The 56301-nt window shown below is 71.7% G+C and carries 55 protein-coding genes and 1 tRNA gene (2 of these 56 cut by a window edge); 31 read left to right on the top strand and 25 right to left on the bottom strand.

Annotated features, from left to right (window positions below; genetic code table 11):
- The 4 genes from hrpA to CFI00_RS19560 form a co-directional block, all read left to right on the top strand.
- Positions 1-2169, top strand: partial view of an ATP-dependent RNA helicase HrpA gene (gene hrpA, locus CFI00_RS19575; protein WP_207082646.1) — the 3' portion only. Its footprint begins 1731 nt before the window's first position; only the last 2169 of its 3900 coding nucleotides appear in the window; its start codon lies beyond the left edge, outside the window; it ends in the stop codon at positions 2167-2169.
- 26 nt (positions 2170-2195) lie between these two features.
- Positions 2196-2789 carry a hypothetical protein gene (locus tag CFI00_RS19570; protein ID WP_242532516.1) on the top strand — a complete coding sequence of 198 codons (594 nt, stop codon included), beginning with the start codon at positions 2196-2198 and terminating at the stop codon, positions 2787-2789.
- Positions 2790-2920: 131 nt separating this feature from the next.
- On the top strand, positions 2921-3409 hold the full coding sequence (locus CFI00_RS19565; RefSeq protein ID WP_207082645.1) for a type II toxin-antitoxin system PemK/MazF family toxin: 489 nt from the start codon (positions 2921-2923) through the stop codon (positions 3407-3409).
- A 9-nt stretch (positions 3410-3418) separates the two neighbouring features.
- Complete coding sequence (locus CFI00_RS19560) at positions 3419-4855, top strand: extracellular solute-binding protein (protein WP_207082644.1); 1437 nt, start codon at positions 3419-3421, stop codon at positions 4853-4855.
- 73 nt (positions 4856-4928) lie between these two features.
- Here CFI00_RS19560 and CFI00_RS19555 read toward each other — a convergent pair whose 3' ends face one another.
- Together CFI00_RS19555 and CFI00_RS19550 are read right to left on the bottom strand one after the other, a co-directional pair.
- Positions 4929-6260 (bottom strand): HRDC domain-containing protein, encoded by a 1332-nt coding sequence (locus tag CFI00_RS19555; RefSeq protein ID WP_207082643.1) that lies wholly within the window; start codon positions 6258-6260, stop codon positions 4929-4931.
- Positions 6261-6263: 3 nt separating this feature from the next.
- Entirely contained in the window at positions 6264-6884 is a 621-nt protein-coding gene (locus tag CFI00_RS19550; protein ID WP_207082642.1) for a DUF3000 domain-containing protein, read from the bottom strand.
- Between the two features lie 71 nt (positions 6885-6955).
- Between CFI00_RS19550 and hemE the strand changes: the two genes are divergently transcribed.
- Positions 6956-8002: a uroporphyrinogen decarboxylase gene (hemE, locus tag CFI00_RS19545; RefSeq protein WP_242532515.1), complete on the top strand. Its 1047-nt coding sequence runs from the start codon at positions 6956-6958 to the stop codon at positions 8000-8002.
- A gap of 29 nt (positions 8003-8031) precedes the next feature.
- On the opposite strand, the gene CFI00_RS19540 is transcribed toward hemE, so the two are convergent.
- Positions 8032-9078, bottom strand: a complete 1047-nt coding sequence (locus CFI00_RS19540; protein WP_207082641.1) for an NYN domain-containing protein — start codon at positions 9076-9078, stop codon at positions 8032-8034.
- A 40-nt stretch (positions 9079-9118) separates the two neighbouring features.
- Here CFI00_RS19540 and hemG point away from each other — a divergent pair, with 40 nt between their 5' ends.
- From hemG to CFI00_RS19525, 3 genes are read left to right on the top strand one after another with little or no spacing between them, the layout of a single operon-like run.
- The gene (gene hemG, locus CFI00_RS19535) at positions 9119-10468 is read left to right on the top strand and encodes a protoporphyrinogen oxidase (protein ID WP_207082640.1); all 1350 of its coding nucleotides are present in this window, start codon (positions 9119-9121) and stop codon (positions 10466-10468) included.
- A 4-nt stretch (positions 10469-10472) separates the two neighbouring features.
- Positions 10473-11192 carry a hydrogen peroxide-dependent heme synthase gene (gene hemQ / locus CFI00_RS19530; protein WP_207082639.1) on the top strand — a complete coding sequence of 240 codons (720 nt, stop codon included), beginning with the start codon at positions 10473-10475 and terminating at the stop codon, positions 11190-11192.
- A gap of 51 nt (positions 11193-11243) precedes the next feature.
- Positions 11244-12107 carry a hypothetical protein gene (locus CFI00_RS19525; RefSeq protein WP_207082638.1) on the top strand — a complete coding sequence of 288 codons (864 nt, stop codon included), beginning with the start codon at positions 11244-11246 and terminating at the stop codon, positions 12105-12107.
- An 83-nt stretch (positions 12108-12190) separates the two neighbouring features.
- On the opposite strand, the gene msrB is transcribed toward CFI00_RS19525, so the two are convergent.
- Positions 12191-12586 (bottom strand): peptide-methionine (R)-S-oxide reductase MsrB, encoded by a 396-nt coding sequence (gene msrB, locus CFI00_RS19520; RefSeq protein ID WP_207082637.1) that lies wholly within the window; start codon positions 12584-12586, stop codon positions 12191-12193.
- A gap of 52 nt (positions 12587-12638) precedes the next feature.
- Here msrB and CFI00_RS19515 point away from each other — a divergent pair, with 52 nt between their 5' ends.
- Entirely contained in the window at positions 12639-13724 is a 1086-nt protein-coding gene (locus tag CFI00_RS19515) for a DNA polymerase domain-containing protein (RefSeq protein ID WP_207082636.1), read from the top strand.
- 15 nt (positions 13725-13739) lie between these two features.
- Here the strand turns inward: CFI00_RS19515 and CFI00_RS19510 are convergent, their stop codons facing one another.
- Both CFI00_RS19510 and CFI00_RS19505 read right to left on the bottom strand, forming a co-directional pair.
- Entirely contained in the window at positions 13740-15770 is a 2031-nt protein-coding gene (locus tag CFI00_RS19510; protein ID WP_207082635.1) for a hypothetical protein, read from the bottom strand.
- Entirely contained in the window at positions 15767-18529 is a 2763-nt protein-coding gene (locus CFI00_RS19505) for a stealth conserved region 3 domain-containing protein (RefSeq protein WP_207082634.1), read from the bottom strand. The genes CFI00_RS19510 and CFI00_RS19505 overlap by 4 nt, the downstream gene beginning before the upstream one ends.
- Positions 18530-18616: 87 nt before the next feature.
- On the opposite strand from CFI00_RS19505, the gene CFI00_RS19500 reads away from it, so the two are divergent.
- On the top strand, positions 18617-19732 hold the full coding sequence (locus CFI00_RS19500) for a sulfotransferase family protein (protein ID WP_207082633.1): 1116 nt from the start codon (positions 18617-18619) through the stop codon (positions 19730-19732).
- 125 nt (positions 19733-19857) lie between these two features.
- On the opposite strand, the gene CFI00_RS19495 is transcribed toward CFI00_RS19500, so the two are convergent.
- The 7 genes from CFI00_RS19495 to CFI00_RS19465 all read right to left on the bottom strand — a co-directional run bounded on the left by CFI00_RS19495 (position 19858) and on the right by CFI00_RS19465 (position 25409).
- The gene (locus CFI00_RS19495) at positions 19858-20451 is read right to left on the bottom strand and encodes a hypothetical protein (protein ID WP_207082632.1); all 594 of its coding nucleotides are present in this window, start codon (positions 20449-20451) and stop codon (positions 19858-19860) included.
- Positions 20448-21569, bottom strand: a complete 1122-nt coding sequence (locus tag CFI00_RS19490) for an ATP-dependent DNA ligase (RefSeq protein WP_207082631.1) — start codon at positions 21567-21569, stop codon at positions 20448-20450. The genes CFI00_RS19495 and CFI00_RS19490 overlap by 4 nt, the downstream gene beginning before the upstream one ends.
- A gap of 175 nt (positions 21570-21744) precedes the next feature.
- Positions 21745-22701: an FtsX-like permease family protein gene (locus CFI00_RS19485; protein WP_207082630.1), complete on the bottom strand. Its 957-nt coding sequence runs from the start codon at positions 22699-22701 to the stop codon at positions 21745-21747.
- A 161-nt stretch (positions 22702-22862) separates the two neighbouring features.
- Positions 22863-23465: an ABC transporter ATP-binding protein gene (locus CFI00_RS19480; protein WP_207082629.1), complete on the bottom strand. Its 603-nt coding sequence runs from the start codon at positions 23463-23465 to the stop codon at positions 22863-22865.
- Between the two features lie 41 nt (positions 23466-23506).
- A complete protein-coding gene (locus tag CFI00_RS19475) occupies positions 23507-24577 on the bottom strand; it encodes a peptidoglycan-binding domain-containing protein (protein WP_242532913.1) in 1071 nt (356 codons plus the stop codon).
- Entirely contained in the window at positions 24577-25161 is a 585-nt protein-coding gene (locus tag CFI00_RS19470; protein WP_207082627.1) for a hypothetical protein, read from the bottom strand. Before CFI00_RS19470 ends, CFI00_RS19475 begins: the two co-directional genes overlap by 1 nt.
- A gap of 77 nt (positions 25162-25238) precedes the next feature.
- Complete coding sequence (locus CFI00_RS19465) at positions 25239-25409, bottom strand: hypothetical protein (RefSeq protein ID WP_207082626.1); 171 nt, start codon at positions 25407-25409, stop codon at positions 25239-25241.
- A gap of 782 nt (positions 25410-26191) precedes the next feature.
- Here CFI00_RS19465 and mobF point away from each other — a divergent pair.
- From mobF to CFI00_RS19440, 5 genes are all read left to right on the top strand, one after another.
- Positions 26192-28900: a MobF family relaxase gene (gene mobF, locus CFI00_RS19460; RefSeq protein ID WP_207082625.1), complete on the top strand. Its 2709-nt coding sequence runs from the start codon at positions 26192-26194 to the stop codon at positions 28898-28900.
- A gap of 372 nt (positions 28901-29272) precedes the next feature.
- Positions 29273-29536 carry a hypothetical protein gene (locus CFI00_RS19455; RefSeq protein WP_207082624.1) on the top strand — a complete coding sequence of 88 codons (264 nt, stop codon included), beginning with the start codon at positions 29273-29275 and terminating at the stop codon, positions 29534-29536.
- A gap of 36 nt (positions 29537-29572) precedes the next feature.
- Positions 29573-29734, top strand: coding sequence for a hypothetical protein (locus CFI00_RS19450; protein WP_207082623.1), 162 nt, complete (start codon positions 29573-29575; stop codon positions 29732-29734).
- 55 nt (positions 29735-29789) lie between these two features.
- Entirely contained in the window at positions 29790-30293 is a 504-nt protein-coding gene (locus tag CFI00_RS19445) for a hypothetical protein (protein WP_207082622.1), read from the top strand.
- Positions 30290-30976, top strand: a complete 687-nt coding sequence (locus CFI00_RS19440; protein WP_207082621.1) for a DUF6036 family nucleotidyltransferase — start codon at positions 30290-30292, stop codon at positions 30974-30976. Before CFI00_RS19445 ends, CFI00_RS19440 begins: the two co-directional genes overlap by 4 nt.
- Positions 30977-30982: 6 nt before the next feature.
- On the opposite strand, the gene CFI00_RS19435 is transcribed toward CFI00_RS19440, so the two are convergent.
- Positions 30983-32590 (bottom strand): recombinase family protein, encoded by a 1608-nt coding sequence (locus tag CFI00_RS19435; RefSeq protein ID WP_207082620.1) that lies wholly within the window; start codon positions 32588-32590, stop codon positions 30983-30985.
- 191 nt (positions 32591-32781) lie between these two features.
- Between CFI00_RS19435 and CFI00_RS19430 the strand changes: the two genes are divergently transcribed.
- The 5 genes from CFI00_RS19430 to CFI00_RS19410 are packed head-to-tail and all read left to right on the top strand — an operon-like array spanning position 32782 to position 35840.
- Positions 32782-33561, top strand: a complete 780-nt coding sequence (locus CFI00_RS19430; protein WP_207082619.1) for a hypothetical protein — start codon at positions 32782-32784, stop codon at positions 33559-33561.
- A 35-nt stretch (positions 33562-33596) separates the two neighbouring features.
- On the top strand, positions 33597-33911 hold the full coding sequence (locus CFI00_RS19425; RefSeq protein ID WP_207082618.1) for an SAV_915 family protein: 315 nt from the start codon (positions 33597-33599) through the stop codon (positions 33909-33911).
- Positions 33908-34204, top strand: a complete 297-nt coding sequence (locus CFI00_RS19420) for a type VII secretion target (RefSeq protein ID WP_207082617.1) — start codon at positions 33908-33910, stop codon at positions 34202-34204. Before CFI00_RS19425 ends, CFI00_RS19420 begins: the two co-directional genes overlap by 4 nt.
- Positions 34201-35469 carry a hypothetical protein gene (locus tag CFI00_RS19415; RefSeq protein ID WP_207082616.1) on the top strand — a complete coding sequence of 423 codons (1269 nt, stop codon included), beginning with the start codon at positions 34201-34203 and terminating at the stop codon, positions 35467-35469. Before CFI00_RS19420 ends, CFI00_RS19415 begins: the two co-directional genes overlap by 4 nt.
- Complete coding sequence (locus tag CFI00_RS19410; RefSeq protein ID WP_207082615.1) at positions 35469-35840, top strand: hypothetical protein; 372 nt, start codon at positions 35469-35471, stop codon at positions 35838-35840. Before CFI00_RS19415 ends, CFI00_RS19410 begins: the two co-directional genes overlap by 1 nt.
- A 22-nt stretch (positions 35841-35862) precedes the next feature.
- On the opposite strand, the gene CFI00_RS19405 is transcribed toward CFI00_RS19410, so the two are convergent.
- The 5 genes from CFI00_RS19405 to CFI00_RS19385 form a co-directional block, all read right to left on the bottom strand.
- Complete coding sequence (locus CFI00_RS19405; protein ID WP_207082614.1) at positions 35863-36576, bottom strand: ABC transporter permease subunit; 714 nt, start codon at positions 36574-36576, stop codon at positions 35863-35865.
- On the bottom strand, positions 36573-37484 hold the full coding sequence (locus tag CFI00_RS19400; RefSeq protein ID WP_207082613.1) for an ABC transporter ATP-binding protein: 912 nt from the start codon (positions 37482-37484) through the stop codon (positions 36573-36575). Before CFI00_RS19400 ends, CFI00_RS19405 begins: the two co-directional genes overlap by 4 nt.
- Positions 37481-38374 (bottom strand): ABC transporter permease, encoded by an 894-nt coding sequence (locus tag CFI00_RS19395; RefSeq protein WP_207082612.1) that lies wholly within the window; start codon positions 38372-38374, stop codon positions 37481-37483. Before CFI00_RS19395 ends, CFI00_RS19400 begins: the two co-directional genes overlap by 4 nt.
- The gene (locus CFI00_RS19390) at positions 38367-39353 is read right to left on the bottom strand and encodes an ABC transporter ATP-binding protein (protein ID WP_242532514.1); all 987 of its coding nucleotides are present in this window, start codon (positions 39351-39353) and stop codon (positions 38367-38369) included. Before CFI00_RS19390 ends, CFI00_RS19395 begins: the two co-directional genes overlap by 8 nt.
- 80 nt (positions 39354-39433) lie before the next feature.
- Positions 39434-39922, bottom strand: a complete 489-nt coding sequence (locus tag CFI00_RS19385) for a septum formation family protein (RefSeq protein WP_207082611.1) — start codon at positions 39920-39922, stop codon at positions 39434-39436.
- Between the two features lie 188 nt (positions 39923-40110).
- On the opposite strand from CFI00_RS19385, the gene CFI00_RS19380 reads away from it, so the two are divergent.
- From CFI00_RS19380 to CFI00_RS19355, 6 genes are all read left to right on the top strand, one after another.
- Positions 40111-40192 (top strand) — tRNA-Gln (locus tag CFI00_RS19380).
- Between the two features lie 42 nt (positions 40193-40234).
- A complete protein-coding gene (locus tag CFI00_RS19375) occupies positions 40235-40612 on the top strand; it encodes a hypothetical protein (RefSeq protein ID WP_207082610.1) in 378 nt (125 codons plus the stop codon).
- Positions 40609-41073, top strand: coding sequence for a TspO/MBR family protein (locus CFI00_RS19370; RefSeq protein ID WP_207082609.1), 465 nt, complete (start codon positions 40609-40611; stop codon positions 41071-41073). The genes CFI00_RS19375 and CFI00_RS19370 overlap by 4 nt, the downstream gene beginning before the upstream one ends.
- Positions 41074-41086: 13 nt before the next feature.
- Entirely contained in the window at positions 41087-41692 is a 606-nt protein-coding gene (locus CFI00_RS19365) for a hypothetical protein (protein WP_207082608.1), read from the top strand.
- Positions 41693-41752: 60 nt separating this feature from the next.
- A complete protein-coding gene (locus CFI00_RS19360; protein WP_207082607.1) occupies positions 41753-42037 on the top strand; it encodes a hypothetical protein in 285 nt (94 codons plus the stop codon).
- Entirely contained in the window at positions 42034-43410 is a 1377-nt protein-coding gene (locus CFI00_RS19355; RefSeq protein WP_207082606.1) for a glycosyltransferase, read from the top strand. Before CFI00_RS19360 ends, CFI00_RS19355 begins: the two co-directional genes overlap by 4 nt.
- On the opposite strand, the gene CFI00_RS19350 is transcribed toward CFI00_RS19355, so the two are convergent.
- The 5 genes from CFI00_RS19350 to CFI00_RS19330 are packed head-to-tail and all read right to left on the bottom strand — an operon-like array spanning position 43401 to position 49027.
- Entirely contained in the window at positions 43401-45044 is a 1644-nt protein-coding gene (locus CFI00_RS19350) for a SulP family inorganic anion transporter (RefSeq protein ID WP_242532513.1), read from the bottom strand. The two genes, CFI00_RS19355 and CFI00_RS19350, sit on opposite strands and share 10 nt — an antisense overlap.
- Before the next feature lie 45 nt (positions 45045-45089).
- Positions 45090-46013 carry an alpha/beta fold hydrolase gene (locus CFI00_RS19345; protein WP_207082604.1) on the bottom strand — a complete coding sequence of 308 codons (924 nt, stop codon included), beginning with the start codon at positions 46011-46013 and terminating at the stop codon, positions 45090-45092.
- Entirely contained in the window at positions 46010-46849 is an 840-nt protein-coding gene (locus CFI00_RS19340) for an SDR family NAD(P)-dependent oxidoreductase (protein ID WP_207082603.1), read from the bottom strand. Before CFI00_RS19340 ends, CFI00_RS19345 begins: the two co-directional genes overlap by 4 nt.
- On the bottom strand, positions 46846-48336 hold the full coding sequence (locus CFI00_RS19335; protein WP_207082602.1) for an NAD(P)/FAD-dependent oxidoreductase: 1491 nt from the start codon (positions 48334-48336) through the stop codon (positions 46846-46848). Before CFI00_RS19335 ends, CFI00_RS19340 begins: the two co-directional genes overlap by 4 nt.
- A 52-nt stretch (positions 48337-48388) precedes the next feature.
- Positions 48389-49027 carry a TetR/AcrR family transcriptional regulator gene (locus CFI00_RS19330; RefSeq protein WP_207082601.1) on the bottom strand — a complete coding sequence of 213 codons (639 nt, stop codon included), beginning with the start codon at positions 49025-49027 and terminating at the stop codon, positions 48389-48391.
- An 80-nt stretch (positions 49028-49107) separates the two neighbouring features.
- On the opposite strand from CFI00_RS19330, the gene glmU reads away from it, so the two are divergent.
- Both glmU and CFI00_RS19320 read left to right on the top strand, forming a co-directional pair.
- On the top strand, positions 49108-50544 hold the full coding sequence (gene glmU, locus CFI00_RS19325; RefSeq protein WP_207082600.1) for a bifunctional UDP-N-acetylglucosamine diphosphorylase/glucosamine-1-phosphate N-acetyltransferase GlmU: 1437 nt from the start codon (positions 49108-49110) through the stop codon (positions 50542-50544).
- A 112-nt stretch (positions 50545-50656) separates the two neighbouring features.
- Positions 50657-51628: a ribose-phosphate diphosphokinase gene (locus tag CFI00_RS19320; protein ID WP_242532910.1), complete on the top strand. Its 972-nt coding sequence runs from the start codon at positions 50657-50659 to the stop codon at positions 51626-51628.
- Positions 51629-51752: 124 nt separating this feature from the next.
- On the opposite strand, the gene pepN is transcribed toward CFI00_RS19320, so the two are convergent.
- Positions 51753-54179: an aminopeptidase N gene (pepN, locus tag CFI00_RS19315; RefSeq protein ID WP_242532909.1), complete on the bottom strand. Its 2427-nt coding sequence runs from the start codon at positions 54177-54179 to the stop codon at positions 51753-51755.
- 253 nt (positions 54180-54432) lie between these two features.
- Here pepN and CFI00_RS19310 point away from each other — a divergent pair, with 253 nt between their 5' ends.
- From CFI00_RS19310 to CFI00_RS19300, 3 genes are all read left to right on the top strand, one after another.
- On the top strand, positions 54433-55128 hold the full coding sequence (locus tag CFI00_RS19310; protein ID WP_207082597.1) for a 50S ribosomal protein L25/general stress protein Ctc: 696 nt from the start codon (positions 54433-54435) through the stop codon (positions 55126-55128).
- Positions 55129-55261: 133 nt separating this feature from the next.
- Positions 55262-55855 carry an aminoacyl-tRNA hydrolase gene (gene pth / locus CFI00_RS19305; RefSeq protein WP_207082596.1) on the top strand — a complete coding sequence of 198 codons (594 nt, stop codon included), beginning with the start codon at positions 55262-55264 and terminating at the stop codon, positions 55853-55855.
- 80 nt (positions 55856-55935) lie between these two features.
- On the top strand, positions 55936-56301 hold the 5' portion of the coding sequence (locus CFI00_RS19300) for a hypothetical protein (RefSeq protein WP_207082595.1). It continues 327 nt past the right edge of the window; only the first 366 of its 693 coding nucleotides appear in the window; the start codon lies at positions 55936-55938; its stop codon lies off the right edge, out of view.

Here is a 56301-nt window from a genome sequence, read left to right as displayed (position 1 = left end):
CAGCTGCGCCAGGTGGCCAAGGAGATGGGGCTCGAGATCGGTCAGCCGTCGGACACCCCCGACGAGGACGGCATCCACCAGGCCCTGCTGTCCGGGCTGCTCAGCCACATCGGTGCGCTGGAGGAGCGCGACAAGGCCAAGCCGGGGGAGCGGCGTCCGATGCGGGAGTACGTCGGCGCCCGCAACGCCCGCTTCGCGATCTTCCCCGGCAGCGTGCTGAAGCGACGCAACCCGGCCTTCCTGATGAGCGCCGAGCTCGTCGAGACCTCGCGGCTGTGGGCGCGGCAGAACGCCGCCATCCAGCCCGAGTGGGCCGAGCGGCTCGGCGCCCACCTGGTCAAGCGCACGTTCTCCGAGCCGCACTGGTCGCGCAAGCGCGCCGCGGTGATGGCGCGCGAGCGGGTCACGCTGTACGGCGTTCCGCTGGTCGCCGACCGCCTCGTGCAGTACGGCCGGATCGACGCGCCGCTCGCCCGCGAGCTCTTCATCCGCCACGCGCTGGTGCAGCGCGAGTGGGACTCCCGCCACCGCTTCCTCGCCGAGAACGCCCGCCTGCTCGAGGAGGCCGAGGAGCTCGAGCACCGCGCCCGGCGCCGCGACATCGTCGTCGACGAGGAGACCCTCTTCGAGTTCTACGACGCCCGCGTGGGCGCCGACGTCGTCAGTGGCCCGCACTTCGACCAGTGGTGGAAGCGGGCGCGCCAGAAGCGGCCGGACCTGCTCACCTTCGACCCGGAGATGCTCACCCACGACACCGCTGACCAGGTGCGCGCGCACGACTTCCCGACCCAGTGGCTCTCGGAGGGACCCGGCACCCACGAGGCCGGTCTGACCTTCCCGATCAGCTACCACTTCGAGCCCGGCGCCGCCGACGACGGCCTCACCATCGACGTCCCCGTCGCCACCCTCAACCGGGTCGAGGCCGACGACTTCTCCTGGCTGGTGCCGGGCCTGCGCGAGGAGCTGGTCACCGAGCTCATCCGCTCGCTGCCGAAGAACCTGCGCGTCGCGATGGTGCCCGCCCCCAACACCGCGCGCGAGTTCCTCGCCGCCACCCCGCCCGGCGCGGAGCCGCTGCTCGACGCCCTGGAGCGCTTCGCCCGCAGCACCCGCAGCCTGGTCATCGACCGCGAGGCGTGGGACTGGTCCAAGGTGCCCGAGCACCTGCGTCCGACCTACCGCGTCGTCACCGAGGAGGGTGCCGAGGCCGGCCGCGGCAAGGACCTCGACGCCCTCAAGGAGCCGCTGCGACCCACCTTCGAGCAGGCGATGGCCGACGTGGCCGCGGATTCCGGCGTCACGGCCACGGGCCAGGTGTCGTGGACCTTCGCCACGATCGAGGAGTCCTTCGTGCAGCGCCGCGCGGGCCACGAGGTGCGCGGCTTCCCCGCGCTCGTCGACGAGGGCGCGTCGGTCGGGCTCCGCGTCCTGGCCACCGCCGAGGAGGCCGCCGCGCACCACCGCCTCGGCGTACGCCGCCTCGTGCTGCTCGCTCTCGGTCCCGCCGATCCGGTCGACGTCGTGCTGGCCGCTGCGGGCCTCGACCAGCGCGCCAAGCTCGCCCTCGTCGGGTCGCCCTACCCGTCGGTCTCCGACCTCCTCGAGGACCTGCGCGCCGGGATCGTCGGCGAGGTCGTCGACTCCCGGCAGCCGGTGCGCGACGAGGCGGCGTACGACGCCCTGGTCGCCGCGGCACGCGACGCGGTCGCCGAGGGCACGAGCATCGCTGTGCACGACGTGATGCGGGTGCTGGAGGCCTGGCGCGCGTGCGACAAGGCGATCTCCGGGCGCGCCGACCTCGCCACCCTGCCCGCGCTGACCGACATGCGCGCCCAGGTCGGCCGGTTGATGGTGCCGGGCTTCGTGGGCGAGGCGGGTGTCAGCCGGCTGCGCGACTACCCCCGCTACCTGGCCGGCGTGGCGCACCGGCGCGAGCGGCTCAACGCGCAGGTCGCCCGCGACCGGCAGCTGATGGACCAGCTCGCGGGCCTGCAGGAGGCCTGGCTGCACGCGGTGGCCGCGCTGCCCGAGGGACAGCCGGTGCCCCGGCGCCTGCGCGACTCGCGCTGGCTGCTCGAGGAGTACCGCATCTCGCTGTTCGCCCAGCAGCTCGGCACGCGGGAGAAGGTCAGCGACCAGCGCATCCGCAAGGTCATCGGCACGACCTAGGCCGGCCACGACCTAGGCTGGGGCGGGTGAGCGACCGCACCCACCACCGTCCGATGACGCCCGGCGCCGGCTTCTTCGCCGAGATCGCCGGCGGTGCCGACCCGGCGGTGCTGCGCGAGGCCGGCGACCTGGCTGCCACGGTGCTGGTCCGCGGGGCGCGCAGCTCCGACGACCCTGCCCTGGCCGAGCGCATCGTGCACCTCGCCGAGACCGAGGGTCTCGAGACGCTCGCCGAGGTGTGGTCCGGGGCGCCGGCCGACACGCTGGCGGGGAGCCTGTGGCGGCTTCTCCTGCTGCGCTCCTGGGTCCACGCCGACCCCGAGCGGGTCGCGAAGGAGTACGACGCCGGCCATCGCCGCGTGGACGTCGCCCGGGTCGTCGCCGGGGTCGCCGACCCGCCCGGTCCCGAGGAGCTGCGGAGCATGGTCGACGAGGTCCTGCGCGGCATCGCCGGCGGTGACTTCGCCGTCACCCTCTTCCGGGCGGCGGCCTTCGCGCGGATCGTCGCCGCGGGCCGCGCGGCCCTCGGCTCCCCGCACGAGGAGATCACCCGGATGCTGGTGCTCTCGGAGCAGCTGGAGGCCGCCGGTCAGGGGGAAATGCGCCACGCGCTGGGTTGAGCCGTTAAAATATGGCTGTGAGTGCGTCGGGCTGTGGCAGCCCCGGGTCCCACAATAAGCCGCTACGAGCGGCCACGCGCCGTGAGGCGCTCCCGGTCCGGCGCACTCGCACACACCTCTAGTCTCGGGGCATGAGCCTCCTGCGCCGCGTCGCCGCCGTCATCTCCGGAGCCACGTCGGGCACCACCGCCTGGTCCTCCGCGACACCGTCGACCGCCCCCGCGAGCGGGGTGTCCTCGCGCTACGCCCCCGAGATCGACGGCGAGCCCGACCCGGGCGAGGTCGTCTGGGCGTGGGTGCCCTACGAGGACGACCCGAGCCAGGGCAAGGACCGCCCGGTCCTGGTGCTCGACACCGCTGGGGACGGGGAGGCAGACGGCTGGGTCGGGCTGATGCTCAGCAGCCAGGACCACGACCGCGACGCCGCCGACGAGGCCCGCCACGGGCGCTACTGGATGGACGTCGGCTCCGGCGGCTGGGACTCCCAGGGCCGGCCCAGCGAGGTGCGCCTGGACCGGCTCATCCACCTGGAGCGCGACGGCGTACGCCGTGAGGGTGCTGCGCTGGACGCCCGGATCTTCGACGAGGTGGTCGCGGCGGTCCGTGGGCTGCCCCGTTAGGGTTTCGCCGTGCCCGGTCGTCGCGTTGCCCGTCTGTTCCCCCGCGCCCGAGCGCGCCGTGCCGCCCTCGTGGGGACTGCCCTCGCGGTCGCGCTGACCACGGCCGCCTGCACCGGCGACGCCGAGCCGGACCCGCAGCCCGCCCCCTCGCCGAGCCAGGGCCAGGGCGGCGCGTCGGAGAAGCCGCGCAAGATCGTGTTCGGTGCTTACGGCAGCGAGGAGGAGGTCGCGGCCTTCCAGAGCGTCGTCGACTCCTTCAACGCCACCTCGACCACACGCCAGGTCAGCCTGCGGTCGTGGCCCGACCACGAGTCCGCGCTCGCGGACGTGCTGGCGGGCGACGCGCCGGACGCCTTCCTCACCTCGCGCATCGACCTCGACCAGCTCGTGGAGGCCGAGGCACTCCAGCCGGTGAGCCTGCTGCTCGACGAGCGGGGCGTCGACTTCGGCGACCGCTTCTCGCGCGACGCCGTCGACGCCTTCGCGATGGACGACGAGCTGCAGTGCATGGCCTACTCGGTGTCCCCGATGGTCGTCTACTACAACACCGACATCGTCGACTTCGACCGGATGGAGCGGCGTGAGCTCGACGTGCCCACGCCCAACGACGACGGCGTGCGCGAGCGGTGGACGCTCGCCGAGTTCGGTGCCGCCGCGACCTTCGCCTCGCGTCGTGGCGACCGCCGTGGCGTCTGGATCGACCCGACCCTCCAGGGCCTGGCGCCCTTCATCTACTCCGGGGGCGGCCAGGTCTTCGACGACGACCGCGAGCCGACCTCGCTCGCCTTCTCGGACGACGACACCCGCGAGGCGCTGGAGCAGACGCTGGAGATCCTGCGCGACCCCACGATCACCCCGACCAACGCCCAGCTCGCCCGGGCGACGCCGGTCCAGCTGTTCAAGCGCGGCGAGCTCGCGATGGTCGCCGGCTTCCGCAACCTCGTGCCGGAGCTGCGCGAAGCCGAGGACCTCGCATTCGACGTCATGCCGATGCCGACCATCGGGGACCGCGCGACCGTCGGTGACATCAGCGGCCTGTGCATCTCCGCGGAGTCCGACAACGTCGGTGACGCGGCCGACTTCATCGCCTACGCCGTCTCCGACGCCGCGATCTCCACGGTGTCCTCGACGGGCTACATCGTCCCGGCCAACACCCAGGTCGCCGCGTCCGAGGACTTCCTGGCCCCCGAGGACCAGCCGGCCAACGCAGAGGTCTTCAACTCGAGCATCCGCTACATGGTCGTCCCGCCCTTCATCGACCAGCGTGACGAGCTCGTCGAGGCGGTCACGCCGCTGCTCGACCGGCTCGTGACCGCGCCGGGGATCCTCGACCTCGAGCAGGTGACCGAGGAGATCGACATCACCTCGCGTGCGGTCCTCTCCCCCGAGGAGACCGAGGAGACCGAGTCGCCGAGCGAGAGCCCCTCCGAGTCGCCCACCGAGTAGGTATCTGGGGACGTTCTGGTAGGCCGATCCGCCCGAACACCCACCAGATCGTCCCCAGATATCCAGGCGCGGGCTACTCCGGTGCGGGCTCGGGTTCCGCCTCGGCCTCGGCCTCGGCGCCGAGGATGGCACCGACGAGCGCTCCGGTGACCAGCTCGGCCTGCCAGGGGCGCGCGCCGTACGACGCCAGCTGGGCGCGCACGGCCTCGGCGAGCCCAGCTGGCTCGCGGGTCTCCGGCGGTGTCCACATCACGCGGCGGAGGTAGTCGGGGGTCAGCAGGTTCTCGACCGGCAGGTGGTGGACCTCGGCGAGGTTGAGCATGGCCTCGCGCGCGGCCTTGAAGCGGCGGTCGGCCACGGGCTCGCGCTCGGCCCAGGTGCGCGGGTGCGGAGGCCCGTCGCCGCGGGGTGCGCGGGTGGGGAGCTCGTCCTCGGACATCTCGCGCACCCGCTGCAGCGCATCGACCCACGTCGAGGAGTAGCGGCTGGCGCCGCGGCCGTGGAAGCCCGGGGTCGCGAGCAGCGCGCGGCGATCGGTCGGCATGGCAGTGGCGGCGGCGACGATGGCGGAGTCCGGAAGGATCCGGCCGGGGGTGACGTCGCGCTCGGCGGCGATCGCGTCGCGCGCCTCCCACAGGGCCCGCGCCGCACCGAGGGCCCGTCGCCCGCGCAACCGGTGCACACCCGACGTACGCCGCCACGCGTCGACGCGCACGGCGGGCTCGAAGCCGAGCAGGTTCTCGAACTCCTGGCGCGCCCACTCGGCCTTGCCGGCCTTCTCGAGCTCGGTGACCATGTGCTCGCGCAGCTCGAGGAGCACCTCGACGTCGAGGGCGGCGTAGTCGAGCCACGGCGTGGGCAGCGGCCGGGTCGACCAGTCGGCCGCGGAGTGCTCCTTGCGCATGCGCAGGCCGAGCACGGTCTCCACGAGCGTGGCCAGGCCCACCCGCGGGTAGCCGAGCAGCCGGCCGGCGAGCTCGGTGTCGAAGATGCTGGTGGGGGAGAGGCCGACCTCGCGCAGGCACGGCAGGTCCTGGGTGGCGGCGTGGAGGATCCACTCGGCGTCGCCGAGCGCCTCCTGGAGCGGGTCCAGGGTGGTCAGCGGGATCGGGTCGACCAGCCAGGTGCCGGCGCCCTCGCGGCGCAGCTGGATCAGGTAGGCGCGGTTGGAGTAGCGGTAGCCCGAGGCGCGCTCGGCGTCGATGGCGATGGGTCCGGTGCCCGCGGCGAGCGCCGCGCACGCCTCGGCCAGCCGGGCGTCGGTCTCGACGACCTCGGGCAGGCCGTCGCGCAGCTCGAGCAGCGGAGCGGGAGGTGCCTCGGGCTCGACGGCCCCTGGTGCAGCGTCGGGCTCGACGGTCTCGGGCTCGATGGTCTCGGGCTCGGTGTCAGGGGTCTCGGGCATCGCTCAGCTGCCGCGCTGCCCGCGCCGGCTCGGAATGGCGATGACGCCCTCGGGCACCGGCGGCAGGCCCACGGCGGTGCACAGCAGCTCGCCCCAGGCCTCGACGTGGGCGGTCATGTCGAGCGCGTCGTCCTCGCCGACGTCGGGCGTCCACGAGGCGCGGATCTCGACCTGCGCGGTGCTGGACTCATCAGCCATGCCGCCGAAGCTCTCGGTGTTGACGCAGGTGACCGTGCCGGACGCGGCGTGATAGCCGGCGCCGTGCGCCTCGAGGGCCTCGGTCAGCCACGACCAGCCGACCGCAGCCAGCATCGGGTCGGCCCCGAGCTCGGGGTCGAGGTCGGCGCGGGCGTAGGCCACGCAGCGGTAGGTGCCGTCCCAGGCGTCGTTGCCGGCCGGGTCGTGCAGCAGGATCAGCCGGCCCGTCCCGAGGTCCTCGTCGTCGACGGTGACGTCGGCGCTCAGCGCGGACGACCACGGCGCGATGCGCTGCGGCGCCGGCATCTCCTCGCAGAACACCTCGGGGCGCAGCGAAGCCCGACGCATGGTCTCCACCGCCGCGCGGAACTCCGCGGGTCCAGCCGCGGCAGCACTGCTCGGGTGGGTCTCGTGACGGGCCACCATGGGGCCAGAGTAGGCCAGTCCCGGCGTCTGCCGATGTGCCGCCACGCCGCCTGACCTGCGAAGATTCCCGGGTGACCGTCGCCGCTCCCGCTCCCCACCCCGGACTGTCCGAGAGCCCGTTCCTGCGGGCCGCACGCGGGGAGCAGCCCTCCCACACGCCGGTGTGGTTCATGCGGCAGGCGGGGCGCTCGCTGCCGGAGTACCTCAAGGTCCGCGAGGGCATCGGCATGCTCGAGTCCTGCATGGACGCCGACCTCGTCACCGAGATCACCCTCCAGCCCGTGCGCCGCTACGGCGTCGACGCCGCGATCTTCTTCTCCGACATCGTGCTGCCGCTCAAGGCGGTCGGGGTCGACCTCGACATCAAGCCGGGCGTGGGTCCGGTCGTCGCATCCCCGGTGCGCACCCTCGCCGACGTCGAGGCGATCCCCGACCTCACGCCCGAGCACGTGCCCTTCATCTCGCAGGCCGTGCGCCAGCTGACCGGCGAGCTCGGCGCGACACCGCTCATCGGCTTCGCCGGCGCCCCCTTCACCGTCGCGTCCTACCTCGTCGAGGGCGGTCCGTCGAAGGAGCACGCGAAGACGAAGGCGATGATGTTCGGTGCTCCCGACGTGTGGGACGCGCTGATGCGCAAGATCGCGGGCATCGCCGCGGCCTACCTCCGCATCCAGGTGGAGGCCGGTGCCTCCGCGGTGCAGCTCTTCGACTCCTGGGCCGGTGCGCTCACCCCGGCCGACTACCGCGCCTCCGTCATGCCCCACTCCGAGCGGGTGCTGGCGGCGGCCGGTGAGCTCGGCGTGCCGCGGATCCACTTCGGGGTCGGCACCACCAACCTCCTCGGCCTGATGGGAGAGGCCGGCGCCGACGTCGTGGGCGTCGACTGGCGTACGCCGCTGGAGCAGGCGATCCCGCTCGTGGGGGGCCGGGTGGTGCAGGGCAACCTCGACCCGACGCTGGTGTTCGCACCCACCGAGGTGATGACCGCACGTGCGGCCGAGATCATCGAGGCCGGGCGTGCGGCGAAGGGCCACATCTTCAACCTCGGCCACGGCGTGATCCCCTCGACCGACCCCGACCAGCTGAAGCGACTCACGGAGTTCGTGCACGCCCACTGATCGAGGTCACCCGGTCGAGGTCACCGGCCTCAGTCCGGCGCGACGACCTTCTTCGCCGTCCTGGTCGCAGCCGCCTTCGCGGCGGCGCGCGACGTACGCGTCGTGGTGGTGACCCGGGGCACCTGGGGTTCCTCCGGGGGAGCCGGCGGGGCTGCCGACGGCTCCGCGGGCGGGGTCGCGGGGGCGGCCTTCTTCGCGGCCCGCTTCCGGGGCGCCCGCTTCTTCACCGGCGTCTCCTCCGCCAGCTGCTCCGGCGTCGTCGCCGCTGCGGTGGCGGAGGTCTTCGCAGACGTCTTCGCAGACGTCTTCGCAGACGCCTTGGCGGGTGCCTTCGCGGACGTCTTGGCCTTGCCCTTGACCCGCACGAGCATCGCCCCGCCCTCGGTGGTCGTCTCGAGGTAGGGCTGGGCGGCGAGGAGGCCCTGGAGGCCGCGGTGCTCGTAGTTGCGGGGGTCCAGCGAGGGGTGTGTCCGATTGAGGTGCTTGCCGATCGCGCCGGGCGCCGCCCAGCCGTCGTCGCCGCCCACCGCGTTGACGGCCTTGGTCAGCGCGCTCTGGAGGTTGATCTCCGGGACCTGGTCGAGCTCCTCGGTCGAGGTCTCGGCGTCGTCGGACCCGGTCGCCGAGGCCGGGTCGCCGAGCGACTCGAGCCGGATGAAGCGGTCGCAGGCGTTCTGCAACGACGCCGGGGTCTTCTTCTCGCCGAGGCCGTAGACGACCTTGCCGGACTCGCGCAGCCGCAGCGCCAGGCTGGTGAAGTCGCTGTCGCTGGTGACGAGGGCGAAAGCCTCCACGTTGCCGGCGTAGAGCAGGTCCATCGCGTCGATGATCATCGCCGAGTCGGTGGAGTTCTTGCCACGGGTGAAGGCGCCCTGGTGCATGCCGCGGATCGCGCGGAGGTTGAGCTCGTTGCCCCAGCCCTTGAGGCGGTCCGAGGACCAGTCGCCGTAGGCGCGCTTGATCGTCGGGTTGCCGAACTTCGCGACCTCGTCGAGCAGCGCCTCGGCGTAGGAGTAGGAGGTGTTGTCGGCGTCGATCAGCACGGCGATCCGGTCGGAGCTCACGTTGGGGTCCACGGGCCGCAGCCTAGGTGCACCGGGCGCCTAGTCTTGTCACGTGCGCGACGTGGTGGTCATCGGTGGGGGAGTCGCGGGACTCGTCGCCGCCCGCGACCTCGCCGCGTCCGGGCGCGACGTGCTGCTCGTGGAGGGCTCCCCGGTGCTCGGCGGCAAGCTCCGCAGCGCGGAGGTCGCCGGCCTCACCGTCGACGTGGGCGCGGAGGCGATGCTCGCGCGGCGCCCCGAGGGCCTCGCTCTCGCCGCCGGCCTGGGGGCCGAGCTCGTCCACCCGACCACGGCGAGCTCCGCCGTCTGGTCCCGCGGCGCGCTCCGGGCGATGCCGCGCTCGCTCATGGGCGTGCCGTTCGACCTCGACCAGCTGGCCGAGAGCGGGGTGCTCAGCCCCGAGGGACTGGCCCGCACGAGCCGGGAGTCGGACACGCCCGTCGCCGACGACATGTCCGTGGGCGACCTGGTCGCCGCGCGCCTGGGCGACGAGCTCGTCGACCGGCTCGTCGAGCCCTTGCTCGGCGGGGTGTACGCCGGTCACGCCCGCCGCATCTCGGCCGCCGCCGCGGTGCCCCAGCTCCTCGCGATGGCACGACGCGGCAGCCTGCTCGAGCAGGCCGCTGCCGTGCCGACCTCGACCGCACCGGTCTTCGCGTCGCTGCCCGGCGGGATGGGCCGCCTGCCCGGCCTGCTCGTGCAGGACGGTGGCTTCGAGGTGCGCACCTCGGCGACGGTGCGCGCCCTCGCGCGTACGGCATCGGGCTGGGCGCTCACCGTCGGACCCACCACCCGCCCCGAGACCGTCGAGGCGACCGAGGTCGTGCTCGCCACACCCCCGGCGCCCGCGGCCCGTCTGCTCGCCGACGTCGCGCCCGACGCCTCCGCCGCGCTGGCCGGGATCGGGACCGCGAGCGTCGCGGTCGTCACGCTGGTGCTCCGCGCCCAGGACCTGCCGGACGCGCTCTTCGAGCGCTCGGGCTTCCTCGTCCCTCCGCTGGAGCGGGCCACCATCAAGGCCTCGACCTTCTCCTTCGCCAAGTGGGCGTGGGTGCGCGACCTCGGGGGCCCCGACCTGGTCGTGCTGCGCACCTCGCTCGGGCGCCACGGCGAGGAGACGACGCTCCAGGCCGACGACGAGGGACTGGTCCGCGTCTCGCTGGCCGACCTCACCGCCCTGGCGGGCCTCACCGCACGGCCGGTCGACACCCACGTGCAGCGGTGGGGTGGCGCGCTCCCGCAGTACGCCGTCGGCCACCTCGCGCAGGTGGCGCGGATCCGCGCCGACGTGGCGCGCCAGCCCGGGCTCGCGGTCTGCGGGGCGGCGTACGACGGGGTGGGCATCCCGGCGGTGATCGGCTCGGCCCGCCGGGCTGTGGCCTCGGTCACCGGGGCAGAATGAAGCCATGGCCAACGACCCGACCGCAGAGAAGACCAACGCCGCCCGCACCCGGGAGCTCAACGACACCATCCGCTACACCATGTGGTCGGTCTTCAGGCTCCGCGACGTCCTCGGCGACGCCGACCGCGACGCGGAGGCGGCCGACGTCGAGGCGCTCTTCGAGGTGCTGGCCGAGCAGGACGTGAAGGTCCGGGGCCTCTACGACGTCAGCGGACTGCGCGCCGACGCCGACCTGATGGTCTGGTGGCACGCCGAGGACTCCGAGCAGCTCCAGGCCGCCTACAACGCCTTCCGCCGCACCGCCTTCGGCCGCCGGCTCGACCCGGTGTGGTCGCAGATGGCGCTGCACCGCCCGGCCGAGTTCAACAAGTCGCACATCCCGGCCTTCCTCGCCGACGAGGAGCCGCGCGCCCACATCTGCGTGTACCCCTTCGTGCGGTCCTACGAGTGGTACCTCCTCGAGGACGCCGAGCGCCGCGCGATGCTCGCCGAGCACGGCCAGATGGCCCGCGGCTACGCCGACGTGCGCGCCAACACCGTCGCGTCCTTCGCCCTCGGTGACTACGAGTGGATGCTGGCCTTCGAGGCCGACGAGCTGCACCGCATCGTCGACCTGATGCGCGACCTGCGTGCCTCGACCGCGCGCCGCCACGTGCGCGAGGAGGTGCCGTTCTACACCGGCGCCCGGGTCTCGCCGGCCGAGCTCCTCGCCCGCCTGCCCTGAGCCGGCCTGCCCGGTGTGGAACGCGCCAGCAGGCCGGTGCGTCACACCACCATGACCCTCCGACACGTCATCGCAGCCCTGGCCCTGACCGTCCCGCTCGCCGCGTGCTCCACGGAGGAGGAGATGAAGGCGGTGGACCCCGCCGACGCGGGCGGCACGTCAGCCGCGTCCTCGGGTGACGAGCCCGCGCGCGACATCGTCCCCGTCCCCGTCCCGGACGGCGAGGTCCGCACCAACGGCCTCGTCACCGTGCTCGACGACGGCGACGGTCCCGAGATGTGCCTGGGTGCCGTCGCGGAGTCCTACCCGCCCCAGTGCGGCGGACCGGCGCTCGCGGACTTCGACTTCGGCGACGTCGGCGCGGAGCAGGCTGCTGGCGTGACGTGGGGCTCCTACGCCCTCACCGGCACCTTCGACGGCACCACCTTCGCCGTCACCGACGCGATCCCGGCGGCGCTCTACGACGTGGTGGCCGAACCCGAGGCCGGCGGGCTGGAGCCCGCCTGCGACACGCCGGTGACCACCGACACCACCAAGGCGACGCCGCAGGACATGGACGCCACGCTCGCGGCGGCCTCCGCGCTGCCGACGTACGCCACCGCGTGGATGAGCGGCGGCACGATCAACGTCGCCGTCACCGAGGACGCCGCCGGCGCCGAGGCCGAGCTGCGCAGGACGTGGGGCGGGATGCTCTGCGTGACCACCGTCGAGCGCACCGAGGCCGACCTCAACCGGGTCAACCAGGAGCTCCAGGCCGCGCTCGGCGACGCCCTGCTGACCAGCGGCTCCTACGCCCCCGACTCCCTCGACGCCCAGGTCGTCTTCGACGACGGGTCGATCCAGGCGTGGGCGGACGAGACGTACGGCGAGGGCCTGGTGGAGGTCACCTCCGCGCTGCAGCCGGTCGGGGGCTGAGCCGGACCCCTCCCGGCGCGGTATCTGGGGACATTCTGGTGGGTGTTCCGGCTGGATCGCCTACCGGTTCGTCCCCAGATACCTCACTTCTCGTTGAGCGTGATGCTGATCGAGTTGATGCAGTAGCGGTCGCCGGTCGGGGTGCCGAAGCCGTCGGGGAAGACGTGGCCGAGGTGCGAGCCGCACTTCGCGCAGCGGACCTCGACGCGCTTCATGCCGTGCGAGGTGTCCTCGATGTACTCCACGGTGTCGGTCATCGGCTGGTAGAAGCTCGGCCAGCCGCAGCCGGAGTGGAACTTGGTGTCGCTGGTGAACAGCTCCGAGCCGCACGCCTTGCACGAGTAGGTGCCCTCGGTCTCGGTGTCGTTGTACTCGCCGGTGAAGGCGCGCTCGGTGCCGGCCTGGCGGAGCACGGCGTACTCCTCGGGGCTGAGCTCCTCGCGCCACTGCTCATCGGTCTTCTGCACGTCGTAGGCCATGCCCCCGAGTTTACGGCGGCACACCAGCGGACGGCCCGGCTAGGGTCGTGACATGGCGAAGACGTCGGAGACCCACGTCCAGGCGGGGGAGCGCGAGGTGCGGATCTCCTCGCCGGACCGGGTGATCTACGAGGCGACCGACCACACGCCCGCGGTGACCAAGCTCATGGTGGCGGAGTACTTCACCAGCGTCGAGGAGGGCCTGATGCGGGCCCTGCGGGACCGCCCGACGGCGCTCGAGCGCTGGACCTCGGGGGTGCGCCCGGGCATGAAGCTCGCCACCGGACCGCAGGACCGCAACGCCGACGCGTTCTACCAGAAGCGGGTGCCCAAGGGGGCTCCCGACTACCTCGAGTCCGTCGAGATCACCTTTCCCTCGGGGCGCACCGCCGAGGAGATCTGCCCGACCGAGATCGCGGTGCCCGTGTGGTGCGCGCAGATGGGCACGCTGACCTTCCACCCGTGGCCGGTCCGGCGCCCCGACGTGGACCACCCCGACGAGCTGCGCATCGACCTCGACCCCCAGCCCGGCACGTCCTTCGCCGACGCCGTACGCGTGGCGGGCGTGGCGCGCGAGCTGCTGGCGGACCTCGGCATGACCGGCTTCGCGAAGACCTCGGGCAACCGCGGGATCCACGTCTACGTCCGCATCGAGCCGAGGTGGGGGTTCGCCGAGGTGCGGCACGCCGCCATCGCCTTCGGCCGCGAGCTGGAGAAGCGCGACTACGGCGTCACGACCGCGTGGTGGAAGGAGGAGCGCGGGGAGCGGATCTTCGTCGACTTCAACCAGAACACCCGCGACCGCACCATCGCCTCGGCCTACTCGCTGCGCCCCCTGCCCGGGGCGCCCGTCTCGACGCCGCTGGCGTGGGACGACCTCGCCGACCTCACCGACCCGCACGACCTCAACCTGTTCTCGGTGCCGTCGCGCCTCGCCGTCGACGGCGACCCGTGGGCCACCATCGACGACGTGCACCACTCGCTCCAGCCGTTGCTGGACCTGTGGGAGGAGCACCCGGTCGAGCTCAACTACCCGCCCGACCACCCGAAGATGCCGGGCGAACCGCCGCGGGTGCAGCCCAGCAAGAAGGTCGCCGAGCACTGGGACGCCGAGGGCAACCGCGTCGAGGGGACCTGAGCTCCTGCCGGTTCCTCAGCCGTCGCTGCGTACGACCGGCACGAGCGCGAGCCCGGGCGCGACCTCGCGATAGGTGTCCGCCACCTCGAAGGCACCGCCGCACTCGTCCACGGACCCGAGGCCGGCGGCCACCCAGGTCGGCATGACGACGGCGGCCTCGTCGCGCCCGACGGCCGCCTCGCACTGCAGGCGGAGCATGTCGAGGGCGATGGCGAGGTAGCCCGGGTGGTTCGTCACGAGCACGCTCGGCACGCCCGTGGTGAGCTCGACGAGGGAGGGTGAGGAGAGCACCTGGCCCAGTCGGCCCTGCTCGTCGAGCTCGCGCACGTCGGTGTTGGCCGGGTCGGCCAGGGCGGACGCCACCGCACCCAGGTCGTACGCCCAGGGCTGGACTCCCGCGCCTGCCCGGACCCGGTCGAGCGACGCGGACGGGGTGGGCGCGCCGCCCAGCGAACCGGCGACCGCGCCGAGCGCGAGCAGCGCCAGGACCAGCGAGCCGCTGACCGCGGGAGTGGGCCGGATCGTGCGACTGAGCAGGCCCGCTGCCACGTGGAGCACCACCGGGACGAGGGCGGCGCAGACCAGGCCGACCTGCACGGCGTAGCCGAAGAGCAGCTGCGAGGGCATCGAGCGGCCCATGTAGTAGGGCAGGGTCAGCAGCGACCAGCCCCCGCACAGCAGCAGCGCCAGGCCCCGTGTGCGCCAGGCCGGGTCGTCGCGACGGCGCACGACGAGCAGCGCCCCGACGGCGGTGGCCGCGGCGAAGGACGCGACCACGCCGACGTGGTTGCCGAAGGCGTCCATCGCGACGTTGCCGTAGCCGAGGGTGCCGAACATCTGCGAGAAGAGGAGCAGCCGCGACCACTCAGCGCCGCCGGCGAGAGCGGTCGCGAGGGCGTACGCCACGAACGGCAGCACCACGCCCAGGAGGCCGGCCGCGGCGGCGAGGCCGCGCTCGCGCCACGTCGGGAGCAGCAGGAGGATCGCGCCGCCGGCGGCGGCCACGACGGCGAACCCGTGGTCGGGGTTGTTGAGCGCCGCGGTGCCCGCCAGCGCGCCGACGAGGGCCGTACGCCGGACGAGGGCCGCGGTGCCGACGACGGGACGCCGGGCGAAGAGCAGCAGCGTCACCACGATCGTCAGCACCGGCAGCACGGTGCGCAGCGGCACGGCGGCGAGGTAGGAGGCGGGATAGTAGCCGCCGGCGGTGGCGAAGACCACCGGCGCCGTCACGACGAGGAGCACGACCGGCACGACCCGGCGACCACCCGTGATCGCCCCGACCAGCACCGTGCCGGCGAGGCAGAGGACCTGGAGCAGCAGCACCCAGCCGAGCGTGATCGCGAGCGCGTCGCCCGGCCAGGTGCGCAGCAGCGGCGCGACGGGATAGCCCAGCAGGTTGACGTACTGGGGGAAGTAGCCGACGAGCGGCAGCTGCCCCACCGCCGGTGCCATCAGCTCGTCGAGGGTGTAGGCCGCGTGGTAGGGCTCGACGACGCTGGTCGGCGTCTGGACGAGCGCGGGGACGAGGAAGGCCAGCGACACCAGCACGAGGACCGCCGAGCCCGCCCACCGCAGCCATGCCGGGCCGGCGAGCAGGACCCCCAGCGCCGCGAGCACGACGACCGTCCCGGCAGCCAGCTCCCACAGGTGCAGCCGTGGCGTCCACGGCTCGAGGCCGGCGGCCGGCTGCGCGGCCCACAGCGCCGCGGCGACCGCGACGCCGACGGCGGCGACCGCGGCGACCGACTCCGCGGCGATGCGGGCCGGGCCGCGCGGGATGCGGGGCACGGCCCACACGACGAGCGCCACGACGGCGGCCGCGGTGAGCCACCAGGCCACCAGCGCGACCCGGTCGCGCGGCTCGTGGAGCGTGGAGGACAGGTGCGCCTCGAAGATCTCGCCGCCGGCGTCCGCGACCCGCGGCTCCGGCCCGAGGCCGACCACGACGAGCGTGACCAGCGCCTGCAGCAGCACGGCGAGCGGCGCTGCCCAGGCCAGGTCGGCGAGCCGTCGGCGGGGACGGCCCTCCTCGGATGTGGTCATCGCGCGGACTTCTCCCACGGCGCCGCGATGGGGAAGTAGTCCCGGAGGAACTCCATGAGCAGCCCGTCGGCGCGCTCCTCGTCGAAGGCCGCGACGAGGTTGTCGGCGACGCAGAAGAAGTCGCGATCGCGCTTGAGCATCTGCCTCAGCTGGACCGGCAGCTGCTGGTGGCCGAGGTCGACGTAGCCGTGGTGCGCGCCCGCACGGAACGCCTGCCCGGTGATCAGGCCGTAGCTCTGCGCGAAGGACGACAGCAGGGACAGGTCGCTCGCGGAGCGGAACGGCGCGTCGGTGGTGCGCGCCACCTCCTCGGGGAAGCGGTCCGCGATCTCCTCCAGCGTCGTACGCCGCTGCGGGTGCGGGCTGTGCATCATCGTGTGGGTCAGCGTCACGCCGAAGGCGTCGGCCAGCACGCGGCGGTTGTTCTGCGCCGCCGAGAGATAGGGGCGGTCGTCGGTGCCGGGCAGCCCGACGGCGCGGTGGTCGGCGACGAAGGCGGCGTACTGCCCACCAGGGGTGAAGAAGTGCTCCGGGCGTCGCGGCCGGCCGAGGAACACGTCGTCGTTGACGTAGACGAAGTGGTCGGTGAGGTCGGGCACGGCGTGCAGCCGGGTCTCGATGGCGTGCGAGCTGAAGGTCGGCAGCGCGGACGCCGGGAGGATGTCGCGGTGGTCGACCATCGCGATCGCCGGGTGCGAGGTGTCGAGCCAGTCCGGCACCTGCCCGGCGGTGACCAGGTGGATGCGGCGCACCCACGGCGCGAAGAGGTGGATGCTGCGCATCGAGTAGCGCAGCTCGTCGCGGCTGCGATAGCGCGAGGCGCCACCTGCGCGCGCGCTCGGCGTGCCGCCGAGACCGGTGATGCGGGCGTCGCGGGCGGCCAGCCAGTCCTCGTCGTCGCCGTCGACCCAGGTGTAGACGACGTCGACGTCGAAGCGGACGTCGTCCACGGTCGGCAGCGCCATCACCTCGAGCGTCGGCACCGCGAGGCCCTCCACCTCGATGGTGGTGCGGGGCGTGCCCGCGGGCACCCGGTCGCCGAAGCGGTTCATCGACGGGGCGAGGAGGTCGCCGTCGGGCGACTCCTCCCAGAACTGCACGCCGACCTCGGCGCCCTCGGTGAGCAGCCCGCCGTGCCCGCCGCGCATCGGCCACGGCTCCAGGAAGAGCGAGGCGGTGCGGGTGCGGGCCAGGTCGTCGGTCATCGCCGCGACCGTGCCGCGGCGCTCGTGCCAGCCGCGCTCGGCCGGGTCGCGCACCGAGAGCCAGTCGGGCACCGAACCGGCGGCCAGCGCGGCGAGGAAGGCCTGCCGGCGCGAGGACGGCACGACGACCACGGGGTGCGGGTCGAGCCCGCGCGCGGGCAGCACGAACCACCCGTCCCCGGTGGTCGCGGCTGCGGAGGTGAGAGCGGTGAGCGCCGTCGTACGCGCCTCGCCGGGCGTGACGCCGGCGGCGCCGGCGGTCTCGGGCAGGTCGCCGAGCGGGCCGGGACGCAGGCCGTGCAGGACCCGGCGCGGGGCCAGCGGGTCGGCCCGGCGGGCGGTCGCACGACGGAACACCTCGACCCACTCGCGGGCGAGCGTCGGGCCGTCCCATCGCTGCGAACGGACCAGCGCGGCCTCGCCGAGGCGGGTGCGCAGGTCGTCGTCGGTGGCGATGCGCAGCATCGCGGCGGCGAGCGCCGCCTTGGAGGCCGGTGGGACGAGGAGACCGTCCACTTCGTGGGTGATGATCTCGCGCGGGCCGGACGGGCAGTCGTACGACACCGCCGGCACGCCGGCCGACATCGCTTCCTGGAGCACGAGGGGGTAGCCCTCGCCCCGCGAGGCGAGCACGGCCACGCTGGTGCGGGCCCACTCGGACGCCAGGTCGTCGGTGGAGCCGGGCAGCTCCACGCGGTCCTCGAGGCCGAGCTTGCGGACCTGGGCGGCGAGGTTGTCGGCGCGGGGTCCGTCGCCCCAGATCCGCAGGGTCCAGCCGGGGACCTGCTCGTGGATGCGCCAGAACGCGTCGACGACGTGCTCGAACTGCTTCTCCGGCGCGAGCCGCCCGGCGGTGACGAAGGTCTTCTGGTCCAGCGGCGAGCGCGGCTGCGGGTGCGCCGGCAGCGGGTTGGGCACCACGATCAGCTCGGGCGCGGCACCACCGAGGCGACCGGCCAGCCAGCGCGACATCGACTCGGTCAGCGACACCACGATGTCGGCGCGCGGCGCGAACTCCAGCAGGGCGTCCATGTCGTTGACCCGGCTCGAGGAGGCGCGGTGCTCCTGGTGGACCAGCGCGACGTCGGCGGGGGCGAGCTGCGCCACCACGGCGAGGAGCTCGGGGGTGGTGGTGACGAGCACGTCGGCGTCGACCGCGGCGAGCGCCTCGCGCATCGTGGCGTCGGTGAGACCGTTGTAGAGGGCGTCCCAGCTGCGCGGCACGATCACCGACTCGCGCTGCCCCAGCTCCTCGGGGTGGCTGCCGGAGACCGCGACGGGCCGCTCTCCGCGTACGTCGACGAGGTAGTGGACCTCGACGCCGTCGGCGAGCGGGTAGTGGGTCGAGGCTCCACTGCGGGTCACGCTCAGGATGCGGACCCGGTGGCCCTCGCCGAGGCCGGCGAGGGCGTTGGCCTGCTCGATGCCCGAGCGCGCGGTGCCGCCCATGCCGTCGGCGTTGAAGAGGACGAGGACGACGTCGAGCGGGCCGTCGCGGCGCGCGCGGCGCACCGCGGCGCGCACCTTCCCGCCGAGCCGGTCGGTGAGTGCCACGTGTCGTCGGTCCTGTCCGGTGGAGGTGTCGCAGGGCGGGTCGGGACGATCCTAGGAGACGCGAGCGTCACGGATAGGGTGACCCGCATGCCGACGTCCCCCGCCCAGCCAGACGAGAAGCCGGGCACCCCGCTGGTCCTGGTCTCCGGTTCCGGCCGCAGTGGCACCAGCTCCCTGGCTGGTGCGCTGAAGCGGCTCGGCCTGCACGTGCCTCAGCCCGAGGTGGAGGCGTCGGAGACCAACCCGCGCGGGTTCTACGAGCCGCAGTGGGTCATCGACTTCCACAAGCGCCACCTCAAGGAGCTCGCGCTCTTCAACATCGACAGCCGTCCCGCGGCCGTCGACCTCGTGGCCCGTCACGTCGAGTCGGGCGTGCCCACCGCGGAGCTCCACGAGTGGCTGTCGGGACAGCTGGAGGCGGACCAGGTCGTGGTCAAGGACCCGCACGCCTTCTGGTTCGCCCAGGTCTGGGAGCAGGTCACCGCCGAGCTCGACGTCGACCTGCGCTGGCTCACCGCGCTGCGTCACCCCGCCGAGGTGGTCGGCTCGCGCGACATCGCCTACCTCTCCAGCCAGTCCGACGACCTGCGGCTCACCAAGGAGACGTCCAACGTCGCCGGCTGGGTGCACGCCGCGCTGCTCACCGAGCAGGCCGGCCGCGGCTCGAGGCGCTCCTTCGTCCGCTACACCGACCTGCTCGCCGACTGGCGCTCCGCGCTCACCCCTGTGCAGCAGCAGCTCGACCTGGCCTTCAACACCGACCTCGCCGCACCTCCCTCCGAGCGCGAGCACCACCCGGTGGACGACTTCATCGAGCCCTCGATGCGCAAGTCGCAGCTCACCTGGGACGACGTCCGCACCCCCGACTGGCTGCGCGAGATGGCCGAGGGTGTCTGGGAGCTGCTCGGCGTGCTCACCCAGGACCCCCACGACACCGACACGATGCGCGCGCTCGACCGGGTCCACGAGGACTACGACGCCCGCTACGCCGAGGCCGTCGCGCTCACCTTCGACCACACGCGTGCCGAGTCGACGCTCGCCGCGCGCGAGGCCCGCGACGCCCAGCGCGCGACCCTGCAGCAGCTGCGCCGCGACCTCGACGCCGCGCGCCGGGGCGGCACGGCCGAGGCCCCCGCCGTCGGCGGGCGCGAGGCGGCGGCGATCCTGCGCCGGGCCGTCGTACGTCGTGTGACGCGGCGCTGAGGGTGTGCTCTCGGGATCCCCGGCTGACCGGGGATCCCTCAGGTTGTCGGCCTCTGCACGGCCCGACAACGTAGGGGAGAGCCTGACAACCTCGCAGCCGTGGCCCTGGTGCCCCTCTCCGGCGCCTACACCCCGGTGACGCCCTCGCCCGAGCCGGAGGACTGCTCGTCGAAGTTCTCGTGCTCGATGAGGTGCAGGACCGGTACGCCGAGCTTGCGCCGCGCGCGCGAGGTCCAGTCGACGTGGAAGAACTCGGCGACCACGTGGGGCCGGGTGAGGATGATCGCCTCGCGGGCGTCGACCGCCGTGACCATCGCGGCGAGCGCATCGACGGGCGGCTCGGAGGTGACCTTGCCGTGCGCGGTGCCGCCGGCGGCGGCCATCGCGGCGAGGGTCTGGCGCAGCTCGGCGGTCGAGCTCTCCTCGCACTCGCGGCGCAGCGCCTCGATGTCGACGTCGCTCATCGCGAGCGCGGGGGCGGCCATCAGGTCGCCGGCGCCGAGCGTGCCGAGAGAGGCCTCGACCCGCGCCGCGGCGTCCTCGAGAGGGATCAGGACGTGGTAGACGACCGGGTCCTCGATCTCGGCGTGCAACGAGCGCACCTGCTCGGCGTCCGCCGCGGTGAGGGCCTGCTCGACGAGCAGCACCACGTCGTAGGTGCCCTGCCCGTCGTGGATGGACTCGCCGCCCGGTCGTTCGGGGGTGGTGTGCTCGCTCATCGGGTGCCTCCGTGGTCGGTGCTGAGGATGCGGGTGAGGTCGTAGCCGGCCGGCTCGTCGAGCTGACCGTAGCCGCAGGTCTCGGGGTCGCGGTCGGTGCGCCAGCGTTTGAAGTGCGCGGTGTGGCGGAAGCGCCGACCCTCCATGTGGTCGTACTTCACCTCCAGCACCCGCTCGGGTCGCAGCGCGGTGAACCCGAGGTCCTTGCCGGCACTCCAGCGGCTCTGGGTGCCCGGGACGCGGTCGGGGCTGGCGGTGAGGAACTCCTGCCAGCGTCCCCACGGGTGGTCGGCGATGTCGCACACCAGCGGCTGGAGCTCCTGCCACAGCTCGGCACGCCGCGCGGCGGTGAAGCTGGCGGAGACGCCGATGTGCTGGAGCTCGCCGCTGTCGTCGTAGAGGCCGAGCAGCAGCGAGCCGATCAACGGCTGCTCGGGGGTCGACGTCTTGTGCTCGCGGTAGCCGGCGAGCACCACGTCGGCGGTGCGCTCGTGCTTGATCTTGAGCATGGTGCGCTTGTTGGGCTCGTAGGCCGCGCCGAGCGGCTTGGCGACGACGCCGTCGAGCCCGGCGCCCTCGAACTCCTCGAACCACCGCTCGGCCTCGGCCGGGTCCTCGGTGGTGCGGGTCAGGAAGCACGGGCCGGTGCCGTCGAGGTGGCCGAGCGCCTCGACCAGGGCCGTACGCCGCTCCGCGAAGGGCCGCTCGACGAAGGACTCGTCCCCGAGCGCCAGGAGGTCGAAGGCGACGAAGCCGGCCGGCGTCTCTGCGGCCAGCCTGTCGACGCGGCTCGTCGCGGGGTGGATCCGCTCCTGCAGCGTCTCGAACTCCAGGCGCCACCCGTCAGGCCCCTGCAACCCGACGAAGATCTCCCCGTCGAGCACGATGCGGTCGGGCAGCTGCTCGCGGCAGGCCGCGACGACCTCGGGGAAGTAGCGCGTCAGCGGCTTGGTGTTGCGGCTGGCGAGCTCGACCTCGTCGCCGTCCTTGAAGACCAGGCAGCGGAACCCGTCCCACTTGGGTTCTATTTGTACGTATCGAACCATCGAGAGCATGTTCTCCAAGGTGACCGACTTGGCCAGCATTGGCTGGATCGGCGGCATCACTGGGAGGTCCATGAGGGCCACAGTATGAGGCCAAGGAACCGCGCGGAAGGCGAAGCAATATTCAAGGACGCCGGGGGTCTGCTCCAGAGCGTCTGCCAGTTGCGTACGCGGGATGAGTGCCCAGCCCCAGATCGTCGGCCAAGACAACAGCCTCGTCGCAAGGGCCGCCTCCCGCGCACGCGACTGACTACGGCACCCGGAGGATCCGAACCGGGTCTGCTCGCATAGCGGCGGCAGCAGGTACGACCGCAGCCACTATTGCCGACAACACAACGAGTATCGCAACGCCGATCGAGAAACCTAGGGGCGGGTTCGAGCCATCAAGAAGATGGACGGTCAGGTATCCGAAGCCCACTCCGAGCGCCGCACCTGTTCCGCTGCATACGATGACTTGGGCGAAGACCACGGTGGCAAGGTCGCCCCTACTGGCGCCTAGCGCACGCTGACGACCATAATCTCGACGACGGCTGGCAACCGCCCCGAACTGCGTCACGCTCGTCAACACCATGCCGAGTGCGAGGGTTAGCAACATCAGACGTCGAGCGTTCCCGCCGAGTTCGCCCGCGATCACCTTCCGTATGTCGGCGAGCGCATCGGGGCCATGGACAGTGAGCTCACGTGGGGTGGTAACTGTCAGCACGCCGGGCACGACCCTGCTCGCGGTACCGACATCGGTTACGTGGTTGACCACGGCCACCAAGGTGCGAACGGGTGCTTGCCTTCCGGCGCGAGCTGAGACAAGCGCAGAGTCATTGAGGGATGCCAGCGGTGCCACCGCGTCGAAAACGCCGACAACGGAGATCAGGCGACCTTCCTCTGTGAGGAGGGCTCCCGCGCCATCCGAGAGCCCCAGATCATCGGCGGCACCAACTCCCACAAGAGCCTCGCCCTCTCTTGGTGACCGTCCGGCGACCAGACGGAGCACTGGGGGAAGCGCGGAGTAGGATGCGCGGGACGGGACCAACTTCCCTGCCGCCCCCAGTCGAGCGTTCCGTACATCAGAAGTTGGCCCGAAAGCCGCGGTCCATTCAACAAGTCCGGTCTTCTCGACCGCATCAAGGCGAGGTGCCGTCAGACCGGCCTTGCCCGTCGTGTCCGTGAATATCACCGTTCTGGATTCGATGCGGTCCAACTGGCCCAGCACCCGATCCTCCGATGCGGACGCCTGACCGGTGGTGGCTAGCACCGCTACGCAGACGCCAAGGGACAACAGGATCGAGACTACGGATGCGACGGGCTGGGCGACAGCGGTTCGAAGCCCAGCGAGGATAAGACGACGAGCGGGAGGTTGCGTTTGCGAACTGTTCACGTCGCAACCTTCAGCCGCAGTACCTCATCCGCCCTTGCTGCCAGCGCTTCATCATGAGTGGCGACAATCACCGTGGCTTGTAGACGTCTAGCCGAGTTCTGCAGCGCGTTCCAGACGACTTCGCTTGAGGCTCTGTCCAGGTTGCCTGTTGGCTCGTCGGCCAGCACGATCCCGGGGCGCTTGACCAGCGCGCGACATAGGGCAACTCGCTGCGCCTGACCGCCGGAGATCTCGCCTGGCCTGTGAGTCGCACGACGATCGACTCCGAACTCGGCGAGCAACTTCAGTGCATCTTCGCTCGACGCTGCAGTCGGCGAGAACAATGCGCCCTCGAGCACGTTCGCCATGACGCTACGTGATGGGTCGAGTACCGCATCTTGGAAGACGAACCCAATTCGACCACCGCGGATCCTTGAGCGCTGCACATCGGGAAGTGCTGAGACCTCCTCGTGGTCGATCATGACAACTCCAGACGTCGGTCGCAGCATCAATCCGAGAACGTAAAGCAACGTCGACTTGCCGCATCCGGACGGTCCCGTGATCGCGGTCAGATGACCGGATCTGAACTCGTGGTTCACGTCACGCAGGACCGGCGGCATGCTTGGCTTGTACGCGTACGACAGTCCTACTACCGAAACGCTCACGCGTCGCCGCCGAATAGCAGGACCCGAGCGCCGACGTCCAGGCCCGTGACGACACTCCATCCTCCGTCGGTTGCCTGTACCGCGACTGGGACCTGATTTCCTACTTCGGTTACGACGAACGTTCCGCCGCTTGAATCTGTTCGCAACGCAGCAGCGGGCACGATCGGGCCGCGCGTGTGGGGGACGACGACAAGCTGGACTGGAAACTGGCTGATGCCGGTCGTATCCACTGCGTCGCAGTTTGGTGCACAGATCGGCGCCCCACCGCGCCCTGACAGGTGCAGCACCAGTTGTCCATCCCCTATCTGCTCAGCGGATGCGACTTTGCCTCGCCACACGTGTCCATCAGCTTTGACACGGACTTTCGCGTCGAGCGGGACGAGGTCCCTCTGCGCTTCTGCCAATTTCACGTCGAACTGTGGCGCCGAAGACAGATACTGAACCGTGACCCCGTTCGTCGAAACTTCAGTTCCAACCCGGACTTCCGGGTCGACGACGACCCGGGCTGGCAGCGGACCTGGGACGAAGATCAGGTCTCCCTGCTGCACTCGACCGTCCGCCGTTACGCCGACGTCGCGCTGCCACGCAAGGACGGCTGCCCGAGTGGCGGAGTCGAATGAGCCTGACGGCGTCAGGCCGTAGAAGCCTTGCCGGTTCAAGAACGCTTGCAGTTGGGCGACGACCTGGCCGTTCGAGCCCGCGTCCAGATCAGCGTAGAGAGGGATCCGGCCTTGGGCGACGAATACGGGGCGCTCGTTCACGTCGAACAGGCGTGCACCTTCAGCAACAGGATTGTCGCCCCGAACCAGTATCTGTGTGACGACACCTTGCGTCCCGCCGCGCCCAGCAAGGTTCCGTTCCCACCCGGCAGATGCCACGAACGAGAGCTGCCGGCTTAGTGTCCCTTGCGTCACCGAGTAGACCGGCGGGGCGCTCGTTGGAGTGTCGATCTCCGGGGTCGCTAGCGTGGCGCGTCCCGCCCAGAATCCGACTGCACCGACCCCAACCACGACAAGGGCCATGGCAAGAAGGCGCGCGGATGGGATCAGACGTCGATAGCCCCGCATCACTCGAACAGGATGCCAGCAGGGGGCTCCTGGGGACATGCCTGTTCCAGCTCGGCGATCCTTTCCGGGGCCTGATCGAGGTCGACGTCGCTCCACGGAGTCCAGTACTCGCCTGATGCGAAAGATTCCACGAACGTGTCCTCGGACGGAGGCTCGGAGATGGACTCGCCTTCGTCGACCAGACACGTGCGCTGATCGAGGAGGAAGGAGTAGAAGGCTGCAACCTGTGACTCGTTGGGCGCCGCAACCGGAGGGAGTGGATCACTCTTCGTAGCGCAGCTGCGCATGTCTTGCGACCACCCGCCGAGCTGGCTCTTGGGAATCTGACTCGCTGGCTGGACACCTATTTGGCCACCGCCCGCATCGAAAGTCTCGGCGTCCCAACCGCGATCTCGCAAGCATTGCTTGAGCCGACGGGCGAATGCATTCTGATCCAAGAGCCGTTCCGAGGACTCTCCGTTGGAACTCTCCGTCGAGGAAGACCCGGGCTCTGCGGGCGGGTCGCTCACTGAGGAGTCAACTGTCAACGCACGATCAGCGTCGTCGCCATCACTGGTGCAACCACCAGTGATGGCGACGATCACGAGTAGACCGAGACAACCGAGAAGTCGCATCTAGTGTGCGCCAGAATGTGTGCTTCGCGTGCGATTGTCGATCAGCTTCACCACGGCAGCTGGGTGCACGCGGCGAACGTCGCGTTGTAGTCGATTCCTTCGCTCGACAGCACGTCCCACTTGCCGTCGTTGGGGTACGACTCGAAGGTGGTCTTGGTCGTCAGGGCGCTAAAGGTTCCGATGTACCGATCGCCCTCGGCGGGCGGCTTGACGTTCATTTGAACCCCCAAGTGTTGAGCTTCGTCCGGCCCGATGCCGTCCTAGCTTGAGAGGACACTAGAAGTCAAGTTGCCACGCAGTCAACGATTGCCGTCAGGATCGTCCTTACCAAAATGAGTGGACTAGTCCATCGGCCGGCGCTTCGGCCAAGTTGGGCAGCCCACGGCGCGTGGTCGTGGGTCGCAGCGACGCGTCGCCTATCCGATCAGAGTGAGATTCTCGGCGTGTCGGAATCCCTCGTCGCAGGTGCCGCAGCCTCGCTGCTCGATGGCACGGAGAAGCTATGACCGAGAGTCCGCATCGCCTGCGGCTTGAACCGTTCAACCGCGGACTTGCGATCTCCCGCCTTCTCCCGTTGACGGTGCACGTGTCGACGGCGCCCCTGGGGGCGGGACCGAACAGAACGGTTCCTTCATGATCCTGAGCAGCAACGCCGCGACCCGGGATACGACAGGTATCCCAGTCAGCGCCAAGACCGTGCAGTGACACCTGATCGAGCTGAACAGGCTCGACGTGAAGCAGTCCGCAGCCGAGTAGAAACCCTCTGACAGCCCGACGTCTTCGGTCCGGATCCGCTTCACTGCACCATCTCCAGGTCACGATCACGCGATGACGACGAGTGACGAGTCCCAGATCCGCTCTCCCTGAACGCTGTCGAAGACCTTCAAAACCGAGCGGCACGCATGCTACGAAGGTTCGTAGATCGGTCCGCCCGCTTGGGCGGGCCGAGCGTCGTTTCAGGGGACGTTGACGAACAGTGACGGGCGGTGACGAGGCCATCATGCACGGCGGAGTGAAGTTCTACCGCGGCTCGGCCGCCGCTGCCCGGTCTTACCTGGAGGCTGACCACTCTCGTGCCGATGACTACTACCTCGCTGAGGGTTCCGGCCTGGCCGAGCACCATATGGGGACGGTCGGCGGCGACGACACGGTGAGGTTGGAGCGTCGCCCGGACCTCGAAGGCGACGGCTATGAGCGCTGGGTCGCTGGCTACGACGTGACCACGGGTTCGGCGAAGGGTCGGCTGCGAGATGACGAGCATGCTCTGCGGTTCGTCGAGGTCGTCGTGAACGGGCCCAAGACATGGTCATTGGCGGCCGCACTACATCCCGATATCGCGGAGTGGTACGACGCCGCCCAGTCCCGCGCGGCGAGCGAGATCATCGGCTGGGTCGCAGCGCACGCGACCACGCGCGTGGGTCCGCGGGGCCGGCAGGCCCAAGTCCCGGTGGAGAAGATCGAAGCCGCCGTTGTCCGGCACTACACCTCCCGTGCCGGTGACCCGCACCGCCACCTGCATCTCCAGATCAACGCCCGCGTCTTCGCCGCCGGTGCCTGGCGCGGCCTGCACTCGGTCGGAGTCAGGGACTCAATCGAGGCCATCAATGGCATCGGTCACGCCGCGATCATGTGCGACCCTGAGTTCCGGGCAGCGCTAGCGGCTCGTGGTTACACCCTCGACGACGCCGGTGACATCCGCGAACTGGGCCCGTTCGCGGGACCCTTCAGCGAGCGCGCGACCCAGATCGCTCGCAACGTCGACCGCTACGAAGCCGAATGGCGCGCCGCCCATCCCGGCCAGGAGCCTGGGCCGAAACTGCGCCGATCGTGGGACCGCCGCGCGTGGGCCGACTCCCGACCCGACAAGGTCGTACCCGCCTCGGGTGCCGAGCTGGTCGCGCGGTGGAACGAGGAGCTGCACGACCTCGGCTTCCGCCAGCCTTGTCAGGTGGCGGGTGTTCGGTCGACTCCGATCGGCGCCATCGATCGCGATGTCGCGGTCGAGGTGATCTTGTCCCGGCTCGGGGCGAAGCGGTCGGCGTGGAACGCCGCCGACATCCGCGGCGAGACCGAGAAGCTGATCGCCTCGATGGGGATCGTCGCCGAGCGCGCGGCACGCACCGAGATGACCGAGGACATCACTGCCCGCGCCGTCGAGCTCTGTCGTCCCCTTCTGGCCCGGGGCGATGTCCCTGATCACATCCGCGCGCTCACCTCCGAGAGGGTGCTCCAGGTTGAGGCCGACCTCAACCATCGCCTCGCGATCCGGGCCGAGCAACCCGTGACGCCAGCTCGGCGGGCCCGGATCCCCAACCGCCTCGTCGACCGGCTCGACGCCGACCAGCGCCGTGCCGTTGCTGCGCTGGCCGGGCACGCCGGCCTCCTCGTGATCGAGGGCGCCGCCGGGACCGGTAAGACCACCACCCTCGCCGCAGCCCGTGCCGCACTCGATGCCCAAGACCGGCGGCTGGTCGTGGTCACCCCAACCCTCAAGGCCGCGCAGACCGCCCGGCGGCAGGTCGGGACTGACGCGTTCTCCGCAGCCTGGCTGGCCCACCAGCACGGCTACCTATGGGACGAGGACGGCCGCTGGACCTGCCACCCCACCCCACGGCAGCAGATCCCCGCCGAAGCCCGACTACTGCCCGGTGACGTACTCCTCGTCGACGAGGCCGGGATGCTCGACCAGGACACGGCCCGCGCACTCCTCGCGATCGCCGACCACGCCGGTGCCGAGGTGGTGTTCCTCGGCGACCGCCACCAGCTCCCGGCCGTGGGACGTGGAGGAGTACTCGACCTCGCCGCCCGCTGGGCACCCGAACAAGCCCGGCTCGAGCTCGCTGCTGTGCACCGGTTCACCGACCCCGTCTACGCCGGGCTCAGCCTTCTCATGCGCGTCGGTGAGCAAAGTGGTGAGGTGTTCGACCGGCTCGTCGAACGGGGACAGATCGTCCTCCATCCCACCGAGGTCGAACGCACGGCCGCCCTCGCGAGCGCCAACGGTCTCGTCATCGCCGACACCCGCGACCAGGTCGCTGCGCTCAACGCCGTCGTTCGCGACCACCACGCCACTGGCGCAAGCGCTGGTGAGCGGGCTGGTGAGCGGTTTGCTGAGCCGGTCACGCGTGCTGGTGAGCGGATCGGGCTCGGGGACCGAGTCGCGACGCGTCGCAACGACCGCCACCTCGGGGTCGCGAACCGCGAGACCTGGACCGTGGCCCGCATCGGCGAGGACGGCAGCCTGCTGGTGGCCGGGCGGGTCGGGCAACGACTCCTGCCCGCCGACTACGTCCGCGATCACGTCGAACTGGCCTACGCCACCACCGTCCACGGCGCCCAAGGCGAGACCGTCGACCACGCGCACTTCGTCTTCGGCGAAACCACCGGCGCAGCGGCGACCTACGTCGCCATGACCCGCGGCCGGAGCACCAACACCGCGCATCTGGTCGCCAAGGACTTCGACTCGGCCCGCAAGCAATGGGTCGAGGTCTTCAGCCGCGACCGCGCCGACCTCGGCCCGGCCCACGCCGCCCAGACCGCGGCCGAGGACATCGAGCGTTACGGACCCCGTGCCCCCGCGCGTGCCCCAGGGCGCGGCACCTCGCTGCAGGCAGGAGCACTCCAGCAGCCACCACGACGGCCCCGCCCACCCGAACCCCCGCCCGTCGGTGCTCCCACCCCTGGCCCCGGGCACGGCATCGGGTTCTGACAACACCGGTCGCCATCACGCTCGCGACGTCGGTGGCCACGAGATTCCTCGGGCGTCAGGTGTCCGATCCGGGCGATTGCCGGTTGCTGTCACTGATACGAGGACCGGACGAGCCGGGCTCCACGGACGCCGAGAAGGAACCTACCCGATGCCAGTCGTCAAACAGCGTTCCCGTCGGCGCTCCCCCCGACCCGAAATTCGGGGGGACGTATCCCCTTCAACCCTCGTCCCACGATGTGGACGACTTTTGGGGGGACGCTGTCTGACCTGCGAAAACGCGAGAGCCGCGGGAGCGCACCCCCTGCGTACCCCCTGCGGGGACCCCCTTCAGGAGGACGTCTGGGGGTACGCCCCGGCGTCACTCTTCGGCCAATGCTGCGCACCTGGTTGGCCAAGGAGGTCATCTCGATGAGCCCGATCCACATCCCGCCCGAATGGGACGACAACGACGTCCTCTACTTCGAGGAGTTCTGCACCTTCGTCCGCACCCCGCAACGCACCGCACGCGACTGGAAACGACGAGGCACCGGACCCCGCTGGTGGCGCATCAACGGCAACGGCCGCCTCTACACCACCGTCGCCGAGCTACGCCGCTTCCTCGCAGCCGGCCGCCGGCGCGAGTCTGGAGATGAGTAACACAGCCATGAACCAGCGTCGCTGATCGAGACCGCCATGTTGACGACCCTCACCGCCGAACAGGACGCCCGAGCCATCCGTGCGCTCGCGGTGTTCAAGGCGAAGCGCGAGGCGTTGAGAGCAGGCCTGCCGCTCCAGCAGCTCGACGTCGCCGCCTGGGTCGTCGACGTCGACAACGGGGACTCCAAGGTCGCTTGACCGCTGCTCGTCTCGGCCGTGTCTGAGACAATGGGAAACGGAAAGGAGGTGGGTCGTGGTCTTCCGAGGCGAGGTGCTCTCCATCGGAGCGCTACTCGAGCGCGCTCAGGCCGAGCCGGCCCACGAGCCGGCCCACGAGCCGGCCCGTCATGTCGGGGTCCGGCACACCGCCGCTGACAACGCGCTGCGCTGCGCCGAGTTGTTGGCTGCTGGCGAGTCGCTGGACGCGCGCTGGCGCTTCGGCGTCCTCCAGACCCTCGACGACTACACCTCAACCCTGCGTCGAGGCGGCGCTGCCCTCGCCGCACTGGTCTTCACCGCCGTCCCCGCGCCAACCGGATCGGACGAGATCGACGCCGCCTTCGCTGCCCTGGCAGACCACCTGGCCGAGCGTGACGGTTGGCTCGTGCCTGGTTGGGCGCTTGATCCGGCCCGGCGTGCCGACGGCTGGTACCCCGCCGTGCCGGACACCTGGAGAGCCGAGGCCAAGCGCGACAGTCCCCGCGCCTTCGCGCAGCGCGGCATCTTCATCACCGCACGGTCTCTGAACCGGGCATGAGCAGCGCGGCGCGACAACTCGACGCAGAGCAAGTCCTTGGCCTGCTCCACGAACTGTCGGAGCGCCTGGCGGCCGGTGGCGTGCAAGCACAGCTCTTCGTCGTGGGCGGGGCGGCCATGGCACTGGCCTACGACCAGGACCGTCTCACCCGCGACGTGGATGCCCTCTTTGTCCCTGCGCCGGAGGTGCGGGTCGCTGCTGGAGAGATCGGCGTCGTCCACGGCCTGGAGCCGGATTGGCTCAACGACGCCGCCAAGGGCTTCCTCCCAGGCCCCGACGAGCACCCGCAAACCGTGTTCGAGTCCGAGTCGCTGCTGGTGCAGGTCGCCTCGCCAGCGTATCTGCTGGCGATGAAACTCCATGCCTCCCGCGACGAGCGAGACCTTGACGATGCCGCGACCCTGTTCAACCGACTCGACTACACCACGGCACAGGAGGCAGTCGACCTGCTGAGCCACACCTATCCGCCAGGGCAACTGCTTCCACGCCACTACTACGTCGCCGAAGACGTCGCCCACCGGGCCGCCGCGCGGGCATCGATGCACGGCGCTGAAGTTGAGGCCGAGACGCCGGAGACTGGCGCTGTGCGACTGCGTCGCGCCATCGAGGACGAGCAGAGGCAAGCCCCGGGCAGTGGCCGCGCTCGCCTCAGTCCGCCCGAGCCACCCAGCATCGGCTTCTGACACCCCCTACAGCAGCTCGACTCGAACGCGTGGGTTGTCGATGTAGATGCGGGTGATGCCGAAGTCGCGTAGCAGTGCCTTCCGAAGCTCGGCCGGGACCTCCTCGTCGCTTAACCCGTCGACCAGCTCGGCGAACCTGTCGGCCACGGTCCCGGTGAACGGCACCACCTCGACCCTGCCGGCCTGGTCCAGCTCCTCGAGCGCGGTCCGGGCCTCGGAGGTGATCGCCTCCGTGTCGGCCTTGACCGCCGCGACGTCATCGTCATCGAGCAGCCCCTTGAGGGCGAGCCGCTTGGCATTGGCCCACTCCGCCTCGGCCTCCCTGATCCGGGCATGGAGCCGGTTGCGCTTCTTCTCCGCGTCCGCGTCAGCGGCGACGCCGCGCGTCACGTGCACCTCGACGGTCTTCCCGCCGCGGATCGGTTGCGAAGCGATGCCCTTGATGATGTTGTCGGCCAGGATCGTGTTGACCTTCTCGCAGGGGCTGTATCCGGCGCGCGGGATCATGCCCGGCCGCTTGCCGGGGCAATAGAACCGGATGCGCACGGTCTTGTGGCTGCGAGGGTTGTCGATCCGCGTGTACATCCGGTGCCCGCACCGCCCGCAAAACACGATCCCGTCCAGCACGTTCTCCGGGGTGGCCTTCTTGTCCCTGTTCTTCTGGCCGCGCGCCGAGAGCCTCCGCGCGTTGACCCGATCCCACAACTCCGAGTCGACGATCGCCCCCAATGGGGACTCGCGTATCACCCGGCCAGGGTCATCTTCGCCCCGCTGTTCCAGATACGGCTTACCGTTCTCATCCCGCAGCACCTGCTGGCGTCCCCAGATCAGCTCACCCTTGTAGAACGGGTTGTCCAGAATCCCGGCGATCGAGTTCGGCGGCCACGCATCCTTGCCCGTCTTGGTCGGCACACCCTCTCGCGTCAGCCGACGCGCGATCTCCTCCACCGACAGGCCCTCATCGGCCCAAGTGAACATCTGGACCAACCACGGGTACTCCTCGGGATGCAGCTCGGGCACGCCTGAGCGGACCTTGCGGCCATTGACGAACGCCGGCATCCCGGATGGCAACTCCACGCCCTCGATGACAAGCGGCTTCATCCGCACCCCATACGGCGGGCGCATCGCCACCGTCGACCCGGCAACCACCTTGGCCCGCAGGTTCCTGCGCGTACGTCGCCGGACCTTCAACACCTCCCCCTTGGCGTTGACCGCGCGCACGTCCGCGTCGTACATCGCGTCCTCGTCATGCGGGTCGATGAGTCCGATGTCCTCGGCTACCAGCGTGATCCCGAGACGCTTGCACAACGACGTGATCTTCTGGCGCTGACCCACGCCGGCCGTGATGCGTTCCAGCTCGTTGACCAACAGGTACCGCACATCGCGGCGAGCCTCCAGATAGTCGAACAACTCCTGAAGACCCGGCCGGTCGGTGAGCGTACGGGAGACGCCCTCGTCCGTGAACGTCTCCAGCAATGTGACCCCGTGATCGGCCGCGACCATCTCGTTGATCGCTCGCTGCTCAGCCGTCGAGCCCTGCTCCTCGGTCGAGTACCGCGTGTAGCCCACACCCAGCCGCGACGTCGTGCTTGCAGGGGTTCGTCGAGCGCTCATAGACTGAGCATAAACGGATTACGTACAAAAAACTCAGAAGCCGTCCCACTTCGGCTCGAAGCTCAGCCCGCCGTGCTTGGCCGGGTCCGGCACGCCGCTGACGCTCTTGGCGAGCATCGGCTGCACCGGTGGCATCACGGGGAGGTCCATGGTGCGAGCCTATGCCCGTGGGGGCTTCCTATGCTGGTGCGATGGACTCCCCGCCCGCTGTCGCGATCCGCCCGGGCGAGCGCTGGGGCGAGGTCGCGGTGAACCTGGGGCTGGCCGCGGCTGGAGTCCTGCTCGTCGCCGTCGCGACGCCGGAGCTCGACGGCACCCGTCCGGTCGGGTTGTGGCTGGTCGTGGTCTACACCTGCTGGGCCGTCGCGGTCACCGCCGTCCTCGCCGTCCTCGCCGCCGCGACCCGGCGGCATCCGACGCTGGCCCCCGCGACACTGGACGGCGCACCTGCGACGGTGCTGCACTCGGCTCGCGCACCGTGGTGGCACGCCGTGGCGCTCGACGCCGGCCTGGGCGTGCTCGGCCTCGCGCTGGCGGTGGCGGGTGTGCGTGCCGGTGGCGACTGGGCGCTGGTCGGCCTGGTGCCCGGAGCGGTCGGGCTCTGGTTCGCCGGCCGCATCGCCCTCGTCGTGCTGGGGCGGCGCCGCCGGCCGGCGCTGTGGCTCACCGACACCGAGCTGGTGGTCGACTCGCCGACCGGACGCGCCCGTGCCGCCCGCGCGGACGTGGTCGCGGCCCGTGGCCGCGGGCGCCGTCTGGTCGTGAGCCTCGCCCGCGACGCCGACGGCTCCTTCGCGCCCTGGCCGTGGCGTCGCTCGAGCGGCGCTCGTGACATCCTCGTCCTCGACTGCTCCGACACCGGCCACCGGGCGGGCGACCTCGCCGACTGGCTCGACGCGCAGGTCGTCGTCCGCCCCGGTCGGGAAGGTGCGTCACGTTTGGCTACCCGGCGAACGGGCAGACGTGCTTGAGCCCGGTCCCCGCCCGACGAACGGATGCCTGCGACATGAGTGACCCGACGGACGTCGACCCCCGGCCCCAGCTGCCGCCGGTCGTCTACGTGCCGACGACCGACGAGCCCGACGCCGCTGCACGGCGCGTGCTGATGCACCGCGTCGAGGACGGCCGCACGGCGCTCTACACCTACTCCGCGATCGACCGGCTGCACCGCTGGTACCTCCCCGACGCCCCCTGGCTGCTGTGCGACGTGCCCGCGCTCCAGCGCATCCACGAGCAGTCCCCCTACGACCTGCTCTTCCTCGACATCGACCCGGGCCTGCGCGACGACACGGGCGCCGACGCCGGATCGGCGGCGTCGTGAGCGGCGGCATCCACGTCGACCCGGCGACGCTCGGCTCCATCGCCGCGGCGTTCGACACCGCCGCCAGTGGGCTCGAGGGCCTCTCGGGGAGCGTGCCGCGCGGGATCGACGCGGGCCCGATGACGGCCGTGGTCGCGAGCATGCTCGGCCAGATCGTCACCAGCGCCGGCAACGTGTCGACCGCGCTGAGCGGATCGGCGGAGAACGTCAGGCTCGCGCGCAGCTACTACGAGCGCGCCGACGCCGACTCCTCGGCGGGGATGGACGACATCCGGCGGGCGATGGAGCCGTGAGCGTCGACACCGAGATCGAGGGCTCCCCGACCAGCGTCCGGCGCGCGGCGACGTGGCTGCGCACGAGTCTCGCGGCCGAGCTCACCGACGTTGCCGATGCTGCCAACGGTGCGCGCCGCGACGCCGAGATGCGCTGGGAGTCCACGGCCGGGTCGGAGTTCGTCGCCGTCGCTCGCGGGATCCGCGACTCCAGCGACGACCTCTCCACGGCGGCGACCACGATGGCCGGCGACCTCGACGACTTCGCCGAGAAGCTCCAGCGCGCCCAGGAGCAGATGGGGGACGTACGCACGCTCGCGCGCGGCGAGGGCCTCAGCGTGACCGGCTTCGTGGTGCAGCACCCCGGTGCGGGTCCGGCCCGCCCGCCGACGACCTTCGAGGGCACGCCGGAGGAGGTCGCCGACTACGAGGCACGCGTCGGGGACTACAACGACCACCAGAAGCTGCTGCGGGCCTACGACGCCGCTGCCACCGAGGCCGCCCGCATCGACCGCTACTACGCCACCGCCTGCCGCGAGCTGCAGGACCAGTACCTCCCCGGCACGCACGCCGCGTGGATCGTCACCCTCAGCGACATCGTGGGCGACAGCGCGGCCGGAGTCATCGGTGCCACGATCTCCCTCACGCAGTCGCGGTTGCTGACCTCGGCGACCGAGCTCGTCGAGGAGGCCGGCCGCGCGGTCGCCGACCTGCAGGCCAACCCCGAGCGCTACATGAAGCGCAAGTGGTTCTTCTTCCAGACCCTCGACGAGGCACGGCTCGAGGCCGATCGTCTGGCGGTCCAGGGCAAGCTCGACGAGGCAGAGGACCTGTTGCGACAGTCCCAGGAGGTCGCGGACTCCCGGACCCTGCGCTACCTCGGTCGCGCCGGCAAGATCCTCGGTCCGCTCGGCCTCGGGCTCGGCGCCTACAACGACTGGCAGGAGGGTGAGACCACCGAGCAGATCATCGTGTCGCAGGGAGTCTCCGCCGGGCTCGGCGCCGCGGCCGGCTTCGGTGCCAGTGTCGGGACCGCCGCCCTGATCGGGGCGACGGCAGGCTCGGTGGTGCCGGGCGTCGGCACCGCCGTCGGTGCCGTGGTTGGCACCGTCATCGGCGCCGGCGTCGCCATCTTCACTGACGGTGCCATCGACTCGCTGTTCGAGAACGGCCCCGACGTGGGCGAGGCGTGGAACGAGGGCGTCGACGCCCTGCAGGACACGGGGGAGGCAATCGTCGACGGCGTCTCGGGCGTCGGCGAGACGATCGGAGGGTGGTTCAGCTGATGGCACGTCGCAGGATCGGCACCGTGCAGGCAGGTTTCGCCCTGCTGGCAGGGCTGCTCGCCATCGGGCTCGGGGTGGGGCTCGTCATCGAGGTGGAGAGCGCCTTCGGGCGTGCCTGGGCGTCGGCCTTCGTCTTCTTCGGCGTGCTCTCCCTGCTCGGCGCCGTCGTCGCCAGCCGGGCGCCTGCACCGGGCTCCGTGCTCGCTCGCACGATCGGTGCCGCCACCCTCGGTCTGCTCGGGGCCTGGGCGGGGATCACCGGCGTCGTCGGAGCGGTCGAGGGGAGCTGGCTGTGGGGCGTGCTGCTCGGTGTCCCCGCGGTCTACCTGCTCGTCCAGGCAGTGCGCGTCTGGCGCAGCCCGAGGACCTGACGACCAACGCCCGCCGCGGCGCTCAGTCCTCGCCGCGCAGCGAGAACGACCGCAGCCGGTCGCCGGCGAACCACACGCCGACGAGCGTCACCACGGCACTGGCGCCGATCGCCCACGGCAGGTTGGCCGGGTCGGGCAGCTGGTCGGAGAGCTCGTGGCCGATGCGCAGGCCCCACTGGCCGATGCTGAGCCAGGCCACGCCCGTGAAGAGGTTGCCGAGCAGGCTCTCCCAGATCAGCACGAACATCAGCGACGCGATGACGGCGTGGCGGGTGACGGCCGAGATGGCGAGGAAGAGCGCCGAGTACGCCGTCCCCGCGACGGCCGCGCCGATGAACAGCGCGGTCGCCCGGGTGCCGTCGCCGGTGATGAGCGCGGCGACGAGGATCGGCATCGCGCCGGCCACCAGCGTCGCGGAGAGCGCGACCAGCCACTTGCTGATCGCGATGCCGTAGCGGTTCACCGGCTTGGACAGCAGGTAGGCGATCGAGCCGTCGTCGACCTCCGGGCCCAGCACCGAGGAGGCCGCGAGGATCGCGACGAGCGGCAGCACGAGCGGATAGCCCAGCCCGGGCAGGATCTCGTAGGCGGCGTCGCCGTCGGTGAGGGCGGTGACCAGCGCGACGAGCCCGATCAGCAGGACCGGGAAGGCCAGCAGCAGGAAGAAGCGCCGCCGGCCCAGCAGGGCCTGGAGCGCGAGCTTGGCGATGGTGGGGTTGAACACTGCGGAGGTCATCGGGCCACCAGGTAGGCGAAGACGCTCTCCAGCGACTCGTCGCTGGGGGAGAGCTCGAAGATGGTCAGGTCGTGCTGCCGGGCCAGGCCGGGCAGGCCCACGGCGAAGCTGCCCAGGTCGTCGACCTGGACGTCGAGGTGCTCGCCGCGCAGGCTCACCGCACGCACGGACTCCTGCGCCATGAGCAGGGTGGCGAGCGTGCGGTTGTCGCTGGACTGGACGGCGTACTGCACGGGGCGGTCGGTCATCAGCCGGCGGATCGCACCGAAGTCGCCCGAGGCGGCGTGGCGCCCGGAGACCACGACCTCGATGTGGCGGGCCAGGCGCTCGACCTCCTCGAGGATGTGGGAGCTGAAGAGCACGGTGCGGCCCTCGTCGCCCAGACGACGCAGCAGGTCCATCAGGTGCATCCGCTGGCGCGGGTCGACGCCGTTGAACGGCTCGTCGAGCAGCAGCACCGACGGGTCGTGGACCAGTGCGGCGGCGATCTTGACGCGCTGGCGCATGCCCTTGGAGTAGGTGTCGAGGCGGCGCTGGGCCGGCTCGACCATGTCGACGACCTCGAGGATCCGCTCGGTCGCGGTGGCCGCGTCGGGCAGGCGGTGCAGGTCGGCGTTGGCGCGCACGAACTGGCGACCGGTGAGGTAGCCGAAGCTGAGCTCGCGCTCGGGCACCAGCCCGATGCGGCGGTAGACGTCGGTGTTGCGCCAGACCGGCTGGCCGTCGAGCGTGACGTGCCCGGACGACGGCGCCAGGAATCCCGACATCATCGCCATCAGGGTGGTCTTGCCGGCGCCGTTGGGGCCGAGGAGGCCGGTGACGCCGGGGCCGACCGTGAGCGAGACGTCGTTGACCGCCACGACGTTGCCGAACCAGCGCGAGGCCGAGTCCAGGACCAGGGTGCTCATCGCGAGCCCACCTTCCGGAAGCGGGCGACCAGCCCGAGCAGGCAGCCGCCGCTCAGCAGGAGCGCCACCAGGACGTAGGCCGGGACCCAGGCGCCGTCGACGGGCACCTGCGTGGTGATCCCGGCGTCCCAGGCATTCGCCAACCCGCTGTAGAGCGACCAGGGGGAGGCCAGGCCGACGCCGACGGAGGCGGAGTCGGCACCCTCGCTGGCCGAGATGGCCTGGACCGCGGTGACCACCCCGGTGAGGACGATCAGGGCCATCACCGAGCCGACGACGGCGAAGCCGCGACGCAGCGACACCGAGGAGATGACGCCGGTGATGCCGGCGACGAGCGCCGCCAGCCCCGCCTGGAGCACCACCGCCTTGAGCATCCCGGTGACCTGGTCGCTCGTGTCGAGGCCGGCCAGCAGTGCACCGACGAGGAGCAGGACCGTCGGCACCAGGGTGAAGGCCCAGAGCGCGACGGTCATCGACAGCCAGCGCACGAGCGCGAAGGCGGTCGCGCCGAGGGGACGGGCGAGGTAGAGCACGATCGAGCGGTGGCGCAGGTCGCGGGAGAAGAGCACCGGCGCCTGCGAGGCGGCGAAGAGACTGACGAGCAGCTGGGTCTGGTTGGTGTAGTCGGCGTAGGACACCGGCAGCGACGTGGCGGGGGTGAGGACGAGGACCCCGACGACGATCGTGGCCGGCAGCACCGACATCGCGAGCAGCAGGAACGGCATGACCTTCGACTTGCCCGAGCGCCCCAGGCCGTACGCGTGGCGCAGGCCGGTGGTGAAGAGCGTGCGGGCGATCGTCGCGGAGCCGTCGCGCGGCCCGTCGTAGCGGCGGTAGCCGAGGTCGTGGATGACTCCGGTGCGGGGACTCTCGGTCGGGATCTCAGGCATGGGTTGCACCCTCCTGGAGGAAGACGTCCTCGAGGTGGCCGCGGTCGGGCTGCAGCCGCATCAGGCCGAGGCCGAGCTCGGCGGCGACGTCGCGGATCAGGTCGTGCGCCGCGCCCTCGCGGGCGAGCTCGGGTGGGGGCGGGTCGATCGAGACCATGGGGCCACGCGGCCGGCAGGTGAGGCCGCGCCGTGCGAGCGCCTCGCCCAGCCGGTCGCGCTCGGTCTCGGTGCCGACGACCTCCACCAGCAGGCTGCCGGTGCGCTGGAGGAAGTCGCCGGTCGCGCTGGAGCGAAGGAGGTGGCCGCCGTCGAGCACGATCACGTGGTCACTGACCTGCTCGAGCTCGCCGAGCAGGTGGGAGGTGACGAGGACGGCGATGCCGAAGTCGCTGCCGATGCGCTCCACCAGACGCAGCATGTCGGTGCGGGCCGCCGGGTCGAGGCCGTTGGTGGGCTCGTCGAGGAACACCAGCTGCGGGTCGTGGGCGAGGGCCTGGGCGAGCTTGGCGCGCTGCTTCATGCCGGTGGAGTAGCCGCCCATCGGCCGGTAGCGCTCCTCGTCGAGGCCCACGTGGCGCAGCACGTCTGCGGCGCGCTCGCGGGCCGCGCTCGACCCGAGGCCGGACATCCGGGCCATGTGGACCACGAAGTCGCTCGCGCTGACGTCGGGCGGCAGGCAGTCGTGCTCGGGCATGTAGCCGACGAGCCGGCGGATCTCCTGCCCGCCCTGCTCGATGTCGTGGCCCAGCACGCTCGCATGTCCGCCGGTCGGCTCGAGGAGCCCCAGCAGGATCTTGATGAGCGTCGACTTGCCGGCACCGTTGGCGCCGACGAGGCCGGTCACGCCCGCGCCGACCGCGACCGTGAGGTCGGTCAGCGCGTGGACCGTCCCGTAGTGCTTGGTGAGTCCTGCGGTCGTGATGACCTGCAGCGCTCCTTGGTGCACCACTCCCGCGTGTCCTGCGTGTTCCCCCGTCACACCGGCCACGCTAGCGGTCGGGACCGACCCCCGGCATCAGGGATGGCCCCGAGACGTGTGGAGGTGTGGTGAAGATCGGTTCAGCCGCCGAAGCGACCGTCCGCGCTCCACGCCACGCACGCGACCTGCCACCGCGTCTCGTCGGTGCCCAGGTCCCGCATCCGCTCGATGCCGCCGTCCAGATAGGGGCGCAGCTCCACGCCCGAGCCCGCCGGCAGCGCGTCGACGTACGCCTCGAAGCGCTCGCGGCACACGCCCTCGGCCTCGTCCACCGCCTCGCGGGCCGCCTCGTCGCCGTCGCTGCCGTAGGTGCTGAAGTTGTCGGTCCACACGACCTCGGAGTCGTGCGGCTCGTCGCAGTCGAGGACGGTCACGTCCTGGCTCGCGTCGTAGGTCGGACCGACGTCGAAGCAGTCGCCCGTGTCGAGCTGGTGGACGCGCGAGCGCTCGCCCACGTCGGTGGAGCTGATCGGGTTCTCGCCCGTGACCTCGGTGGCGACCGCGACGAACCCGGCCAGGCCGATCGCCACCGCGAAGAACGCCAGCGACGCCACGACGGGACCTTTCATCCGGCCATGCAACACCCCGGCGGTCGGGCTGTCCTCACACCTGCGGGGGACGTCATGGGATCTGGCGGTTCGGACCGCCGGTTCTCATGACGTCCCGTCCGCGCCCTAGGCTTGACCTGACTTTCCCCGGTTGGTCTGCCGGGCACCTGGCAGCCCCGCCCGAGGCGGGCCCTAGGCTTGGACGCCTATCCCCGGTTGGTCTGCCGGCAGGGCCCGCCTGACTTTGAATCAGGACTAGCGACGTAGGTTCGACTCCTACCCGGGGAGCCAGCTCGTCCGTGCCGCCTCGGCCCGCCCCGGTAGCGTCGTGCCATGACCGTCTCCGAGCTCGTCGGCGTGTACGACGCGGACGGTGGGCTGCTCGGGGAGGCGGCGTACGTCTGGGGCAAGGTGCGCGGCACCCGCCACTGCGGGCTGTGCGACATCAAACACTCCACGGTGCGTCGCAAGGCCGAGTGGGACCGGATGGTCGCGCGCCTGCCGGTGCCGGTGCGCCTGCTCCACCTCAACGAGCTCGAGGACGACCTGCGCGCGGCCGTCGCCGCGACGCGGGCGCCGGTGGTGCTGGCGCGCGAGGCAGGCGGCTGGCGCGAGCTGATCGGTGCGACCGAGATGGACGAGATGGCGGGCTCGGTCGACGCCTTCGAGGCCGCCGCGCTGGGCCGCCTCGACGAGGAGGCCACCGCGTGACGACGTGGGCGCCGACGCTCTCCTGGTGCGCGCTGGTCGTGGTCTTCGCCGCGATGTCGAACGTCTGGAACGGCCACGAGCCGGGCTGGTACGCCTCGCTGGCGCGCCCGTCCTTCCAGCCGCCCGACATCGTCTTCGGCCTGATGTGGCCGTTGAACTTCCTGCTGCTCCTCGTCGTCGGCGCGACGACGGTCCGCACCGCACCGCCGGGTGCCGCCTGGGCGGCGACCGGGGTGCTCGCCGTGTCGGTCGCGCTGGCACTGGGGTGGGCCTACCTCTTCTACGTCCCGCACAGCCTCGTCGGTGCCGCGGCGTGCCTGGCCGGGGCCGCCGTGCTGACGTGGGTGCTGCTCGCCGTCGTGGCCCGGATCGAGGTGTGGGGTGCCCTCGCGCTGGTGCCGTACGCCCTCTGGCTCTCGGTGGCGACCGCGCTGTCGGTGGCCTACGCCAGGCTGAGCTGAGCGGGCTTCGGGGATGCAGACGTACGACGACCTGCTGGCGCGGGTGCGCTCCCTGGCCGAGACGTCCGAGGCGGTCCCCGTCGTCGGGATCAGCGGTCACGGCGGTGCGGGCAAGTCGACGCTCGCGGCCAGGCTGGGTGCCGACCTCGGCCTCCACGAGGACCAGGTCGTGCCGACCGACTGCTTCTACGCCCCCACCTGCGGCCCGGGCGCCGGGCTGTGGGAGCAGCACGACTGGGTTGCGATCGAGGCACTGCTGGCCCGCGCACGCCGGCTGCCGCGACCCGAGCGGCTGCGCTTCGACTACCGGTGGTGGACCGGGCAGACCGGGGTGGAGGACCACCCGATGCCGCCGGTGCTCGTCGTCGAGGGCATCCGCCTCCTCGCCGACCGCACGCGCGACTGGTTCGACCTCGCCGTGTGGATCGACCTCGACCCGGACACCGCCGGCGCGCGCGCCAAGGCCCGCAACCTCGCCCAGGGCGACGACCGGGCCGAGCTCGACCTCTGGGACACCAAGTGGATCCCGGAGGGCCACGACTACGCGCGGCTCGAGCGTCCCGACACCCGCGCGGACGTGGTGCTGCGGGCAGAGGGCCTGGACGTCCGCGGGACCTAGGACCCTGTCGACGTCCGGGCGAGGCGGCGAGACTCGGGGGAGAGACCCGAGGAGACCGCGATGGACCACGCGCCACCCCCGCCCAGCCCCGCGACCGTGCGGGTCGTCGTCGAGGACGTCTGCGACCTCGAGGAGCGCGTCAGTGCCGCGGCACGGCGAGCCCGCGAGTGCCACCGGGCCGTGGAGCTCGTCGAGCCCTTCGTCGCCGAGTGCGACCACGCAGCCCGCGCGGAGCTGATCCGGCGCATGGACACCGCCCTGGCGACCGCGCGTCGTGCAGCACCCGGGGTGGAGGTCCGCGTGGGCGGCGCGATCGAGCTGCCCCGGCCGCGGGACCCCCGATGAGCGGCCTGCTCGAGGTGCCGGTGGTGCCGGTCGCGCTCGCGCGCCTGTCCACCCTGCTGCCGCCGGAGCGGGTGCGGCGCGTCGAGGAGTACGCCGCCGCTGCCCGTCGGCTGCTCGACGGCCGCACCCTGTGGAACGTCAGCTCGACCGCACGCGGCGGCGGCGTCGCGGAGATGCTGCACACCCTCGTCGCCTACGCGGCCGGCACCGGCATCGACATCCGCTGGCTCGTCATCGGCGGGGACCCCGGCTTCTTCGCCGTCACCAAGCGGATCCACAACCGGCTGCACGGCGTCCCCGGCGACGACGGTGCGCTCGACGCCGACGCGCGGGCGACGTACGACGCCACGCTGGCGCGCCACCGCGACGAGCTCGTCCGCCGCGTGCAGCCCGGCGACGTCGTGCTGCTCCACGACCCCCAGACCGCCGGCCTCGCCGGGGCGCTGCGCGAGCGGGGGGCGTACGTCGTGTGGCGCTGCCACGTGGGGCTCGACGAGACCAACGAGTGGACGCAGGAGGCGTGGGAGTTCCTGCACCCGCTGGTCGAGCCGGTGCACGCCTGCGTCTTCTCACGGGAGGAGTTCGCCCCCGGATGGGTCGACCGGCGCTGGCTGCGGGTCATCCCGCCCTCGCTGGACCCGTTCAGCCCCAAGAACGTCGAGCTGTCCGCCGAGGAGGTGGAGGAGCTGGTGCACCGCCCCGGGATGGTGGTCGAGGGGACCGCGCTGCCGCGCGATGCCCGCATCGTCCTGCAGGTCAGCCGCTGGGACCGCCTCAAGGACATGGCCGGCGTGCTGGAGGCCTTCGCCGCGCACCTCGACGACCTCCCGCGCGACGTGCACCTCGTGCTCGCCGGACCAGAGGCGCGCGGAGTGGCCGACGACCCCGAGGCCGCCGAGGTGCTCGCCGAGTGCCGCGGGCAGTGGCGGGCGCTGCCGGAGCAGGCACGCGCGCGGACCCACCTCGTCTCGGTCCCGATGGACGACCTCGTCGACAACGCGCGGGTCGTCAACGCCCTCCAGCGCTGGGCCACCGTCGTGGTGCAGAAGAGCCTCGCGGAGGGATTCGGGCTCACCGTGACGGAACCGATGTGGAAGGCCAGGCCGGTCGTCGCGTCTTCCGTCGGCGGCATCCGCGACCAGGTCGAGCACGGCGTCAGTGGCCTGCTCCTCGACGACCCTCGCGACGGCGCCGCGCTGGTCGCGGCGCTGGCGTCGCTGCTCGCCGACCCGGAGCGGTGCGGGGACCTGGGGCGCGCCGCCCACCTGCGCGTGCGCGACCACTACCTCGCCGACCGCCACCTCATCCAGTACGTCGACCTCTTCACGCAGCTGCTCGACGCGGAGACCGCGCCGGAGGTCGCTCAGCGCTGACCGGTCGCGGCGCGGTAGGCGTCGAGCGCGGTCGGCAGCGTGGGGAAGACGTGCTCGGCCCCGATCCGCTCCAGCAGCCCGCTCGGCTCGAGGGCCTCGCGCTGCTCCTGCTTGAGCCGCGCCAGCGCCAGCACGACGCCCCGCGCCTCGAGCTCCGCACGCAGCGTCTCGAGGGCGTCGGCGCCGGTGAGGTCGACCTCGCCGATGGCCTCGGTGTTGAGCACCACCCAGTGCGGTGCGTACGCCTCCACCGACTCCCGGACGCGGCTGAGGAAGTTGTCGGCGTTGGCGAAGAACAGGGGCGCGTCGTAGCGGTAGACGAGCAGGCCGGGCACGGGCACGGCGTCGGCGTAGTCGTCGACGTCGTGCATGCCCGCCAGGTCCGGGACCAGACCCTCGACCGCGTCGTGCGGCCGAGCGACCCGGCGGATCACGTCGACGAGCGAGAGGCTCACCGCCACCAGCACGCCCTGGAGCACGCCGAGGACCAGCACGCCGGCCGTCGTGGCCAGCGCGATCAACAGCTCGGTGCGCCGGTAGCGCGCGATCCGGACGAACTCCGCGACGTCGACCAGGCGCAGCCCGGCGTAGACCACCACCGCGGCGAGCGCGGCGTCGGGGAAGCGGGCCAGGACCGGTCGCAGCGCGACGACCAGGACCAGCGCGGCAGCCAGCGTCGACAGGCCGGCCCAGCGCGACCGCCCGCCCACCGCGTCGACGATCGCCGTCCGGCTGCCGGAGCTGCTCACCGGGAAGCCGTGCACCACACCCGCGGCGACGTTCGCCGCCCCCAGCGCCAGCAGCTCGCGGCGCGCGTCGATGCGGTCGCCGTGGCGTACGCCGAAGGCCCGGGCGGTGAGCACGTTGTCGGTGAAGCCGACGACGGCGATCGCGAGCGCGGTCGTCAGCAGCGCCCACGACCCCACCGACGCGACCGACGGCAGACCCACCGACGGCAGCGCGAAGGGGAGGGAACCGACCACGGCCACGCCGTCGTCGGACAACCCGGCCAGGGCCACGCCGAGGGCCGCCAGGAGCATGCCGACCAGCGGCACCGGACCGGTGGGCCACAGCCGGGCGCCGGCGAGCAGCAGCGCGAGGGTGCCGAGGCACACCGCCAGGGTCGGGACGTGCACGGCGGCCGGGTGCTGGAGCAACCACCACGTCTGGGCCAGCACCGTGCCGTCAGGGACGTCCGCCCCGCTCCCGCGTGCGGTCTGCGAGAGGACCATGAGCCCGGCGATGCCGGCCATGTAGCCGACCAGCACCGGCTTGGAGAGCAGGTCGGCCAGGAACGCGAGGCCGCCGGCCCACGCGAGGAGGCACACCGCCCCGACCGCCAGCGCCAGCACCGCCGCCGCGTCCTGCGCCGACTCGCCGGTCACGGTGACGCTCGCCAGGGCGGCGCCCGTCATCAGCGCGGTGGTCGACTCCGGTCCGACCGACAGCTGCGGCGAGGAGCCGAGGAGGAAGTAGACGGCGAGGGCGACGAAGGCCGCCCAGAGGCCGGCGGCCGGGGGCACGCGGGCCAGCCCGGAGTACGCCAGGACCTGGGGCACGAGGTAGGCAGCGACGGTGATGCCGGCCACCACGTCACCACGCAGTGCCCTCCGCCCCGGAGGACGGAGGCTCACCGACCACGACATGGCGACCAGTCGACCGCAGGCCGGCCCGCCCCGCTAGGGCACTTCGTCCCGACGTCGGTCAGCTGCGGCGACCCGGGCCAGGAAGTCGCGGTAGTCGGCCGCGCTGCGTCCCGGCACCTCCAGCATCGGCATGTGGCCGATGCCGGGGTAGAGCACCGTCCGGGCGCCCGCGATGCCCGCGGCCCACGCCCGCGCGGTGCTCGGGTGGACCAGGCGGTCCTCCTCGCCCCACATCACCAGGGTGGGCGCGGTGATCTCGCCGAGCCGGTCGTCGAGGGTCGCGACGCCGTAGAAGTCGGCGAAGATCTCGGCGAGCTGGTCCCTCCGGGCGACGTAGTCGGCGGCGACCGCGGCCCGCAGCGCGGCGGGCAGGAAGGGCGGGCGCGCCATGGTCATGGCGTAGAAGTCGGGGAAGGCCGCGACGCTCTCGAGCAGGAACGGGTTGCGGCCCTGGCGGAAGAGCAGGTCGGCCTCGCTCGGCTGGGGCGAGGCGACGCCGACCGCGTCGCTGAGCAGCAACGAGGCGACCCGGTCGGGGTGCTCGATGGCCAGGGTGGCGGCCACGAAGCCGCCCATGGAGTTCCCGCCGACGTGGGCGGAGACGATGCCGAGGCGGTCGAGCAGGGTCGCGAGCCGCGCCGCCTGCGCGGGGGCCGAGTGGCCGATGCCGCTGGTGAAGCCGGTCGCGCCGTGCCCGGCCAGCTCCGGCACGATCACCCGGTGGTCGCGCAGCAGGTGGCGCGCGAAGCGCACCCACACGACCCGGTCGGCGGAGTAGCCGTGGACCAGCACGACCGCGGGCGCGTCGGCCGGCCCGCCCTCGAGGAGGGCGAGGGAGCAGTCCCCGACGTCGACGCGTCGCTCGCGCAGGCCGTACGCCCGCGCCTCCGCGGCGGTCGCGGCGGCGTACGCCCGTGCGGCGATCGCCGTGCGCCGACTCGCCGTGCGCCGACTCACTTGGCACCCCGCGAGCGCACGACGCCGGTGATCAGGCGCTGGTAGCCGGCCGGGGCGACGCGGGCCATCGCGTCGAAGACCCGGGCATCGGGCCCGATGAGCACCCGGCGCTTGTCCTTGCGGACCGCCTCGACGATCACCTCGGCCGCCTTGGCGGGGGTGGTGATGAACGACCTCTCGAACTCCTTCGAGGAGGCCTCCGCGGACTTGCCGGTCGCGCCCGCGACGCTGGCGTCGACCCGCGCGGCGCGGGCGATGTTGGTCTTGATGCCGCCTGGGTGCACGCACGTCGCGCTCACGCAGGACCGCGTCAGCGCGAGGTCCTGGCGCAGCGACTCGGTGAAGCCGCGTACGGCGTACTTGCTGGCGTTGTAGCCGCTCATCAGCGGCTGGGCGGTGAGGCCGAAGACGCTGGAGATGTTGACCACGTGGCCCTCGCCGGAGGCCTCGAGGTGGGGCAGGAACGCCTTCGTGCCGTGGACCACGCCCCAGAAGTTCACCCCCATGATCCAGCGGTAGTCCTCGGTCGAGAGCGAGGCGACGGTGCCGGACAGGGCGACGCCGGCATTGTTGACGACGAGGTTCGCGCGGCCGTGGTCCGCGACGACCTCGTCGGCCCAGGCGAGCACCGCGGCCTCGTCGGCGACGTCGACCACCGTGGTCGTCACCGCGCGGGCGCGGCCGGTGAGCAGCCGCTCGGTCTCTTCAAGCCCGGCGGCGTCGACGTCGGACAGGGCGAGCCGGCAGCCGCGGCCGGCCAGCTCGAGGGCCAGGGCGCGGCCGATGCCGGAGCCCGCCCCGGTGACGGCGGCGACCTTGTCGTCGAGGGTCTTCATGCAGTGCTCCTGTCGGGAGTGACGTGGCTGGTGACGTGGCTGATGACGTGGTGCTCGGGTCGGAAGCGCCGCGCGAGGCGGCGGAAGGAGAAGGAGAATCCCGGGAACATCGCGATCACCCTGCCCGAGCGCGACCGGTACCACGAGGTGCACCCGCCGTCGTGCCACACGGTCTTCTCCATCTCGCGGTGGATGTGCGTGGTGTAGGCGTCCTCGGCCTCGGGCAGCACCTCGATGCTCGCGGCCCCGACGTCGACCACCGCGCCGATCGCACGCAGGAGGTACTCCATCTGCGACTCGATGACGAAGATCGCGCTGGTGTGCCCGATGCCGGTGTTGGGCCCGGTGACGACGAAGAAGTTGGGGAAGCCGGGCACGGTCGTGCCGAGGTAGGCGCGGGGGAACTCGTGCCACACGTCCCCCAGCCGTACGCCGTCGCGCCCGCGCACGTCGTAGGGGATCAGCCCGTCGGTGGCGTCGTAGCCGGTGGAGAAGACGACCACGTCGAGGTCGAGGTGCTCGCCCGTGGCGGTGACGATGCCCGTCTCGTCGAAGCGGTCGATGCCGTCGGTGCGGTCGTGGAGCGTGGTGTTGGCCGCGCCCAGCGCGGGGTAGAGGGTGTCCGACAGGATGATGCGCTTGCAGCCGATCGTGTAGCCGGGCGTGACCTTGGCGCGCAGCTCCGGGTCCGGCACCTGGGCCTCGATGTGGCGCAGGGCCTCGCGCTGCGCCAGGCGCTTGAGCAGCCGGCGGCTGTGCTTGAACCCGATGACCCGGGTCTCGAGCTTCCAGTAGATCGCGGTGCGCAGCGCCCGCTGGAAGGGGCGCAGCCGCAGCAGCCGCCGCTGGAGCGGGGTGAAGACGCGGTCCGGCCGGGGGAGCACCCAGTGGGGGCTGCGCTGGAAGACGTGGAGCTCGCCCACCTCGGGCTGGATCGCGGGGATGACCTGGGCGGCGCTCGCGCCCGACCCGACGACCGCGACCCGCGTGCCGGCCAGGTCCACGTCGTGGTTCCAGCCGTTGGTGTGGAAGGTGTGGCCCGCGAAGTCGTCGAGGCCGGGGAACGGCGGCACGACCGGGGTGCTCAGCGGGCCGGAGGCGTTGACGACGAAGCGCGCGCGGTGGACCGTGCCGTCGGCGGTGCGCACGCACCACGCCTCGCCGTCCCACTCCGCCGAGACGACCTCGGCGCCGAGGACGGTGCGCTCACGGAGGCGGTGCTTGTCGATGACGTGCTCGGTGTAGGCGCGCAGCTCGGCCTGCTCGGCGTACATCCGGGTCCAGGGGTAGGGCTCGGAGGCGATGGAGTAGAGCGGCGAGGGCACGTCGACGGCGGCGCCGGGGTAGGAGTTCTGGCACCAGGTGCCGCCCATGAAGTCGCGGCGCTCGAGGATGCGGACGTCGGTGATGCCGCGGCGCAGCAGGTTGATCGCGGTGACCTGACCACCGAACCCGCTGCCGATGACGAGCACCGTCGTGATGTCCACCCCGGCACACTAAAGTGACGACGCTTGATTCCGCATCGGGGGGTGACGCAGGTCACGTCGCCGCGGTCGGTCGCGCCAGAGCCGTGGCGGCGCCGGCGAGGAACTGCGCGAGCGACTCGGTGACCACCGCGCGCTCGGTCGTGAAGCCCGTGATCGACCACGTCACCACGGCGTTGCTCACCGCCCCGACAGCGGCACTCGCCATCAGCTCGTGCGCGGCGTCGGGCAGGGGGGCAATGTCGTCGCGCTCGGCCAGCACCCCGAGCATCAGGTGGCCGAAGCGCTGCATCCGGGACAGGTACGTCGACTCGACGCGCGTGCTGACGCCCAGCACCTCGAACCACACGACGCGCGCCAGCCGGGGGTCCTCCTCGACGTGGGCGAGGAAGGCGTCGAGCCCGCGCCTGGCCAGGTCGCCGACGTCGCCGGTGCCGTCTCCGAGCGCGGTCAGCACGGCTGCCTCGAGCCGGGCGGTGCACTCGTCGTACACCGCCACCAGGAGGTCCTCGGTGGAGTCGAACTGCTCGTAGAAGTAGCGGTCGCTGACCCGGGCCTCGCGGCACAGCAGCCGCACGGTCGTCGCGCGGTAGCCCGCGGTGCCGAAGAGCTCGAGTCCCGCGTCGAGCAGCTGACGCCGCCGACGTCCCGAGCGGTCGCTCGCCGACTCCCCGGCATAGGTCCGCCCGCTCACGGGCTCATTCGACCACAGCGTCATTCGACCACAGGGACACGAGTGGGCGAACAGCCCCGATGCGGTGACAGACTGCGGGCATGGACAACCTCACCGTCATCGTGCTCGCCGCCGGCGGCGGCACCCGCATGAAGTCGAAGACCATGAAGGTGCTGCACCCCATCGCCGGGCGCTCCATGATCGGCCACGTCCTGCGGGCCGTGCAGGCGGTCGAGCCGACCAGCGTCGTCGCGGTCGTCGGCCACCAGCGCGAGCAGGTCGGTCCGCACATCACCGGGCTGCTGCCCGGCGCGGTGCTAGCGGTGCAGGAGACGCAGCAGGGCACCGGGCACGCCGTACGCGTCGCGATGGAGGCCTGCGGTGCGACCACCGGCACCGTCATCGTCGCCGCCGGCGACACCCCGCTGCTGGAGGGCGAGTCGTTGAAGGCCTTCGCCGAGGAGCACGAGGCCGCCCAGCGCGCGGTGAGCATCCTCAGCGGTCGGGTGGCGCGCCCGTTCGGCTACGGCCGGGTCGTCCGCAACGAGGAGGGCGACGTCGAGGCGGTCGTGGAGGAGAAGGACGCCACGCCCGAGCAGCGCGAGATCGACGAGATCAACTCCGGGATCCTCGCCTTCGACGCGGAGTTCCTGGTCTCCGCGCTGCCGCGGATCACCAACGACAACGCCAAGGGCGAGTACTACCTCACCGACGCCGTGGGCCTGGCCCGCGAGGACGGCCTCACCGTCGGCGCGCACCTCATCGAGGACGTCGCCCAGACCGAGGGGGCCAACGACCGCGCCCAGCTCGCCGAGCTCGGCAAGGAGCTCAACCGCCGCATCGTGACGCGCTGGATGAAGGACGGCGTCACCGTCATGGACCCGGCCACGACGTGGATCGAGGCCGACGTGGTCCTCGAGCCCGACGCCACGATCCTGCCCGGCACCCAGCTCCTCGGCGCGACCGTCGTGCGCGAGGACGCCGTGGTCGGTCCCGACACGACCCTGAAGGACTGCGAGGTCGGCGCCGGCGCCCGCGTCGTACGCACCCACGCCGAGCTCGCCGTCATCGGCGACCGCGCCAGCGTGGGGCCCTTCGCCTACCTCCGCCCCGGCACGCAGCTCGGGGTGGCGGGCAAGATCGGCACCTTCGTGGAGACCAAGAACTCCCAGATCGGCGAAGGCGCCAAGGTGCCGCACCTGTCCTACGTCGGCGACGCCGAGATCGGCGAGGGCTCCAACATCGGCGCCGGCACGATCTTCGCCAACTACGACGGGGTGGCCAAGCACCGCACCGTCATCGGCCGGTTCGTCAAGACCGGCTCCAACAACACCTTCGTCGCGCCGGTCGCCGTCGGCGACGGGGCCGGCACGGCCGGCGGGACCGTCGTACGCCGCAGCGTGCCTGCCGGCGCCCTGGCGGTCAGCAGCTCCGCGCAGCGCAACCTCGAGGGCTGGACGGAGTCCCGCCGGGCCGGGACCGCGCAGGCCGAGGCGGCGCGAACGGCGCGTGAACAGCAGGAGACGACCGAGGGGTGACCCCGGGGTTGGGGAAGGCCCGGTCCGTGGGCCAGACTCTTCCCCAGCACCTCCGATGAGAGCCACCCCCCAGGCTGACCAGCACAGCGAGGAGTCGCGTCGCGTGACCGGAATGAAGCGGACCACCGAGAAGAACCTGATGGTCTTCAGCGGCCGGGCGCACCCCGACCTCTCCCACGAGGTCGTCGACCTCCTCGAGTGCGGACTCGTGCCGCAGAGCGCCTACGAGTTCGCCAACGGTGAGCTCTACGTCCGCTACGAGGAGTCCGTGCGGGGGTGCGACGCCTTCGTGATCCAGAGCCACACCGCTCCCATCAACGAGTGGATCATGGAGCACCTGATCATGGTCGACGCCCTGAAGCGGGCGTCGGCGAAGCGGATCACCGTGGTCATGCCGTTCTACGGCTACGCCCGCCAGGACAAGAAGCACCGCGGCCGCGAGCCGATCTCGGCGCGCCTGGTGGCCGACCTGTTCAAGACCGCCGGCGCCGACCGGCTGATCACCGTCGACCTCCACGCCGACCAGATCCAGGGCTTCTTCGACGGCCCGGTCGATCACCTGATGGCGCTGCCGATCCTCACCGACTACGTCAAGGCCAAGTACGGCGACCAGCAGCTCGCCGTGGTGTCGCCCGACGCCGGCCGGATCAAGGTCGCCGAGCGCTGGTCGGCCCGCCTCGGCGGCGTACCCCTCGCCTTCATCCACAAGTCGCGGCGCACCGACGTGGCCAACGAGGTCGTCGCCAACCGCGTGGTCGGCGAGGTCAAGGGCAAGATCTGCATCCTCACCGACGACATGATCGACACCGGCGGCACGATCGTGAAGGCCGCCGAGGCCTGCATGGCCGAGGGCGCGGCCGGCGTGATCATCGCCGCCACCCACCCGATCCTCTCCGACCCCGCGGTCGACCGGTTGAAGAACTCCTCCGCCATGGAGGTCGTGGTCACCAACACGCTCCCGGTGCCGGCCGACAAGCAGTTCGACAAGCTCACCACGCTCTCGATCGCGCCGCTCATCGCGCGGGCGATCCGCGAGGTGTTCGAGGACGGCAGCGTGACGTCGATGTTCGATGGGCATGCCTAGGCCCGACCTGAGTCTCTCAGGGATCCCCGGTCAGCCGGGGATCCCACAGGTTGTCGGCCCTTGCAGAGCCTGACAACCTAGGGAAACCCCGGCCAGCCGGGGATCCCGAGGGCCGGCCGAGGGGTCAGAGCGTCCGGTCGAGGTCGTCGAGCGCGTCGTTCCACGCCCGCGCCAGGACCGTGGGGACATCGCCGGTCGCAAGCGCCTCGGCGACCGTGGCGCGCAGCTGGCGGCGCACGGCGCGGGTGAGCGGCAGGCGCGGGAAGGCGTCGCCGATGCTGTCGGCCATCGCCTGGCCCGATCGGAGCGCGAGGGCGAGCCCGTCGGTGACGTAGCGGGTGAGGTAGGGCTCGACCAGGTCGGCCTGCTCCCAGCCCCAGAAGCCGGCCCCGACGGCGTCCAGCTCGTGGGTGCTGAGGTCGCCGCCCATGAGGCGCTGCCACATCTCGGCCTTGGCCTCGGCGGTCGGGACAGCGGCGCGCGCCGACAGCGCGGCGTGGTGGCCGGCCACCGACTGGTCGCGCTCGGCCTCGGCGTCGATGTGGGAGGGGTCGCCGAGCTCGGCGAGCCGGTGGACCGCGGCCCACCGCACGCTCGGGTCGACGTCGTCGCGCTCGAGCCACTGGACGAGGAAGGTCCGGTCGGCGCTCAGCCGCGCCAGCACCCGGGACGCGCCGGGCGCGAGGAGCGGGTCGCCGCCCTCGACGGCGCCGCGGGCGATGTCGGCGACGACCGCGAGGTGCGCGGCGACCTCTCCCGGCTCGTCGTGGCCGCGCGTCACGAGCTGGAGCGCGCGCAGCACGCCCTCGACGACCAGCGGGTGCGACTCGGGCCGCAGGTGCCGGTCGGCCAGCGCGACCAGGTCACCCACGCTGATGACCTGCGACTCGGCGAGGTCGACCGCGGTCCACCACAGGACCGCGCGGGTCAGGTGGGACTCGACCGACGACAGCCCGGCGGTGATCGCGGCCCACGACTGCTCGTCGGGCCGGATGACCGCGAAGGTCTCGTCGCCGGAGTTGGGCACCACGACCAGTCCGGCGAACTCCTCGAGCCGCACCGGCTCCTCGCCGAGGTGCACGTCGCGGGAGCCGACGAGCTGCATCGCGTCGTCGTACGCCGACACGGTGAGGCGGTGCGGTCGCGATCCCTCGCGGTGCAGGACCGGGACCCCCGCGTCGTCGCGGGTGACGACGAGGGTGTCGAAGCCGGTCGTGCGCAGCCACGCCGCCGCCCACGCGCGTACGTCGTGCTCGGTGGCGGAGTCGAGGGAGTCCAGGAACGCCGCGAGGTCGGCGTTGCCGAAGGCGTGCGCGTTGAGGTGGGTGTTGACGCCGGCGAGGAAGTCCTCCTGGCCGAGCCAGTGGCCCAGCTGCTTGAGCGCGGCGTTGCCCTTGGCGTAGGTGATCATGTCGAAGTTGGCGAAGGCGGTGTCGACGTCGACAACCTTGTCGGTGTCTTCGGCGATCGGGTGCGTGGAGCGGCGGCGGTCCGCGCGGTAGCCGGTGGGCTTGCGGGTGATCGCCGCCGAGGTCCAGGCGTCGGTGTAGCCCGCGGCGACACCGGCGACGTCGTAGCCCATGAAGTCGGCGAAGGACTCGTTGAGCCACGAGTCCTCCCACCACTTCATCGTGACGAGGTCGCCGAACCACATGTGCGCCATCTCGTGCGCGATCGTCGAGGCCAGCCACTGCCGCTGCAGCTCGGTGGGCGTGCCCTGGGTCAGGCCCTCGTCGCGGTAGACGACGCAGCCGGGGAACTCCATCGCGCCCCAGTTCAGGCCCGGAGCGAAGACCTGCTGGTAGTCGGCGTAGGGGTACTCCGGCTCGAAGACGCTCGTGTAGTGCTGGAAGCAGGTGCTGGTGATGCGGCGCAGCTCGTCGGCGTCGCGGCGCAGCTCGCGCTCCTGCGAGGCCCGCGCGTGCCAGCCGAAGGGCAGCGTGCCGCCCGGCGCGGGGGCGTACGGCTCGTCCCAGGTGACCGACACCCACGGCCCGCCCACGAGCGTGAACAGGTAGGACGAGAACGGCGGGGTCGTGCCGAAGGTCCAGGTGTGCGGGGCCGTGTCGTCACCCTCGCCCGGCGTGCGCTGCTCGAGCGGGCCGTTGGCGAGGACCGTCCAGTGCGCGGGGGCGGTGACGGTGACGGCGAAGGTCGACTTGACGTCGGGCTGGTCGAAGCAGGGGATCACCTTCTGGGTGATGTCCATCGACGTGTGCGCGCAGACGTAGCGCTCGCCGTCGGCCGGGTCGATCGTCACGGTCATGCCGTCGCCGTCGGTGACGTAGGGCATCCGCGCGGTGACGCGGACCTCGTTGTGCGCCGCGAGGTCAGGCAGCGCGATCCGCCCGTCGACGTACGCCGCCGGCTCGCCGTCGAGGGTGACGTCCGAGGCGCCGGTGAGCTCGAGGAACGTCGAGGCTCCCGGCTGCGTGCAGTCGAAGGTGATCCGCGCCTCGACCGTGAAGGCGTCGGTGGAGGTGAGGTCGAGGTGCACCTCGGTGTGGACGTCGGTCAGCAGGACGGCGCGCTCGCGCGCCTCGGGGAGCATCAGGGGCACCGGGCCACCCTAGTTGCGCGGAAGGTGCGTGGATTCGACCCACCCCGGGGGGCGGGTCTAGAGTTCTGTGGTTGCCTCGGCGAGGGAGCCCGACGTACGACCTGGGACTCCGTGATCGACTGGGCCGGCCCGCACCGCTGCGCCGCGCTCACGATCCGGAGCGCGGCGTTCGTCGTCTCCGCACCCGCCGAGGACCCACGAGCCAGGGCCGCCAGGCCCGACCACCCGACTGATGGAGAACCCCATGTCTGCCCCCGAGAAGATCGTCGCCGAGGCCCGCACCGAGTTCGGCAAGGGCGCTGCCCGCCGCATCCGTCGCGAGGACAAGATCCCCGCGGTCATCTACGGCCACGGCAACGACCCGGTCCACGTGATCCTGCCCGGCCACCAGACGATGATGGCCCTCAAGCACGGCGGCGCCAACGCGCTCCTCGCGCTCGCCATCGACGGCAAGGAGCAGCTCGCGCTGACCAAGGACGTCCAGGTCGACCCGATCCGCCGCGTCATCGAGCACCTCGACTTCGTCGCCGTCATCCGCGGCGAGAAGGTCACCGTCGACGTCCCGATCCACGTCCTGGGCGAGGCCGGCCCCGACACGCTGGTCGTCAACGAGAACACGGTCGTCTCCGTCGAGGCCGAGGCCACCCACATCCCCGAGTTCTTCGAGGTCTCCGTCGAGGGCCTGCCCGCCGGCACCCAGATCCTCGCCAAGGACCTCGACCTCCCGTCGGGCACCACGCTGCTCGCCGACGAGGAGCTGCTCATCGTCAACGTGACCGAGCAGATGTCCGCCGAGGCCCTCGAGGCCGAGCTGGAGGAGGCCGAGGCCGACCTCGGCATCGAGCACGACGTGTCCGACGCCGAGATCGCCGACGCCCAGACCGAGGCCAAGGCCGCGGACGCCGCGCAGGAGTCCGGCGAGGCCACCGACTCCGAGTGACCTGCTGAGCGGGCACTTCCTCGCGCACAGACACACTGACCGGGCGATTCCTCGCGCAGCAGCGCGAGGAATCGCCCGGTCGGCGCATTTCAGCGCGACGAAGTGCCCGCTCGGCGATGAAAGGATGACGCGCATGAGTGACGCCCCCACCTCCGAGGTGTGGCTCGTCGTGGGCCTGGGCAACCCCGGCCCCGCCCACGCCGGGCACCGCCACAACATCGGCTACCTCGTCACCGACGAGCTCGCGAGCCGGATGGGGAGCTCCTTCCGGTCGCACAAGTCCGGCCGGGCCGACGTCGTGGAGGGCCGGCTGTCGCTCGGCGGCCCCCGGGTCGTGCTGGCCCGCGGACGCGGCTACATGAACGAGTCCGGTGGTCCGGTCAAGGCGCTCGCCACCTTCTACAAGGTCGCGCCGGACCACGTCATCGCGATCCACGACGAGCTCGACATCGCCTTCGGGACGCTGCGCGTCAAGCTCGGCGGCGGAGACAACGGCCACAACGGGCTGAAGTCGATGCGCTCCTCGCTCGGCACGGGCGACTTCTACCGCGTCCGCGCCGGCATCGGCCGCCCGCCCGGGCGCCAGGACGTGGCCGACTTCGTGCTGTCGAACTACTCGACCGTCGAGCGCAAGGAGCTGCCGTTCCAGGTCGGCGACGCCGCCGACGCAGTCGAGTCCCTGATCACCGAGGGCCTCGAGAAGACGCAGCAGCGCTTCAACTCCTGAGGTGCGGTCTCCCCGATTCAGGGCATGTGCGCCTGAGCGGGCTGACCTAGCGTCTGGGCATCGGCACGAGGGGGAGGCGGATGGCGAGAGTCGTACGCCGGTGCGCCAAGGTGCTGTCCATGCTCGGACTGGTGGGCGTGCTGGTGGTGCTGGCGACCAACGTCGCGCTGGTGAGCCGGTTGGACCGGATCGAGGGTGCCTTCGCCGGCCTGTCGGACCGACCACCGCCCGACGAAGGCCAGACGATCCTGATGGTCGCGACCCGACCCGGGGGCACCGGAAACGACGTGCCATGGCTGGTGGACGAGCAGTCCGTCGAGGCCGTGATGCTCGTCGAGATCCCTCCGGACGGCATGTCGGCCGAGGTTGCGACGTTGCCCGCCAGTAGCCGGGTCCGTCCTCACGTCAACCAGCCTGCGCCGAGCTCGAGCGTCGCGGCCGTCGAG

The organism is Nocardioides sp. S5, assembly GCF_017310035.1.
Lineage (GTDB): Bacteria > Actinomycetota > Actinomycetes > Propionibacteriales > Nocardioidaceae > Nocardioides.
This window is presented reverse-complemented; position numbering and strand designations above follow the sequence as displayed.

Bases quoted from the DNA above. Each gene is read 5' to 3' on its own strand.
- CFI00_RS19565 (WP_207082645.1), top strand. From the start codon at position 2,921: ATGAGCCTCCTGCGCCGCGTCGCCGCCGTCATCTCCGGAGCCACGTCG.
- CFI00_RS19555 (WP_207082643.1), bottom strand. From the start codon at position 6,260: ATGCCCGAGACCCCTGACACCGAGCCCGAGACCATCGAGCCCGAGACC.
- CFI00_RS19550 (WP_207082642.1), bottom strand. From the start codon at position 6,884: ATGGTGGCCCGTCACGAGACCCACCCGAGCAGTGCTGCCGCGGCTGGA.
- hemQ (WP_207082639.1), top strand. From the start codon at position 10,473: ATGGCCAACGACCCGACCGCAGAGAAGACCAACGCCGCCCGCACCCGG.
- CFI00_RS19525 (WP_207082638.1), top strand. From the start codon at position 11,244: ATGACCCTCCGACACGTCATCGCAGCCCTGGCCCTGACCGTCCCGCTC.
- msrB (WP_207082637.1), bottom strand. From the start codon at position 12,586: ATGGCCTACGACGTGCAGAAGACCGATGAGCAGTGGCGCGAGGAGCTC.
- CFI00_RS19515 (WP_207082636.1), top strand. From the start codon at position 12,639: ATGGCGAAGACGTCGGAGACCCACGTCCAGGCGGGGGAGCGCGAGGTG.
- CFI00_RS19510 (WP_207082635.1), bottom strand. From the start codon at position 15,770: ATGACCACATCCGAGGAGGGCCGTCCCCGCCGACGGCTCGCCGACCTG.
- CFI00_RS19500 (WP_207082633.1), top strand. From the start codon at position 18,617: ATGCCGACGTCCCCCGCCCAGCCAGACGAGAAGCCGGGCACCCCGCTG.
- CFI00_RS19495 (WP_207082632.1), bottom strand. From the start codon at position 20,451: ATGAGCGAGCACACCACCCCCGAACGACCGGGCGGCGAGTCCATCCAC.
- CFI00_RS19490 (WP_207082631.1), bottom strand. From the start codon at position 21,569: ATGGACCTCCCAGTGATGCCGCCGATCCAGCCAATGCTGGCCAAGTCG.
- CFI00_RS19480 (WP_207082629.1), bottom strand. From the start codon at position 23,465: ATGCCGCCGGTCCTGCGTGACGTGAACCACGAGTTCAGATCCGGTCAT.
- CFI00_RS19475 (WP_242532913.1), bottom strand. From the start codon at position 24,577: ATGCGGGGCTATCGACGTCTGATCCCATCCGCGCGCCTTCTTGCCATG.
- CFI00_RS19465 (WP_207082626.1), bottom strand. From the start codon at position 25,409: ATGAACGTCAAGCCGCCCGCCGAGGGCGATCGGTACATCGGAACCTTT.
- mobF (WP_207082625.1), top strand. From the start codon at position 26,192: ATGCACGGCGGAGTGAAGTTCTACCGCGGCTCGGCCGCCGCTGCCCGG.
- CFI00_RS19455 (WP_207082624.1), top strand. From the start codon at position 29,273: ATGCTGCGCACCTGGTTGGCCAAGGAGGTCATCTCGATGAGCCCGATC.
- CFI00_RS19450 (WP_207082623.1), top strand. From the start codon at position 29,573: ATGTTGACGACCCTCACCGCCGAACAGGACGCCCGAGCCATCCGTGCG.
- CFI00_RS19440 (WP_207082621.1), top strand. From the start codon at position 30,290: ATGAGCAGCGCGGCGCGACAACTCGACGCAGAGCAAGTCCTTGGCCTG.
- CFI00_RS19435 (WP_207082620.1), bottom strand. From the start codon at position 32,590: ATGAGCGCTCGACGAACCCCTGCAAGCACGACGTCGCGGCTGGGTGTG.
- CFI00_RS19430 (WP_207082619.1), top strand. From the start codon at position 32,782: ATGGACTCCCCGCCCGCTGTCGCGATCCGCCCGGGCGAGCGCTGGGGC.
- CFI00_RS19425 (WP_207082618.1), top strand. From the start codon at position 33,597: ATGAGTGACCCGACGGACGTCGACCCCCGGCCCCAGCTGCCGCCGGTC.
- CFI00_RS19410 (WP_207082615.1), top strand. From the start codon at position 35,469: ATGGCACGTCGCAGGATCGGCACCGTGCAGGCAGGTTTCGCCCTGCTG.
- CFI00_RS19405 (WP_207082614.1), bottom strand. From the start codon at position 36,576: ATGACCTCCGCAGTGTTCAACCCCACCATCGCCAAGCTCGCGCTCCAG.
- CFI00_RS19400 (WP_207082613.1), bottom strand. From the start codon at position 37,484: ATGAGCACCCTGGTCCTGGACTCGGCCTCGCGCTGGTTCGGCAACGTC.
- CFI00_RS19395 (WP_207082612.1), bottom strand. From the start codon at position 38,374: ATGCCTGAGATCCCGACCGAGAGTCCCCGCACCGGAGTCATCCACGAC.
- CFI00_RS19385 (WP_207082611.1), bottom strand. From the start codon at position 39,922: ATGAAAGGTCCCGTCGTGGCGTCGCTGGCGTTCTTCGCGGTGGCGATC.
- CFI00_RS19375 (WP_207082610.1), top strand. From the start codon at position 40,235: ATGACCGTCTCCGAGCTCGTCGGCGTGTACGACGCGGACGGTGGGCTG.
- CFI00_RS19365 (WP_207082608.1), top strand. From the start codon at position 41,087: ATGCAGACGTACGACGACCTGCTGGCGCGGGTGCGCTCCCTGGCCGAG.
- CFI00_RS19360 (WP_207082607.1), top strand. From the start codon at position 41,753: ATGGACCACGCGCCACCCCCGCCCAGCCCCGCGACCGTGCGGGTCGTC.
- CFI00_RS19355 (WP_207082606.1), top strand. From the start codon at position 42,034: ATGAGCGGCCTGCTCGAGGTGCCGGTGGTGCCGGTCGCGCTCGCGCGC.
- CFI00_RS19340 (WP_207082603.1), bottom strand. From the start codon at position 46,849: ATGAAGACCCTCGACGACAAGGTCGCCGCCGTCACCGGGGCGGGCTCC.
- glmU (WP_207082600.1), top strand. From the start codon at position 49,108: ATGGACAACCTCACCGTCATCGTGCTCGCCGCCGGCGGCGGCACCCGC.
- CFI00_RS19320 (WP_242532910.1), top strand. From the start codon at position 50,657: ATGAAGCGGACCACCGAGAAGAACCTGATGGTCTTCAGCGGCCGGGCG.
- pepN (WP_242532909.1), bottom strand. From the start codon at position 54,179: ATGCTCCCCGAGGCGCGCGAGCGCGCCGTCCTGCTGACCGACGTCCAC.
- CFI00_RS19310 (WP_207082597.1), top strand. From the start codon at position 54,433: ATGTCTGCCCCCGAGAAGATCGTCGCCGAGGCCCGCACCGAGTTCGGC.
- pth (WP_207082596.1), top strand. From the start codon at position 55,262: ATGAGTGACGCCCCCACCTCCGAGGTGTGGCTCGTCGTGGGCCTGGGC.